This is a genomic window from Enterococcus sp. DIV0703 (assembly GCF_051711065.1).
In the GTDB taxonomy this organism is placed as follows: Bacteria; Bacillota; Bacilli; order Lactobacillales; family Enterococcaceae; genus Enterococcus_B; species Enterococcus_B hirae.
In genome coordinates this window covers 1,566,887-1,624,557 of record NZ_JBIOLX010000001.1, presented here as the reverse complement: position 1 = coordinate 1,624,557, position 57,671 = coordinate 1,566,887, and the positions used below count along the sequence as shown (strand labels likewise).

At 37.3% G+C, this 57,671-nt stretch carries 43 protein-coding genes and 2 pseudogenes (2 of these 45 running past the window's edge); 38 read left to right on the top strand and 7 right to left on the bottom strand.

Going from position 1 to position 57,671, the window contains the following annotated elements; genetic code table 11:
* The 4 genes from gatB to IGK81_RS07350 form a co-directional block, all read left to right on the top strand.
* Positions 1–828, top strand: partial view of an Asp-tRNA(Asn)/Glu-tRNA(Gln) amidotransferase subunit GatB gene (gene gatB, locus IGK81_RS07365; protein WP_034698244.1) — the 3' portion only. It extends 603 nt beyond the left edge of the window; the window shows 828 of its 1,431 coding nt (coding positions 604–1,431); the start codon falls outside the window, past its left edge; its stop codon occupies positions 826–828.
* A gap of 9 nt (positions 829–837) precedes the next feature.
* Entirely contained in the window at positions 838–1,878 is a 1,041-nt protein-coding gene (locus IGK81_RS07360) for a diacylglycerol kinase (protein ID WP_010718986.1), read from the top strand.
* Between the two features lie 332 nt (positions 1,879–2,210).
* Positions 2,211–3,584, top strand: coding sequence for a 23S rRNA (uracil(1939)-C(5))-methyltransferase RlmD (rlmD, locus tag IGK81_RS07355; protein WP_034698242.1), 1,374 nt, complete (start codon positions 2,211–2,213; stop codon positions 3,582–3,584).
* An 83-nt stretch (positions 3,585–3,667) separates the two neighbouring features.
* Positions 3,668–3,796, top strand: a complete 129-nt coding sequence (locus tag IGK81_RS07350; protein WP_010718988.1) for a hypothetical protein — start codon at positions 3,668–3,670, stop codon at positions 3,794–3,796.
* A 65-nt stretch (positions 3,797–3,861) separates the two neighbouring features.
* Here IGK81_RS07350 and IGK81_RS07345 read toward each other — a convergent pair whose 3' ends face one another.
* Positions 3,862–5,331: a helix-turn-helix domain-containing protein gene (locus IGK81_RS07345; RefSeq protein WP_034698240.1), complete on the bottom strand. Its 1,470-nt coding sequence runs from the start codon at positions 5,329–5,331 to the stop codon at positions 3,862–3,864.
* A 204-nt stretch (positions 5,332–5,535) separates the two neighbouring features.
* Here IGK81_RS07345 and IGK81_RS07340 point away from each other — a divergent pair, with 204 nt between their 5' ends.
* On the top strand, positions 5,536–8,172 hold the full coding sequence (locus IGK81_RS07340; RefSeq protein WP_412003858.1) for a BspA family leucine-rich repeat surface protein: 2,637 nt from the start codon (positions 5,536–5,538) through the stop codon (positions 8,170–8,172).
* Between the two features lie 64 nt (positions 8,173–8,236).
* Positions 8,237–9,772: pseudogene (locus IGK81_RS07335) on the top strand (WD40/YVTN/BNR-like repeat-containing protein).
* Between the two features lie 480 nt (positions 9,773–10,252).
* Here the strand turns inward: IGK81_RS07335 and IGK81_RS07330 are convergent.
* The gene (locus IGK81_RS07330) at positions 10,253–12,040 is read right to left on the bottom strand and encodes an ABC transporter ATP-binding protein (protein WP_034698232.1); all 1,788 of its coding nucleotides are present in this window, start codon (positions 12,038–12,040) and stop codon (positions 10,253–10,255) included.
* On the bottom strand, positions 12,037–13,776 hold the full coding sequence (locus IGK81_RS07325; RefSeq protein WP_438757801.1) for an ABC transporter ATP-binding protein: 1,740 nt from the start codon (positions 13,774–13,776) through the stop codon (positions 12,037–12,039). The genes IGK81_RS07330 and IGK81_RS07325 overlap by 4 nt, the downstream gene beginning before the upstream one ends.
* A gap of 99 nt (positions 13,777–13,875) precedes the next feature.
* Between IGK81_RS07325 and IGK81_RS07320 the strand changes: the two genes are divergently transcribed.
* Positions 13,876–14,667 (top strand): MerR family transcriptional regulator, encoded by a 792-nt coding sequence (locus IGK81_RS07320; protein ID WP_010718996.1) that lies wholly within the window; start codon positions 13,876–13,878, stop codon positions 14,665–14,667.
* 52 nt (positions 14,668–14,719) lie between these two features.
* On the opposite strand, the gene IGK81_RS07315 is transcribed toward IGK81_RS07320, so the two are convergent.
* Entirely contained in the window at positions 14,720–15,751 is a 1,032-nt protein-coding gene (locus IGK81_RS07315) for a LacI family DNA-binding transcriptional regulator (RefSeq protein ID WP_010718997.1), read from the bottom strand.
* A gap of 116 nt (positions 15,752–15,867) precedes the next feature.
* Here IGK81_RS07315 and IGK81_RS07310 point away from each other — a divergent pair, with 116 nt between their 5' ends.
* From IGK81_RS07310 to IGK81_RS07300, 3 genes are read left to right on the top strand one after another with little or no spacing between them, the layout of a single operon-like run.
* The gene (locus tag IGK81_RS07310) at positions 15,868–18,105 is read left to right on the top strand and encodes an alpha-galactosidase (RefSeq protein ID WP_034698226.1); all 2,238 of its coding nucleotides are present in this window, start codon (positions 15,868–15,870) and stop codon (positions 18,103–18,105) included.
* A 4-nt stretch (positions 18,106–18,109) separates the two neighbouring features.
* On the top strand, positions 18,110–19,987 hold the full coding sequence (locus IGK81_RS07305) for a glycoside hydrolase family 2 protein (protein WP_034698224.1): 1,878 nt from the start codon (positions 18,110–18,112) through the stop codon (positions 19,985–19,987).
* A complete protein-coding gene (locus IGK81_RS07300; protein ID WP_034698221.1) occupies positions 19,968–20,921 on the top strand; it encodes a beta-galactosidase small subunit in 954 nt (317 codons plus the stop codon). Before IGK81_RS07305 ends, IGK81_RS07300 begins: the two co-directional genes overlap by 20 nt.
* A gap of 299 nt (positions 20,922–21,220) precedes the next feature.
* Here the strand turns inward: IGK81_RS07300 and IGK81_RS07295 are convergent, their stop codons facing one another.
* Both IGK81_RS07295 and IGK81_RS07290 read right to left on the bottom strand, forming a co-directional pair.
* Positions 21,221–22,933, bottom strand: coding sequence for a cache domain-containing sensor histidine kinase (locus tag IGK81_RS07295; RefSeq protein WP_034698218.1), 1,713 nt, complete (start codon positions 22,931–22,933; stop codon positions 21,221–21,223).
* On the bottom strand, positions 22,908–24,401 hold the full coding sequence (locus IGK81_RS07290; protein WP_412003855.1) for a response regulator transcription factor: 1,494 nt from the start codon (positions 24,399–24,401) through the stop codon (positions 22,908–22,910). The genes IGK81_RS07295 and IGK81_RS07290 overlap by 26 nt, the downstream gene beginning before the upstream one ends.
* Positions 24,402–24,619: 218 nt before the next feature.
* Between IGK81_RS07290 and IGK81_RS07285 the strand changes: the two genes are divergently transcribed.
* The 5 genes and pseudogenes from IGK81_RS07285 to IGK81_RS07265 form a co-directional block, all read left to right on the top strand.
* Positions 24,620–25,909 (top strand): ABC transporter substrate-binding protein, encoded by a 1,290-nt coding sequence (locus tag IGK81_RS07285; protein ID WP_034698214.1) that lies wholly within the window; start codon positions 24,620–24,622, stop codon positions 25,907–25,909.
* A 233-nt stretch (positions 25,910–26,142) separates the two neighbouring features.
* Positions 26,143–27,012 carry a carbohydrate ABC transporter permease gene (locus tag IGK81_RS07280; protein WP_010719005.1) on the top strand — a complete coding sequence of 290 codons (870 nt, stop codon included), beginning with the start codon at positions 26,143–26,145 and terminating at the stop codon, positions 27,010–27,012.
* Positions 27,009–27,890, top strand: a complete 882-nt coding sequence (locus IGK81_RS07275; RefSeq protein WP_010719006.1) for a carbohydrate ABC transporter permease — start codon at positions 27,009–27,011, stop codon at positions 27,888–27,890. Before IGK81_RS07280 ends, IGK81_RS07275 begins: the two co-directional genes overlap by 4 nt.
* A 295-nt stretch (positions 27,891–28,185) precedes the next feature.
* Positions 28,186–30,402, top strand: a complete 2,217-nt coding sequence (locus IGK81_RS07270; protein ID WP_412003854.1) for a putative mucin/carbohydrate-binding domain-containing protein — start codon at positions 28,186–28,188, stop codon at positions 30,400–30,402.
* A gap of 635 nt (positions 30,403–31,037) precedes the next feature.
* A pseudogene (locus tag IGK81_RS07265) lies at positions 31,038–32,267 on the top strand (alpha/beta hydrolase); the annotation flags it as partial.
* 258 nt (positions 32,268–32,525) lie between these two features.
* Here IGK81_RS07265 and IGK81_RS07260 read toward each other — a convergent pair.
* Positions 32,526–33,701 carry a helix-turn-helix transcriptional regulator gene (locus IGK81_RS07260; RefSeq protein WP_010737701.1) on the bottom strand — a complete coding sequence of 392 codons (1,176 nt, stop codon included), beginning with the start codon at positions 33,699–33,701 and terminating at the stop codon, positions 32,526–32,528.
* A 158-nt stretch (positions 33,702–33,859) separates the two neighbouring features.
* Between IGK81_RS07260 and IGK81_RS07255 the strand changes: the two genes are divergently transcribed.
* The 23 genes from IGK81_RS07255 to IGK81_RS07145 form a co-directional block, all read left to right on the top strand.
* Entirely contained in the window at positions 33,860–36,067 is a 2,208-nt protein-coding gene (locus tag IGK81_RS07255) for a glycoside hydrolase family 3 N-terminal domain-containing protein (RefSeq protein WP_438757793.1), read from the top strand.
* A 10-nt stretch (positions 36,068–36,077) separates the two neighbouring features.
* A complete protein-coding gene (locus tag IGK81_RS07250; RefSeq protein WP_412003853.1) occupies positions 36,078–37,430 on the top strand; it encodes a PTS sugar transporter subunit IIC in 1,353 nt (450 codons plus the stop codon).
* A gap of 13 nt (positions 37,431–37,443) precedes the next feature.
* Positions 37,444–38,331, top strand: a complete 888-nt coding sequence (locus IGK81_RS07245; protein WP_034698202.1) for an ROK family protein — start codon at positions 37,444–37,446, stop codon at positions 38,329–38,331.
* Complete coding sequence (locus IGK81_RS07240; protein WP_412003852.1) at positions 38,321–39,685, top strand: glycoside hydrolase family 1 protein; 1,365 nt, start codon at positions 38,321–38,323, stop codon at positions 39,683–39,685. The genes IGK81_RS07245 and IGK81_RS07240 overlap by 11 nt, the downstream gene beginning before the upstream one ends.
* A 4-nt stretch (positions 39,686–39,689) precedes the next feature.
* Positions 39,690–40,664: an alpha/beta hydrolase gene (locus IGK81_RS07235; protein ID WP_034698197.1), complete on the top strand. Its 975-nt coding sequence runs from the start codon at positions 39,690–39,692 to the stop codon at positions 40,662–40,664.
* Positions 40,665–42,365, top strand: coding sequence for a DUF4091 domain-containing protein (locus IGK81_RS07230; protein ID WP_438757790.1), 1,701 nt, complete (start codon positions 40,665–40,667; stop codon positions 42,363–42,365).
* A gap of 352 nt (positions 42,366–42,717) precedes the next feature.
* Positions 42,718–43,401, top strand: coding sequence for a DUF1538 domain-containing protein (locus IGK81_RS07225; protein ID WP_034698192.1), 684 nt, complete (start codon positions 42,718–42,720; stop codon positions 43,399–43,401).
* Positions 43,398–44,171 (top strand): DUF1538 domain-containing protein, encoded by a 774-nt coding sequence (locus tag IGK81_RS07220; protein WP_010719018.1) that lies wholly within the window; start codon positions 43,398–43,400, stop codon positions 44,169–44,171. Before IGK81_RS07225 ends, IGK81_RS07220 begins: the two co-directional genes overlap by 4 nt.
* On the top strand, positions 44,168–44,545 hold the full coding sequence (locus IGK81_RS07215) for a P-II family nitrogen regulator (RefSeq protein ID WP_010719019.1): 378 nt from the start codon (positions 44,168–44,170) through the stop codon (positions 44,543–44,545). The genes IGK81_RS07220 and IGK81_RS07215 overlap by 4 nt, the downstream gene beginning before the upstream one ends.
* A 134-nt stretch (positions 44,546–44,679) precedes the next feature.
* Complete coding sequence (locus tag IGK81_RS07210) at positions 44,680–45,351, top strand: hypothetical protein (RefSeq protein WP_010737691.1); 672 nt, start codon at positions 44,680–44,682, stop codon at positions 45,349–45,351.
* Positions 45,352–45,405: 54 nt separating this feature from the next.
* On the top strand, positions 45,406–45,843 hold the full coding sequence (locus IGK81_RS07205) for a hypothetical protein (RefSeq protein WP_034698189.1): 438 nt from the start codon (positions 45,406–45,408) through the stop codon (positions 45,841–45,843).
* Between the two features lie 9 nt (positions 45,844–45,852).
* Positions 45,853–46,521 (top strand): 2,3-bisphosphoglycerate-dependent phosphoglycerate mutase, encoded by a 669-nt coding sequence (locus tag IGK81_RS07200; protein ID WP_010719022.1) that lies wholly within the window; start codon positions 45,853–45,855, stop codon positions 46,519–46,521.
* Between the two features lie 54 nt (positions 46,522–46,575).
* Positions 46,576–47,199 carry an HAD-IA family hydrolase gene (locus IGK81_RS07195; RefSeq protein ID WP_181878302.1) on the top strand — a complete coding sequence of 208 codons (624 nt, stop codon included), beginning with the start codon at positions 46,576–46,578 and terminating at the stop codon, positions 47,197–47,199.
* A gap of 50 nt (positions 47,200–47,249) precedes the next feature.
* Positions 47,250–47,645, top strand: a complete 396-nt coding sequence (locus IGK81_RS07190) for a DUF1149 family protein (RefSeq protein ID WP_010719024.1) — start codon at positions 47,250–47,252, stop codon at positions 47,643–47,645.
* A gap of 215 nt (positions 47,646–47,860) precedes the next feature.
* Entirely contained in the window at positions 47,861–49,252 is a 1,392-nt protein-coding gene (locus tag IGK81_RS07185; RefSeq protein ID WP_010719025.1) for an L-cystine transporter, read from the top strand.
* A gap of 239 nt (positions 49,253–49,491) precedes the next feature.
* Positions 49,492–49,863 (top strand): VOC family protein, encoded by a 372-nt coding sequence (locus IGK81_RS07180; protein WP_010719026.1) that lies wholly within the window; start codon positions 49,492–49,494, stop codon positions 49,861–49,863.
* Positions 49,864–50,164: 301 nt separating this feature from the next.
* Positions 50,165–51,106 carry an oxygen-dependent tRNA uridine(34) hydroxylase TrhO gene (gene trhO / locus IGK81_RS07175; RefSeq protein ID WP_010719027.1) on the top strand — a complete coding sequence of 314 codons (942 nt, stop codon included), beginning with the start codon at positions 50,165–50,167 and terminating at the stop codon, positions 51,104–51,106.
* A gap of 230 nt (positions 51,107–51,336) precedes the next feature.
* Positions 51,337–52,068, top strand: a complete 732-nt coding sequence (locus IGK81_RS07170; protein WP_010719028.1) for a metallophosphoesterase family protein — start codon at positions 51,337–51,339, stop codon at positions 52,066–52,068.
* 225 nt (positions 52,069–52,293) lie between these two features.
* Positions 52,294–54,477: a Tex family protein gene (locus IGK81_RS07165; RefSeq protein WP_034698183.1), complete on the top strand. Its 2,184-nt coding sequence runs from the start codon at positions 52,294–52,296 to the stop codon at positions 54,475–54,477.
* A 1-nt stretch (position 54,478) separates the two neighbouring features.
* On the top strand, positions 54,479–54,964 hold the full coding sequence (locus IGK81_RS07160) for a SprT family protein (RefSeq protein ID WP_034698181.1): 486 nt from the start codon (positions 54,479–54,481) through the stop codon (positions 54,962–54,964).
* Between the two features lie 27 nt (positions 54,965–54,991).
* Positions 54,992–55,747 carry a YdcF family protein gene (locus tag IGK81_RS07155; protein ID WP_010737683.1) on the top strand — a complete coding sequence of 252 codons (756 nt, stop codon included), beginning with the start codon at positions 54,992–54,994 and terminating at the stop codon, positions 55,745–55,747.
* Between the two features lie 181 nt (positions 55,748–55,928).
* Positions 55,929–57,263 carry a UDP-N-acetylmuramate--L-alanine ligase gene (gene murC / locus IGK81_RS07150; RefSeq protein ID WP_010737682.1) on the top strand — a complete coding sequence of 445 codons (1,335 nt, stop codon included), beginning with the start codon at positions 55,929–55,931 and terminating at the stop codon, positions 57,261–57,263.
* 224 nt (positions 57,264–57,487) lie between these two features.
* Positions 57,488–57,671, top strand: partial view of a MaoC/PaaZ C-terminal domain-containing protein gene (locus tag IGK81_RS07145; protein ID WP_010737681.1) — the start only. Its footprint extends 302 nt past the window's final position; the window shows 184 of its 486 coding nt (coding positions 1–184); it begins with the start codon at positions 57,488–57,490; its stop codon lies off the right edge, out of view.

Sequence of the window (57,671 nt, the reverse complement as noted above, 5' to 3'; positions counted from 1 at the left end):
GGACAAGAAGAATTTGGAACAAAAGCAGAGTTGAAAAACTTAAACTCCCTTTCATTTGTTAAAAAAGGTCTAGCCTTCGAAGAAAAACGTCAAGCAAAAGTCTTACTTTCTGGTGGAGAAATCCAACAAGAGACACGACGTTTTGACGAAACAACTAATAAAACGATTTTGATGCGTGTCAAAGAAGGTTCTAGCGATTATCGTTATTTCCCTGAACCTGATATTCCTAAATTTATGATTGACGATGAATGGATCCAAAAAGTGAAAGCAAGCTTGCCGGAAATGCCTGCTTCTCGTCGTCAACGTTATATCCAAGAATTAGGGTTACCTGAGTATGATGCAATGGTTCTAACTCTATCAAAAGAAATGTCTGACTTCTTTGAAGCGACTTTAGAGAATGGTGCGGATGCAAAACAGGCATCTAACTGGTTAATGGGTGAAGTATCTGCTTACTTGAACAGTGAGAAACTAGAATTAGCTCAAACGAACTTGACTCCTGAAAATCTAGCAGGCATGATTCGTCTGATTGCAGATGGTACGATTAGTTCTAAGATTGCGAAAAAAGTATTCCGAGAATTGATCACAAATGGTGGCGACGCACAAGATGTTGTTGAAAAAAATGGTTGGGTTCAGTTGTCTGATCCAAGCAAACTATTACCAGTTATCAACGAAATCTTAGATAATAACCAACAATCAGTAGATGACTTCAAAAACGGAAAAGATCGTGCGGTTGGTTTCTTAGTAGGACAAATCATGAAAGCAACTAAAGGTCAAGCCAATCCAGGTGTCGTTAATAAACTGTTGCAAGAAGAATTAGCAAAACGCTAGGAGTAGATCATGAAAAAAGCTCGTGTTATTTATAATCCAACTTCTGGCAAAGAATTGTTGAAAAAAAATCTAGCGGATATCCTCCAAGCTTTGGAGGATTCTGGCTATGAAGCAAGTGCGTATGCGACAACACCAGAAAAAAATTCTGCCAAAAATGAAGCAAGAAGAGCAGCAGAAAATGGATTTGATCTGGTGGTAGCTGCGGGAGGCGATGGGACAATCAATGAGGTTGTTAACGGTATTGCACCGCTTGAGCATCGTCCTAAAATGGCGATTATCCCAGCAGGTACTACTAACGATTACGCACGTGCGTTAAAGATTCCACGGGATGATATCAAAGCCGCAGCTGAAGTTATCAAGAAGAATCAGACGGTTAAGATGGATATCGGTCAAACGGAAGATAGCTACTTTATCAACATCGCTGCGGGTGGTTATTTAACGGAGTTAACTTATGAAGTTCCTTCAGAACTAAAGAGTATTTTCGGCTATTTGGCATATTTAGCTAAAGGTGCAGAGATGCTGCCTCGAGTGAAACCAATCAAAATGCGCTTGAAATATGATGAAGGAGAATACATCGGGAATGCCTCTATGTTCTTTTTAGGACTCACTAATTCAGTCGGCGGGTTCGAAAAGATTGCTCCTGATGCCAAGCTAGACGATGGTAAATTTTCATTAATTATTGTCAAAACAGCGAATATTTTTGAAATTTTGCATATCGCAGCCTTGATGTTGAATGGTGGGCGCCATGTAGATGATTCTCGAGTGATTTATACGAAAACCAGCAGTTTGTATGTCGAAACAGAAGACGATATCAACCGACCGGTCATGATCAACTTAGACGGCGAATATGGTGGAAATGCACCTATGCACTTCCAAAACCTTCATCAACATATTGAATTTTATGCAAACATCGACCAAATTCCAGATGAAGCAATTACTGGTTCCGAAGAGGAGTTAGAAGAGGTCAGCAAAGAATTTGTCAAAGAAGTTGAGCGTTTGACTGATGAAGACATAGACGGTGACGGCAAGATTGCAGATAAAGAAAAATGACGTAAAGGGTGGGACAAATGATCGTTCCACCCTTTCGTATGATAAAAATTAATTCTTATTTATTGAAGATCATTATGTAACAGTATGTTATTTTTCTTTGTTGAGTCTAAAGCAGGCGAACGAAAGATTGACAATTGGATCGTAAATGAAGTGAAGGCTTCAAGTGAATAAATGGACTTGCCAAAAAAAGGCTCTATGTGCCTAAAAAAAATGTCCTGAAGCAACCCGGTACCAAGTCCCTATCCAATAAAACACAAATGATCGTTTTTTGGATATGACCGTAGTACTAAAAGCAAAACTGCTTCAGTTACAAACCTAAATGAGGAGTTATTATGAAAGAGAAACTATCAGTTAAAAAAAATGAACGTTACACATTAGATATTATCGATTTAAGTTATGAAGGTATGGGCGTAGCTAAAATCGATGGCTATCCTTTGTTTATTGAAAATGCATTACCAGGTGAACGAGTGGAAGTGCTAGTAGTAAAAGCTGGGAATAAATTTGGTTATGGAAAAGTAGAAAAATGGCTAACCGAATCACCAGACCGTCAACCATTAAAGGATAATCGCCTTCTACGGACAGGAATTGCTCCTTTAGCACATTTGAACTATGAGCAGCAATTACTTTTTAAACAAAAGCAAGTGGAAAATGTCATGAGCAAGATCGCAAAGATGCCAGAGGTTAACATTTTACCTACCATCCCAATGGAGAATCCTATTGGCTATCGTAACAAAGCACAGATTCCAGTGAGAAGAATAGATGGTCGTCTAGCAACTGGTTTTTATAAAAAGAATAGCCATGAACTAGTTGAAATCGAGGATTATTATATTCAAGATACAGCAATCGATGAAGCCATCAAACGTGTGAGAGATATTTTGCAACGTTTCCAAGTACGTGGTTATAACGAGGCGAAAAATGAAGGACAAATCCGTCATATTATCATCAGAAGAGGTCATTACTCACATGAAATGATGGTCGTTTTAGTTACACGAAAAGAAAAATTCTTTAAAGGCAAGGAAATTGCTTCTATTATTCATGAAGAATTGCCAGAAGTCGTTTCAGTCGTTCAAAATATCAACGAAGAGAAAACAAACGTGATATTAGGCGATAAAGAGAAGGTTCTTTATGGTAGAAGTTATATTGAGGATCAACTATTGGGCAAAACTTACCGTATTTCCTCAAAATCATTCTATCAAGTGAATACTGAACAAACGGAAAAATTGTATCAAACAGCCATTGAATTTGCAGCGTTACAAAAAGAAGATACCGTCATTGATGCTTACTCTGGTATTGGAACGATCGGTTTATCTCTAGCTGATAAAGTTAAAGAGGTCTATGGCATGGAACTTGTTCCGGAAGCGATTGAAGATGCACAATTCAATGCATTAACAAACAAAATTGAAAATGCTCATTACGAAGTGGGTAAGGCAGAAACAGTCATGAAGAAATGGCAAGACAAAGGGATCAAACCATCTGTGATCGTTGTCGACCCGCCAAGAAAAGGATTAGATGCACGTTTTATTGCGTCAGCCATTGACATGGAACCTGCGAAATTAGTGTATATCTCTTGCAATCCAGCAACTTTTGCCAGAGATGCAAAGTTATTTGCTGAGTCAGGCTACGAAGTGAAAAAAGTACAACCAGTCGATTTATTCCCACAAACACATCATGTGGAATTAGTGGCGCTATTAGCACCTAAGGGATAATTCAAACTTAGTGAATCATGTAAAAGAATCAGAAAACTAGAAAATGATAACGTAGCTGACAATCATGAAGAAAGGGGTATAAGATGGATACAAAGGAAAAAATGCTTGAATTGATCAAAAAGAAACAAGGCGGCGGACGTTCAAAAAAAATGGCTGAGCCTAAAAATGATCGACGGAATATGCGAAAAGGACCAAAAATCTATAATAAATAATTAAAAAGAATCAACACGAAACTAATAATCGTGTTGATTCTTTTTTTCACTTGTTCGGCTAATGATCAATCATTGATTGGATAAGCTAATTTAAAAATGTAGTGTTGTAGATCGAGCCATTCCTTTTTTGTAGGAAAATAAGAAAGTAAGAGTACTGGACAAGGGCAGGTTGTATCTAGAAAATCATAATTGCAAACAACCAATGCAACCTCAGTTTCTAAAACCATCTTATGTGAAATAAATTTATTAGAGACAAAAAGAGGAACCACATTTTGTGGAAGCAATTGGCATACGAATCGAGTCAAATAGTCTTCTAATCCGGGTTCTCCTTGGAATGAAAATAAAATCGTCTGTTTTTTTTGGGTAGAGGAAGAGGTTAAATTGGCATAATGAATAATACTTAACGTTAAGGCGATATCTTGATAGTGGGTAACAGAAAAAGGTAATACATGTGTATACTTTTTTAAATAGTTCTGCCATTCTTTAAAAAGTTTTTTGACTTTCATAGGTACGCTGGTATGAAGTTCTAAAGTGATTCGCTCAAAATGAGAAGAGATTTTTGTCAGCAGACGCAGGTTGCTGAGATATCCTTTTAACTTTAGCAGGTCGACATTTGTGATAGTTGTAGAATTCTGTAATGGTCGTAAAAATGGTTCATACTGTTCTAAGGTTGGAATATCTTCTGGATAGCACAGATTCAAAGTTTTGTTAGCTGGGTAGTAAGAAACACAATGTAAGCGTATGAGGTAAGACCAAACAATTTCCTCCTCGGCTACTTGGGTAATACCAAATCTACTTTTAAAATACTTTTTAAAAACCGATTTAAACTGAATGAAACTTGTTCTTGCCTTAATTTCTTTACATAAGGACGGTTCGAGATGAATCATTTGTTTATTTAATAAGCGCTGTTTTAAAATATTCATCCATAAGTTGATGCGAAAATAATTTGTTGCGATTTGCGTTGTCGCTTCTTGGAGTTCTTCGTATGTATTGTTGATTGTTTGATAAGAATGATTGGTCGTAAATGTTTGTCTAAAACCATGGTAAAACTCAAATAAAAAGTAACGGATATCTGCTTCATTTCCTAATAAATCTAATTGTTTAGTCGATAAAGTAAGGCGATAAAATTTTAATTCTTTGTTAATATGGCGAATGGTCTTTCTCAAAACTGAATGCGAGAGATGAAACTGTTCGGTGGCAGTTTGGAATGAATGAATACGACCTCGGTAGATTTCGTCAATCAATTTATAAACAATTGTATCTTTAGCGATCTCCATGACAATGGAATCAATCGTTTTGAATGTAGACACCATCAATCGGTAACCGATCTTTTTATAATATTTGATGGTCATTCCCTTGGGAAGTAATTGTTGTAAAGAATCAATATCCGCGCGAAGTGTCGGTGCTGTTGTTTCAAGTTCTTTCACTAGTTTTTCAGTTGAAGAAATCGAATCACATTTATGTAAATAGTAAAGAATTCTTATCTGCCGCTGTAATTGCTTGTTATTTAATAATCTGAAAAATAGGTTATTCATTCTTATTCCTTCCCGACTTTAATTAAAAGCCGCGTAATTTATTTAGTGAAATCTTTTTTATTTTAACTTGAATAAACGATGAGCTCAATTTTTTTACTAATATTTTTTTTGAAAGAAAAAAATAGAAAACTTTTCCTTCAAGTAATCGTTGATTATATAAATAGCTTTTATTTTAAAAACATGGTGAATTTAGGGGGAAAATCAATGAACAAGAAAAAGTTAGTCAAATGTTCGTTAGCGATTTGGTTGGCGACACAATCTCTGCTTCATCCGTTTTCTTATTCTTATGCCGAAGAATGGAGTAAACCAGACGAAGAGCAAGTACAAACAGCAACTAGTTTAAACGAACCAGGAGGTAAAAACGATCTGGTCGAAAATCCATTAGAAACAATGATCCAGGAACCTGATGAAAATCAGCCAGAGTTAGAAGAGTCAATGACAGAAGTTCCGCAAGAAGAACTGGTAGAGGAATCAGAGAGCCTTGATCAACCAACTGAAAGTCAATCAGCTGTTGACTTAGATCAGGATCAATTGACGGAAAACACAGAACAAGAGGAGACGCTTCTCAACACTGCCACACCTACAGAAGAATCCACCGATATTGCCAGTGGTGTTTTCGGAACTTGTTCTTGGCGAATCGATGCAGAAGGTACATTATATATTGGAGGAGGCACATTGGGAGAAACACCGGTTACGTTTTTTCCTCCTTGGTTCAACAGCTATCGATTTAAAATAAAAAAAATGGTATTCACTGGACCAACGATTGCTCCTAAAGAAACTCATCGCTTATTTTATGGATATACTAATCTTTTGTCCATTGAGAATTTAGCTTATTTAGACGTAAGTCAAGTAACGGATATGACTTCCTTTTTTTCTGACTGTCGTGTACTAAATGGCGTTGATTTGTCAGGATGGGATACGTCAAATGTCACGAATATGTCTAATATGTTTTTTGAAGCATTTGACCAAACAGAGAATCTCATTCATCTTGATCTTTCAAGTTTCGATACAAGTAATGTAGTTGATATGAGTGGCATGTTCAGTCGATGTACCAAAGTACAATCAATCGATCTTTCTAGTTTTGATACGAGTAATGTTGTCAACATGAACAGAATGTTTTTTGCTTGTAATGAATTAATTACCTTAGATATCGCTCACTTTGATACATCAAATGTGGTTTATATGTCACGTTTATTCGCTGAATGTAAGAAGTTGCGCTATGTGGATGTCTCAAATTTCGATACATCAAGTGCGATTGATCTTTCAGTGATGTTTCGTTTGAATTATGAATTAGAGAGTGTGGACGTTTCTAATTTTGATACATCAAAGGTTGTTCATTTGCATTACATGTTTGATCAATGTCGCAAATTGAAAACGATCGCAGTGGAAGGTTTTGATACAAGTCAAGTAACATCCATGAATTATATGTTCAATGGCTGTAATAGTTTAACCTCTTTGGACGTTTCTAATTTTGACACCAGTCTAGTCCAAGCAATGAGATACATGTTTGCTAATTGTGAGTTACTAGAGACGATCGATGTGTCTAATTTCAATACAGAGTCTGTGAATTATCTGACATATATGTTCTTAAATTGTTCGAAAGTAAAAAAATTAGATCTTTCTTATTTTCAGTTTGAGGATCCCGTAGAAATGGCAGAAATGCTGGCTGGAACAACGAGCCTCAATGAATTGACTCTTGGTAAAGGCTATCGTTTTGTAGATTCAGCCAATCTTCCTGCTATTCCAGTAGAAGATGGAAACACTGGTTATTGGCAAAACGTTGGTTCTGGAACGGTTACGAACCCTGCAGGGGAATACGTGCTAACTTCAGAAGAATTGATGACGAACTATACAGGAGCGATGGCAGATACGTATGTTTGGCAGAAAGAGCCAAACTATGAATCAATTTTAGCCAAAGATTCGACGCTTTACCTTGGTGAAACCTGGGATCCACAGGATAATTTTATTTCAGCAACAGATAAGGAAGGAAATCCCCTTCCATTTGATATGAGTATGGTCAGTGGAACAGTGGATACCTCAGTAGTAGGAGTGACACCGATTACTTATACTAATGGTAGCGCTGCTCAAGTCATTCATGTAACAGTAAAAGAAAACCAGGAGAGCATTCAGGCCAAAGACTCAGTTATTTATGTGGGTGATCAATGGGATCCACAAGCTAATTTTGTTTCAGCTACTGATGAAGATGGGATGCCTCTACCGTTCACTCCAAAAATGGTAGAAGGTTCGGTGGATAGCCAAAAAACGGGCGATTATTTTGTGACGTATACCAACGGAATAGCAAGTAAGACGATCAAAGTAACGGTCAAAGAGAACAAAGAAACACTCGTAGTTAAAGGTTCCACACTCTATGTAGGAGACAATTGGAATCCACAAGACAATTTTATTTCAGCCAATGATAAAGAAGGAAATCCCCTAACATTTGACCAGAAAATGGTTTCTGGTAAGGTGGATACGACAAAAGTTGGCGTTTATCCAGTGACCTATCAAAACGGTCATCAAAAGAAAACTGTTGAAATCCATGTGCTAGCTGAACCAACTAAAGAAAAACCAGATGCGGATACGAACCAATCGGGGGATAAAAAGCCAGTACCAGCAACGCCAAATGAGACAACGAATAACAACGATCAGAGAGATAAAAAAGACGAAAAAAATGAAAAAAATGAAAAAAATAAAAAAGATGAAAAAGACGAACAAGAAGAACAAGAAGACAAAAAACTACCTACTACAGGTTATCAAAAATCAAGTCTTTCTATGATTGGCATGGCTTGCTTCTTACTTGGATTATACTTTGTTTACAAAAAAAAGATAAACGTTAAATAAAGCGTAAATCAACTAGTCAATCTCCTCGTTTTACGTCATAATGTAAAAAAAGGAGATTGGCAAGATGGATAAAGAATTATTGATTATTGAATTGATGTCAGCAAAAGCAAAGATGTTGTCTATCATCAATCAACGAACGAAAAAAATGACATGGAAAATTGGGATGTATTTTATCGCTAACTTGTTGTTCTTGGTCGGATGGGGAAACATCTACCATCATTTAAAGCAGAATCATCCACATTCATTTAAAATGGAGCGAATCACTAGTTTGTACCATTTTTCAAGTTATGTTGACTTTGCGATAGGACTATTCTTGTTTTTACTCGTTGCTGTGCTATGGTTCAAAAAGAGGAACATCTCTCGGCATTATGATCAATGGCTGGAAAAACAAGTGGCGAATATGTTACATATTTCAGTTGGCTCTCAGGACGAAAATTATCTCTACTTGAGTGATCATAACAAAAAGGAGTTTACACTTGCGAAAAAGAGGCGTTATTTTCTGCAGCAAACGATGGAGGGTGTCTCACTTTTTCTAGGAGAACAACTTACTTGGTATGGTAGTAATCGATACTATGTTTTTATGCAAGTAAATGAACCGATAGACCGAAAAAACAAAAAAAGAATTGAGCCTTTTTACTCTCATTTAGCAATTGGAGTTGGAACACTCTTGTTGATTGGCGGGGGTGTTTATCAATTCATTAATGCAGGACCAGTAGCAACGAATGTACACTCTATGATGCAAAGCGAAGAAAAAGTAAGAAAAATTCCAACTTCGACTAATCAGGACGGATTATTGAAACCTGTTCAAACATCCGTCAATTTGACCACTGAGCAAACGAATGACGTAAAAATAGACCCAGAAACACAAGCCTTGTATTTGACGACGAATCAAGGAAAAGACTGGCATTTCGTTCCAATTGCTGTGGACTGGTTGCGTTTTGGTGACTATACTTTGACTTCGGGTACTGTTGCAAAAGGGGAATGGATGGACAAAACATTTGATGTTTCTCCTACTTTTTCTTGGTTTATCTATTCACCTGATCAAAAAAACGTTTACCTATTATCATCAGCTGATAATGGGAAGACGTGGCAAAAAAGTCAGATTACAGATCAAGGCGGACAGGTTCGTTACCGTAAAGCAAACTTTTTCACAAACGATCAAGGCGTCATGGTATTTTCATCCTCTACAGGAATGTCTGCGGAAAGTCTAAAAATTTATACGACCAACGATAAAGGGCAAAGCTGGCAAAAAAGCGGCAGTACCATCGTAAATCAACCGATTCAAAATGTTAGTTTTGTGACGAAGACATTGGGTTTCCTTTCTACAAGAGAAAACATCTATTATACGAATGATGGGGGACTAACATTCAAAGAATCCTTGGTAGCTATCCCGGGTGAGTATCAATTGGGAGGGATCGATTTGTTCTAGTCACCAAATGAAGTGGTACAAGTAAGTGCCAATAAATTGGAAACCAAGTTTTACATCCTAAAAAATGGATCGATCGATACAGGGAAAATGTTTGCTTGTCTTTTTTATTCGACTGATGGTGGAGAAACATGGCAATTCGAACAACAATTATCGCAAGTAGAGAATCGCTAAAAAAGTTTAGATGAATTTCAACACCAAAAAGGAAACGGCGTAAGGAGAGACAATGACAATTTATGTAAGTGAAAGTTCTCTATGTAACGATTGAATTTGTGAATAAGAGAGATTGAAAGAATAGACCCTTAAAAAAGAGCCTGGACTTTTTTCCAAGGCTCTTTTTTATGGGGTTTAAAATAGGTAAAAAGTGTTCAAAATTACTTAGGTCAAGGCGCACTTTTCACAACTTCTTGATATAAACGGCGTTCAAGAAGCAACTCCTCAACAATAAGCGATGATTTTCTAAAATATGAGGAGCTATTTTAAAAAATCCTCTCTTATTCGCTCGGAGCTAAACGCTTCTTTCACAGCCTCTTGCTAAACGGTGTTCAAAGTGCTGACCCTCGGTAATAAGTCTAAAAATCTCAAAACATGAGGAGCTGTTTCGAGATTTTCTTCCTTATTACTCGGGTCAAGACGCACTTTTCACAACCTCTTTTATGTGATTTGAAATTGGCTATTATATAAACTAGCATAAAGTGTTGGTTTGCTTAATAGTGACTGATGAGTTCCTTGTTCAATAATATTTCCATTTTCCATCACTAAAATCAAGTCGGCATTTTCAATCGTAGATAACCGATGGGCGATAATAAAGCTGGTTCGGTTTTCTGTGACAGCATTCATTGCTTTTTGGATCATTGCTTCGGTGCGGGTATCCACGCTGGAGGTTGCTTCATCTAAAATAACTACGGAAGGATTCGCCAGCAATACCCGAGCAATGGTCAATAGCTGTTGTTGTCCTTGTGACAACGAACCATTTTCACTTGAAATAATCGTATCATATCCTTCAGGTAACGTACGGATGAAATGATCACATTGGGCAATTTTGGCAGCCGCAATGATTTCGTCTCTGGAAGCTTGCTGTTTCCCATAAGCAATATTATCTGCCACTGTGCCTTCAAAGAGCCACGTATTTTGCAAAACCATCCCAAAGTGTTTACGTAACTCACTACGAGAGAATTTCGTGATATCGATTCCGTCGAATTCGATTCTTCCATGGTTTAGCTCGTAAAATCGCATGAGTAAATTGACTAATGTCGTTTTTCCTGCCCCAGTTGGTCCCACGATTGCAATTGTTTGTTTTGGTTTAGCCGAAAAGTTGACATTTTCCATCAAGATCTTATCTGGACTATAACCAAATCGAACATCTTTGAACCTGATTGAACCAGCAGGCTGGTCAAGTGATGCTGTATTTTCGTGATCAGAACGCTCATTTGGTTCATCCATAATCTCAAAGATACGATCAATCGCCGCCATAGCAGATTGTAACGAATTGATGACATAAGAAGCGGTCGAGATCGGTTCAGAGATTTGATTGATGTACTGCAGATAAGCTTGTAACAATCCTAGTGTGAGTCCGCCAGATATTACTAAGATCCCACCTAAGACAGCACTTAAAATGAACGCTGATTGATTGATCAAGCGAATCGCTGGATAGATGGCAAAGTTCATGAATTGCGCTTTTTTAAATGCTTGGTACTGTGAATGATTTACTTGACGGATCGACTCGATCGCTTGATCTTGTTGATTGAATGTTTTGATGACCAAGTTACCTGCAAGATATTCTTCCACTTTATTATTTAATGAACCTAGTTCTGTTTGATTGTCATCAGAAATCTTTTTGTTTTTATTCGCAAAGAGTTGAGTGACCCATGAACTACCAACGATCAATAAAAGAATCAGTAACGTCAATTTGCTGTCAATATAAAACAGCATCAAAATGGAAAATAAAATCGTTACAATGGAAGTGAAAAATTGATTGATCCCTGTTAGCAAGACTTGTGCTAGTTGATTCAAACCAGTCGTTGTTCGGCTGATGATATCTCCTACCTGATGCTGATCAAAGAAGGCCATTGGTAATGTTTTGAATTTCTTGGTCATTTCTTTTCTAACATTAAGTGTGATTTTTTCACTCAATGAAGCCATTGCGTATTCTTGAATGAAAGAAGTAATACTACTTAAAAAAGAAAAAACGAGTAATAAAACAACAGGGAACAAAAGGGCATCCTTGACATCATGAAATGTCATTTCAGCAATCCCGATCGTGCGGATTCGACTTAAAAGCTGATCGATACCAACGCCCATGATCATCGGCATTGCAACGACCATCAGGTTACCGATTAAACTACATAATAGTAAGCCATAAAATGTTTTGTGATCAGATTGGATCATTTTCCAAAAGCGGATCAAACTATGTTTATTCATTTTTACATCAGTTGTTTTCATATATTCCCTTCTTTCAAAATCCCTTGTGATTTAGCAAATTCCTGATAAGAAAGACAAGTAGCAAGGAGTGTTTCGTGAGTTCCTTGTCCCACGACTCGGCCATTGTCTAAAACGATGATGTGATCAGCGTTCATGATTGTACTCAATCTTTGAGCCACAATGATCAATGTCTTATCAGCCATTTCTTCATGGAGGGCTGTTCTTAGTTTTGCATCCGTCTTGTAGTCCAAAGCAGAAAAGCTATCGTCGAAAACATAGATATCTGCTGGTTTGATGAGCGCTCGTGCAATACACATCCGTTGTTTTTGTCCGCCAGAATAATTATCTCCGCCTTGTGCAACAAAACTAGCTAATTTTTTGGGCAATTTATCCAAAACTTCCTCTAATTGTGAAATACGTATAGCTGAGGTCAATTCTTCTTCTGTTGCATGCTCATTGCCCATTTGCAGGTTTGATAAAATTGTTCCACTAAACAGAAACGCTTTTTGCGGAACATAGCTGATTTTTGAGCGAATCATTTCTTGTGTTAATTGTTGAAGTGGTTGCCCCCCTAATGTAATCTGTCCACTGGTCACATCATTCAAACGAAGGAGCAATTTGGCTATTGTACTTTTACCAGAACCAGTTCCGCCAACGATGGCAGTTGTTTTGCCTTTAGGTACCTTAAAATGGATATCTTCCAATACAGGTTCTGAATCTTTGGTATAACTGAAAGAAACGTGTTCAAAAGATAACACATGCTCATCATCCATATTCAGCGAAGCTGTTGATGGATTTTCCGGATCAATGATCTCAATAGGTTGATTCAACACTTCTTCGATCAGCCGAAGAGAGGACATCGATTTTGGAACGACGACTAACACCATAGCTGCAGTCATTAGATAAGCCAACGTGAGCATCGAATATTCGACGATGGCAGTAACAGTCCCGATCTGTAGTGTACCTTCACTGACCAACGAACCACCAAACCAAAGAATGGCGCTGTATACGATCCCCATTAATAAAAAAGCAATCGGAGTGACCCAAGCAAATACGCGATTGACTCGGATCATCTGTGTGGCATACTTCTCAAATGTTTGATTGGTGCGCTTCTCCTCATAGTCTTGATTGTTAAAGGCTCGAATCATATTCACACCTGTAAAAAATTCCCTTAAAGTCACTGTGATACGATCCATTTTTGGTTGGATACTGAGAGATAGAGGGGTTCCTTTTTTCATTAAGATGTAAATAACGACAGCATAAATAAACACAGAAATCAATGTAATCAATGTCAATGTCATGGAATATTGAAGCATCATGACAATTGTAAACACCGCAATGATTGGTGCAGGTAAGATCATTTGACAAAAGAGTACAATCATTTGTTGGATATTATCTACATCATTAGTCATTCGAGTCAGGAGTGAGGCACTTCCAAATTCATCTGCATCTTTCATCGATAATTGTTGGAACTTATCAAAATAGGTTTCCCTTGTTTGGTAGCCAAATTTTGCAGACACTAGTGCAGAAAAATAGCTAGAAGCAATCGCTGAAAAAGTACCTAGTAAGGCTACGAATACCATTTGTAGACCAATGGTATAAATTTTACTGTTTTGACCAGTAACTATCCCTTCATCAATTAATGTTGCCACTAATTTAGGCACACCAAGTGTACCAATGATTTGTAAACAGACGAATAAAAAAGTCATGCCTACGATTTTTTTATTCTTCCATAGGAATTGTTTAAGTAATGTCATTTTGTTTCCTCCTTTTACTAGACAATAATGAATTTTACACCTTAAAGTTACTTGAAGGTCAATAGAAGAAGCGGTAAAATTAACAAGAGGTGAGCGGAAATGCCAAAACTTTACACGATCGGAGAAGTCTCGGAACTACTAAATGTACCAAAGTCAACGATTCGTTTTTGGGATGAGCAAGGGTTAATCCATTCTCTACGCCATGAAGAAAACGGGTATCGGATGTTTAATATTGATGATATTTTTCAGATCTATGACATCAATTTCTATCGAAAATTAGATGTTCCAATCAAACAGATGAAAAATTTATATGGAAAAACGATCGAAGAACATTATGCAACGATTGCAGAAACAGAGCAGCGGATTAAGCAAGAAAAAATAAGTCTGCAAAAAAAACATGAAGAAATCTTGGCTCGAAAAGAACAATTAAAACTTATGATTGACAATCGAGGCATTACCAAAGAAACAATTCCTTTTGCGGCAATCGTCATAGTGGATTCCGACGACATTTTAGATTCGAAAGCCTATCTTGAAAACTATGCCAGCTTCGGTGGGTATTTTGATTTTTCGCTGAGCGATGAAATGATTTATGGCTTCTGTACAGACCAAACATCAGCCACAATTCCACTGTCTAAAATTGTTTGGTACAATCAGCCTGGTAAAACTTATCATCGATTTTTATTACAAGTGGAAGTCAATCATACCGAAAAGAACAATATCGAAGAAGTAAGATTAACATTAGCTCAACGAGGGTATCAAACAGGAAATGTGATTGGACAGTATCTGCTAACGAAGCAAACGGAAGAAGGAGTCTATCATGAATATTATTTAGGATGGATCGAAAGCCAAAAAGTAGAAGCTGATTTAACAAATGAGGATAAGCAAAAGTAGACGAAGAAGGAGCGGGAAAGGATAGTTATCTCGCTCTTCTTCGTCTATTTGGTTAGGATTTATCAGGGTTAAAACTTTCTCTAATGATTAGTCGTGTAGGATAAGTGACAATGATCGGTTCCTCTCTCAAACCATCGATTCGCTCCACCGCTAATCGAACAGCAGACTGACCAATGGCTTTTGCATTGATCGCTACACTTGTTAAACTAGGAGATAAATCAGCAATCGCCTCGATGTTATCGAAGCTAACTAGAACGATCTCTTCTCCAATTTTTCGATTGTCTTTTTGTAATGCTCGATAAACACCTAATGCTAAAGGATCGCTGCCGATCAAAATGGCCGTCGGTAAATCATGTTTTTGTTTTTCGAGAAGTTTGGTCGCTAACTGCTCTCCGGATTCCTCTGTCCATTCTCCTAAATAATAATTGATCTGTTTGGTCAAATGATGGTCTTGCATGAAATGGCGGTAGGCTCTGAGCCTTTTTTCATTCTCAGTTGTTGATTTCCGACCAGCTTCGTTAATATCGATTTGATAACCACCAATATAAGCGATGTTGGTGTGCCCATTGTCTAAAAAAAGTTCTAAAACAGATTTAGTCATTCGTTCGAGATCCCCATAGACCATATCCACTTCTTGTTGGATATCTGGATTATCTACTACAACTAATTGTCGGTTCTGTTTCAATAAATCGGCGATTGCACCTTTATCGATCGTACCGACTACGATTATAGCACCTAATTGATCCAAATCTTTCCACTCGGTCGGGTTATCCGACATATTATAAATTCGATTCATGCCGATATGGAGTCGGCTGGCTTCTTCTTCTAGACCTGCTCGTAATTCTCGATAATAAATATCTTTTTCTTCGCTGGCTTTACTGATTGCTGAAATGACACCGATGGAAGGACGGCGTTTTTTAATATATTTTCGCTTGTTGATATCATAATTTAATGTGGCAGCTGCAGTAAAAATCCGTTGACGAGTAGCAGCAGAGACACTGATCGTTTTGTCTTCATTCAAAACTCTTGAGACCGTAGCAGGTGAAACATTGGCTTTTCTTGCGACATCTCTAATTCCAACCATAAAATGGCACCCCTTACAAAAAAAATAAAAATTTTTATTGACATATTTGTTTAGTAAACAGTATACAGGAAATGTAACAAAAGTAAACGGTTACTATTTATTTGAGAGGTGAAACAATGGAACAAGTGATGAAGAATCAAAGAGCAGCTTTAATCACATTTGACGAACAGGAAAAAGTATTTCATCTATCCAATTCAGAAATTTCCTATATTCTTCAAATTGAAGAAAGTGAAGTTCTGGCTCATGTTTATTTTGGTAAAAGAACGACCCATTATCATAATCATAAAAAATATCCTCGCAGAGATCGCGGCTTTTCTGGGAACGTCCCCTTAAATGAAGATCGAACGTATTCAAAAGATACATTACCACAAGAGTATTCAGGGCACGGAGGGATGGATTATCGATTACCTGCCTTGATGATTCGTCGAGAAAATGGATCAAATCTGCTTGATCTACGTTATGAAAGTTTTCAGATCCAAGAAGGAAAGCCAAATTTATCTGGATTACCGCAAGCGTATATCAAGAATGATACAGAGGCAGAAACGTTGATCGTGACGTTGAAAGATCGTGAAGAAAAGATTTACGTGGATCTTTCCTATACGATTTATCGAGAAAGAGCAGTGATTACACGTTCGCTGAAGGTAAGAAATGAAACCAATGATCCAGTGATGATTGAAAAAGCAGCCTCTTTTCAACTTGATTTTACGAATTCAGGCCGGTTTGATGAAGTGATTGCCTTACCAGGAGCGCATGTCAAAGAACGGCAGATGTCTAGACAAAGCATAACAGATGGCATCAAATCATTTGAAAGCCGTCGTGGTTCAAGCAGTCATCAGATGAATTCATTCATTGCCTTGACAAATCATGCAACAACTGAATTTACAGGGGAAGCAGTTGGGATCCATCTTGTTTATTCGGGAAATCATTCCTTTGAGATTGAAAAAGATGCCATTCAACAATTTAGAGTGATCGGTGGGATCAATCCCTATAATTTTTCTTGGGAGTTACAACCATATGAAAGCTTCCAAACACCGGAAATACTTTTAACTTATTCTGATCAAGGGTTGAATGGGATGAGTCAAGTGACCCATCATTTATTACGGGAACGAGTAGCAAGAGGGCGATTCCAATACCAAGAACGTCCGATCCTAGTCAACAATTGGGAAGCGACTTATTTTGACTTTACGAGCAAAAAGATCGAAGCGATCGTTGATGAAGCAAACGAATTAGCGATAGAGATGTTTGTTTTAGATGACGGCTGGTTTGGGAAAAGAGATTCGGACCAATCTTCTCTAGGAGACTGGTTTGAATATCAAGGGAAATTGAAAAATGGCTTAAAAGGGATTGCTGACTATGTTCACCAAAAAGGACTAAAGTTTGGCTTGTGGGTTGAGCCTGAAATGGTTTCCAGCGACTCTCAATTAAATCGGGATCATCCCGAATTTATGATGAAAGAACCAGGTCGTCAACCATCAGCTTCTAGATCTCAACACGTCCTTGATTTTACCCGAAAAGAAGTCCGGCAGACGATTGAAACACAGTTACGGCATTTGTTAGACAGTGTGGAGATCGACTATATCAAATGGGATATGAATCGATCGCTATCTGATGTCTATTCGGTGTCATTGGGCAAACAAAACCAAGGGGAAGTTTTGCATCGTTATCTATTAGGATTATATGAGATGATGGAAAACTTAACAAACGACTATCCTCATATCCTTTGGGAAGGATGTTCTGGTGGTGGTGGACGGTTCGATGCAGGGCTGCTTTATTATATGCCACAGTCTTGGACTAGTGACAATACAGATGCGGTTGAACGCATCAATATCCAATATGGGACGAGCTTAGCTTATCCTATTTCAGCTATGACTGCCCATGTATCAGCTGTTCCTAATCATCAAACGGGACGAGTCACCAGTTTAAAAACACGTGGAGATGTGGCCATGGGCGGGGTGTTTGGATATGAACTCGATCTAACAAAATTATCTAGTGAGGAAAAGCAGGAAGTAGCCGCACAGGTAGAATTTTATAAAAAAATCAGACAGACAGTCCAATATGGTGATTTCTATCGTTTACAAAATCCCTTTGAGCAAAATATTGCTTCCTGGGAATTTGTTTCAAAAAACCAACAGGAAGTCCTCTTGTTTATAAATCGTCGGTTAGCAAATGCACAGCCCGAATTTCATGAGGTACGCCTTGTTGGACTAAGCGAAGAAAAACTATACCAGAACCAGATAGATGGCAAAGTATATTCAGGATCGGAATTAATGACAATAGGTCTTTATTTCCCGGATTTTTATGGCGATTTTCAAACAGAATTGATTCATTTTATGAGCATAGACGAAGGAGAATAGAAAAATGAACGCATTGATTGAATGGTTAGATGATCCGCAAGTGTATCGAGTAAATCAAAGGAAAGCCCATAGTGATCATGTTATTTATGGTGCTAAAGAAGAAGTGGAAACAGGAAACACCAGAATCCAATCGCTGAATGGGAAGTGGCAATTTTGCTATTCCCGTAATGCTTTAGAACGTCCAGTGAATTTTTTTGAAAAGGAATTTGATAACAGTGGCTTCGATCAGATTGATGTTCCTAGGCATATCGAACTAGCAGGATACGACAAGATCCACTACATCAATACGATGTATCCATGGGAAGGGCATGAGTTTAGACGTCCGGCTTATACAACCGCTGGTAAGGAAGAAGCCGAGGGGATGTTTTCTCAAGCCGAGTATAACCCAGTTGGCTCATATGTGACGAACTTTACTTTAAATGAAGAAATGAAAGAAAAGGCGATCACCATTCGATTTGAAGGTGTCGAACAGGCAATGTATGTCTGGTTAAATGGGCACTTTGTCGGCTATGCAGAAGATTCTTTCACGCCTTCTGAATTTGATTTAACTCCTTATCTGGAAGAAGAGAATCGTTTAGCGGTAGAAGTCCATAAAAGAAGTAGTGCCGCTTTTCTCGAAGACCAAGATTTTTTCCGTTTCTTTGGGATTTTTAGAGATGTTTCATTGATCGCCAGAGGGAAAAATCATATAGAGGATATGTGGATCAAACCTCAAGTTGATCCCTCTTTTCAAAGCGGTTGGGTAGATATCGACTTGACTATTGAAAATCTTACTTCAAACGGAAAGCTACGTGTCCGACTCCTCGATTGCAAAGGAGAAGAGATCCATCAAGAAGAAGTGGGAATCGAAGAACAAATCTCGTTGCATATTCCAGTAGATAAAATTACTTTATGGGATCATTTTCAACCCAATTTATACACCGCCGAATTTGAAACGTTTGATGATACTGGGGTGACGGAGTATAGTTACTATCCATTTGGTTTTAGAAAGATCGAGATCAAAGAGCGGATCATTTATTTGAATGACCGACGTTTGATCATCAACGGTGTCAATCGACATGAATGGCATCCTGAAAAAGGAAGAGCTATCGATTTGATGGATATGAAGAAAGATCTAGAAATCATTAAACATGCGAATATCAATGGGGTTAGAACCTCACATTATCCAAATCAAATCCCTTGGTATTATCTTTGTGATCAGGCGGGGATTAACTTGATGGCAGAGACCAATCTGGAATCTCATGGTTCTTGGCAAAAGATGGGCGCGTTTGAGCCGTCTTACAATGTACCGGGGAACGTTCCTCAATGGCGGGAGATCGTTCTTGACAGAGCACAGACAAATTTTGAGACATTCAAGAACCATACGAGTATTTTATTCTGGTCTTTAGGAAATGAATCTTACGCAGAAGAGAATATTCGTTTGATGAATGATTACTTTAAAGAAAAAGATCCCGATCGCCTTGTTCACTATGAAGGAAATTTCCCTAATCCTGCATTCGAAGATTCGATTTCTGATGTCAAGAGTTGCATGTATGCTACGCCAACAGATATCTGTGATTACCTTGAAAATGATGGGAAAAAGCCTTTCATTTTATGTGAATACATGCATGACATGGGGAATTCGTTGGGAGGATTGAATTCTTACATGGAATTATTAGATCGATACCCAATGTATCAAGGTGGCTATATTTGGGACTTTAAAGATCAAGCGATTCAAGTGATCGATCCATTGACGAAACAAAAAGTAATGAGATACGGTGGGGACTTTGATGATCGTCCAAGTGATTATGAATTTTCAGGTAACGGGATCGTCTTTTCTGATGGTCAAGAAAAACCGGCATTACAGGAGGTAAGGTATTATTATGGAAAATACAGCGATTAAAATGAAGATTATTTATGGAGATTGTACATTTGCTTTAAAAGGTGAAGGATTTCATTATATCTTTTCCTATACAAGAGGTGGGTTGGAATCCTTAAATAAAAATGGGAAAGAATGGTTGTATCGAGAAACGCTGCCGACGTTTTGGCGGGCTTTGACGGATAATGATCGAGGGAATGGGTTTGGCTATCGTTCGTCCATGTGGCTAGGGGCTGGGATGTACCCGAAAGTAAAAAATGTTCAAGTTTCCATTGATCAAAAACCAATCGAACAGCCAATTGCTCCGATCAATAATCGCTATTCCAATCATGAATATGCGCAATCAGCAGCGATCAAATTCACGTTAGAAATCAATACGGTGCCCAAAACAGAAGTCGTAGTCAACTATGAAGTACAATCTGATGGCGAAATGAAAATTTCTGTCTTTTATCATGGACAGCAAGGCCTGCCTGAATTACCTTTATTAGGTTTTCGCTTTATTATGCCAACCAAAGCGAAATATTTTGAATATGAAGGACTATCAGGAGAAACGTATCCAGATCGAATGGCAGGAGGAATCGAGGGTACTTATAAAGTAACTGGTTTACCAGTGACTCCCTATCTCGTGCCACAAGATTGTGGTGTCCATATGAAGACGAAATGGCTAGAAATCACTAGAGATTCTACGATGAATAATGCGGATCAAGGAAAGGAGGAATTTTCATTACGCTTTGAACAAGTGAACGGCGATTTTGCATTTTCAGCTCTCCCCTATAAAGCCGAAGAATTAGAAAATGCCACACATCTTGAAGAGTTACCACCAGCTAGAAGAACCGTCTTAGTGATTCAAGGGAAGGTACGTGGTGTAGGAGGAATCAACAGCTGGGGAGCAGATGTTGAAGAAGCGTATCATATTTCAGCGGAAGAAGACCATGAATTTAGTTTTATCGTGAAGTAAAGTTCGTGAAAGAAGCGGTCAGCTCCCAAGCAAATAAGAGGCAATTTTTTAAAACACCTTTTCATGTTAAAAAAATTTAGGCTTATTTCAAGGAGCTGATGCTTGAATGCTGTCTATCTAGAGAAAGGAAGGATTGATAGCTAAGCATCGGTAAAGAACAATAGCTTTTCATATTATTAGCAGACACAAAAAATATAAAACCATAGACAAATAGACGTTGCATTTCTAGGATCATCTATCTTAGAAGGGCAGCGTCTATTGCTAATAAGTATCAACTAACTGAATTGTTTATTTTTGAATTAATTGATTAATGGCAATGTGATTTTTACCGTTGTACCAACACCCATAATCGATTGGATCTGCAATCCATACTCTTTGCCGTAAAGCAATTTGATTCGTTCGTTCACATTCTTGACTCCGATTCCAGAAAAATAGTCCTTGTTTTTTTTCTTTTGATTTGTATCAAATCCATCACCATTATCTACGATTTCAAAGATCAATTGTGTTTCATGAATTTTTCCGAATAAAGTAATAAACCCACTTTTTTTTGTTTGAAAAGCATGTAAAAAAGCATTTTCAATAATTGGCTGGATCATCATATTGGGCACTTTAAAAGGATATAGTTCATCGGGGACCATGATCCGAGTGGCGATATCATCACCATATCTCAATGAAAGAATATGGATATAGCTTTGCACACTTTTTAATTCTTCTTCGACAGTGATTGTTTCTGCTTTTTTCCCAATGGTACTTCTCAACAAATCAATAAAATGATCGATTCCATGAATTGCTTTTTGATTTTCTTTTTGCCAGATCAAAAATTTTAGACTAGTTAACGTATTGTAGATAAAGTGAGGCTGGATTTGGGCTTGCATCGTTTGAATCTCTAATTGGCGTTTTTTCTTTTCGTTTTCAATTGAAGTAAAATAGTTCTCATCGATCGTTGTTAATAGTTGATTGATTGTAGTGCCTAAAGTCTTTGTTTCGTAGGTCCCTTGAACGTCTACTTGGGTATTATTAGGAATTTTTTTGATATGTTTTAAGGACTGAATCAAGGCATAAATCGACTTTGTCTGACGGTTCATATAGCGAAAGACAATAGCACCAACTACCATTAAAGTCATCAAATTAAAAAGGACGATCGGAACAATCAGTCCCATTTGATTGACTAGTGAACGAATATTTACTTTACTAATCAAAGCTAAGTTTTGTCGATATAATGGAACACGTGTTAAACGATTATAATCAACTGTTTTTGTTTCATTGGTATTTAAATCATTTAACAAGTTGGTTTTGGCACCAATCATGCCAGTTTCATTGGAGGTAATGATTTGATTTGCTTCATTGATGAGATAGATTTTGGAGACCTCCGAATGGATCGTTTCATTGAATAAATTCGCTAGCTCATCTGCAGTTATCGCAATGACAGCATACCCATAAATATGATTCAACGAGGAAGTCAATTTCTTAATGAATAGGATGCTGCTTTTTGTTTGGTCACGAGTAGTCAAACCAAAGTCGACAAAGAACATTTGAGTCGATGCTTTATGTGCCTTTGCTTTTTGTACGACAGCAGATCTCATGAATGCCGCAGCATCCATACTGGCAAGCATCTCGTTTCCAACGAAGGTATGTCCACTTTCACCATAGATCATCAGATCGTAATTGATGGAAGGAGAGATCGAAGTAAAGCTTCGGTTCATTTGTTGGATCGTTTTTACATTTGCGTAGTTATCTAACGAAGAGTGCTGATTGTTAGAGAAATAATTTTCGACTGCAGGGTTGTTAGCGACCATCGTTAAGATATTTTCGATATTATCATTCAATCGTTCAAAATCACGTTGTATTTTGCCAAGCGTTAGTTCATTCGATTTATCAAATAGATGGATATAAGCGTTTTTGGATCGATCATAGATGAAGAAGGACAGAATAATCGCTTGAGTAAGAAGCGCAATGACTAGGACAACCAGTAGTTTTGTAACTAGTTCATACTCTTTGAATTTTTTCTTCATGTTTCAAACTTCCTTTTCGATATTGAGAAGGATTTAGCCCAGTTTCTTCCTTGAATACTCTTGAGAAGTAACCAAGTTCAGCAAATCCTACTTGGTAAGAGATTTGTGAAAGTGGCTCGGTTGTCTCAAGCAAAAGCCGTTTCGCATGTTGTATCCGGACTTTTTTTAGATATTTAGTGAAGCTAATCCCATATTTCTCGGTAAACATGGTAGATAAATAACTATAGGAAAAATGAAATTTTTCGGAGATGATTTGCAAGGAAATATCTTGATGATAATTTTCTTGAACATAATCATAGATCGCTGTCAGAATTTCTGAGTTTTCATTCTTTTCCGGCGTGCTCCAACGCATCAATTGAGTGATGATTTTAGTAAACGTAATGGAAAAATCTTCGATGGTGGCGACGTTCGTTATAAGTGTTGGTAACGTAATTTTTAATGTCGTCAATTCTTTCGTCCCTTGACCATCTTCTAAAGCATTGATGAGTGCGTAGAGACGATTGATTGTTTCGTGTTTTAAAAATAAAGGGTCAATTTTTAAAGCGATCAGAGTCTCAATCGCTGATTTCATTTCTCTGATAGCGGATACATAATCTTTGTTGACAATCTTTGTTAAGTAGCTTTTCGTGCTCTGATCAAAGTGTGGAATCAAAGGGACTAATTGTTCTTCCGATACAACACCAGCACTTTTCTGATAAAAACGTTGTCCTTTGCCTAATTTTTTTAATCTTTGAAAACAATCGAACAGTTCACTTAGCTCTAAACAAGGGGAAATAATCAATAATGCATCAGATTTTTGCGCATATTCACGCAAAGAAGTCTGAATTTGTTCGAAACAATCCATGGACGAAACATTTAGTAAGCAACCATATTCATAGTCGAGAGTGGTAAAAGGCTGACAATCAATCCAGAGTTCAGCTCGTTCTTCGTTACTTTTTAGAGAAGCTAGTGGAGCTAAATCATCCATTTCGCTATAGACGATGTAAAATAACGGGAAACGAAAAGGATCGTTAGATATCGTTGTTTTTTGTCCAGAGAAATATTGTGTTAAAGCACTATCTAGAGAGAATTTAGAGTCTAGATTTTTTTGGCCTTTTTTAACCAAATGGTTCAAAGCAGAAAGCAGGTTTTCTGGATTCAATTTTGGTTTAAGTAAATAATCGGATACGCCTTCTTTAAAAGAGTCTTTCACTAGTTGAAACTCATCATGGCTTGATAACACTAATATTTGAATATCAGGCTTGCTTTTTTTTAAGAGGCGAGCAAGTTCAATCCCATCCAGTTCAGGCATGATAAGATCAGTAATGACAATATCAATATCATTAGAATGAATAGAGAAAAAATCAAGCGCTTCCAATGAGCTTGAAAAAGCGCCTTTAATTTGGAATCCGTGGTTTGACCAATCAACCAAATTGGCTATGCCATGTAAGATTGTTTTTTCATCGTCGATCAATAATAAATTAATCAAGCTTGTTCCCCCTTTTAAACAGTTTCTCTTTTTAAAATACGGTTTAATTGGCAGAAAAGCAAGATGAATTACTCAAAATAAAAAAATTTGAAATCTAAATTTGTGATTTTTTCTTATTTTGGGATATTTTTTGGAACTCTTTTAGAAATTAAGAAAACGATTACATTTTTTGGTATGATTCACATGTAAAGAATAAAAATGAAAAAGGCGGGTTGGATATGAAATTCAAAAAATTAGTAGCAAGTGCGACGCTTTTAGCTTCAGCAGCAGTTTTGTTTGCGGGATGTGGGAGTTCCTCAAATTCAGCAACGAAAGATGAAAATAAAATCAGTGTTTGGGCATGGGATGAAACGTTTAATATCAAAGCAGTCAATGAAGCAAAAAAAGTCTATGACAATAAAGATGTCGAAGTGGATGTCGTTACGATGTCACAAGATGATATCGTACAAAAGTTAAACACAGCATTAGCCAGTGGAAATACGGATGGATTACCGAATATCGTGTTGATTGAGGATTATCGTATTCAAGGTTATTTGAATTCTTATCCGGACGCATTTTCTGAGTTAACCGATATCGTAGATGAATCCGATTTTGCTTCGTATAAATTTGCGGTTAATAAGATAGATGATCAAATTTATGGCGTTCCATTTGATTCAGGTGTTACGGCTAATTTTTATCGAACAGATTTGTTAGAAGAAGCCGGTTACAGTCAAGCAGATATGCAGAATTTAAGTTGGGATGACTATTTACAAGTTGCTCGAGATGTTAAAGCAAAAACGGGTAAAAAAATTACTGAAGTGAATCCATCAGATCTTGGACGTGTCCGTATGATCATGCAAGAAGCTGGTGAATGGTACACTTCGGAAGATGGAAAGACGGTTACGATCAAAGATAACCAATCATTGAAATATGGATTAAATCTATTTGCTACACTACTTAAAGAAGATCTAGTGGAACAAACTTCAGATTGGAATGCAGGTGTCACGGCCATTCAATCAGGGGCTGTTGCATCCAGTCCAATTGGTGCTTGGTATTCCTCAACGATCCAAGGTGCTGAAGATCAATCAGGGAAATGGGCAATTGCACCGACACCTTCATTACCTGCCAATATGCAAAAAGCACAAGCTTCTAATTTAGGCGGAGCTGGGTGGTATGTGATCAAAGGTGTTTCAGGCGAAGAAAATGCGAAAGACTTCTTGAAGAAGACCTTTGCGACTAACGAAGACTTGATGGGAACCTTAGCGAAAGAAATCGGGTTAGTTTCTACCATGTTAAGTGCAAAAGATCAACCAGCTTATCAAGAGTCTTCTGAATTCTATAGTGGTCAAAAGGTGTTTGAAGACTTTTCTAAATGGACAGCGGAAATTCCACAAGTTAATTATGGACAAGAAACCTATGCAATCGAAGCAGTTGTAGCAGAGTCATTACACCGAATCATCAATGGAGAAGATACTGATAAAGTCTTGGCAGATACGCAAAAACAAGTAGAAGCACAGTTAGCCAATTAAGCAGAGTGAAATGAATTGATTTAGAGGATCAAATTTGTGTTGGCTGGTGATTTTTGAACGGTCATCAGTCACACAAATTTGCTATCTATTAAAAATAGTTTCAATCAATACCGTAGAATTTTCGTGAGGACGCTGTCATTTACTCAGACAATTAGTTAAGAGGGAGGATTTGTGAGACGTTCCTTAAATGACAGATAAAACGAAGATGAACGTAACGAAAGTGAGCAAAGCAGATGAAACAAAAAGATTTTTTCAAGAACGGAAATGCGTTTCTTGTTTTACCAGTTCTGATGATCTCGATCATGGTATTTATCCCAATGATTTTAGCGCTGATCACTTCATTTCAAAGTGGTCCCCCAGTTAATATGAGTTTTAATGGTTTGGGGAATTATCAACGCATGTTGAATGATGCGACCTTCAAAAAGGCTTTTTTTAACACCTTTTTATATTTATTAGTACAAGTACCGATTATGTTGTTTTTAGCTTTATTTGTCTCTAATTTATTAAATGATAAAAAGCTTAAAATGAAAGGATTCTTCCGGACAGCGATTTTTTTACCTTGTATCACATCCATGGTTAGCTATTCGCTTATTATGAAAAGCTTGTTTTCTCAATCGGGATTAGTGAATAATTTTTTGATGACGATCGGCTTGATCGATATGCCAATTGGCTGGCTGACCCATCCAGTTTGGGCGAAAGTATTAATCATCATTTCGATTACATGGCGTTGGACAGGTTATAACATGATTTTCTTTTTATCAGGAATGCAAAATATTGATCCGGCAATTTATGAAGCAGCAGAAATCGATGGCGCATCTAAGTGGCAACAATTGATCAAAGTCACGATTCCTAACTTAAAACCAATTATTTTGTTTACGTCAATCACATCAACGATCGGTACGTTGCAACTCTTTGATGAAGTACAAAATATTACGGGTGGTGGACCAGCAAATGCAACAACTACGCTATCTCAGTATATTTACAATTTAAGTTATAAATTTACACCGAATTTTGGTTATGCTGCGGCGGTTTCATTTGTGATCGTAGTCTTTATTGTACTGTTATCAATCATTCAAACGAAAGTCGGAGGTGAAAAAGCGTGATAGATCAAGCAGAAAACAAAGTACTTCTTAAAGAGAATGAAAAAAAAGCGACTAAAACATTCGATTGGTTAGCTGTTTTTAAATATGCCTCTTTGAGCGTGATTTCATTTATTTCGATTTTTCCTTTTGTTTGGATGATCTTAGGAATGACAAATACACCTATCGATATTACTGCCGGAAAATTAAAGATCGGTAGCCATTTAGTTGTCAACTTCCAGAATCTTTTTTCAAATGACTTAAACTTTGCACGCTCATTGTGGAATTCAGCTTTGATCGCTATTGTAACAACGGTCTTAGCTTTGTTGATTTCATCTATGGCTGGTTATGGGTTTGAGATCTATAAAAGTCGAAAAAAAGAACGATTATTTACGATTTTGCTTTTATCGATGATGGTTCCTTTTGCTGCGTTGATGATTCCTTTGTACCGCATGTTTTCTAACTTAAACGGAACGATCTTAGGGATTAATAGCTTCTTAGTCGTCATTTTGCCTTCAGTAAGTACAGCTTTTTTGATCTTCTTCTTTCGACAAAACGTTAAAGCGTTTCCTAAAGATTTAGTAGAAGCTGCACGTTTAGATGGATTAAAAGAATTAAGTATATTTTTCCGTGTCTACCTACCCACTGCTAAAAATACGTATGCAGCTGCTGCAATCATAACTTTTATGAGTAGCTGGAATAACTATCTTTGGCCTTTAGTTGCATTACAATCACCAGATAAGCGTACGGTCCCATTAGTTTTATCTGCCATGGGAGCCTCTTATACACCAGATTACGGAATGATTATGGCCGGGCTTGTGATTGCAACATTGCCAACAGCTATCGTGTTCTTTGTTTTACAAAAACAATTTGTTCAAGGAATGATCGGTTCTGTCAAGTAAACGCGACTCGATGATAAAATTAGTTTGGTATAAACTTTAAATGTATAGGAAAAGCTGTCCCACTAAGGGAGAGCTTTTTTTCTTTTTAAATAACATTTTATATTAAAAATATATTTATGTTTAATTATTTAAATAACTTTAATTATTATAGGTTGTAAGGATAAAAATTTATAAATATTATATTGTTGCTATTTATTTAGTTGTTATTTATAATTAAATTGTACAAAAGATAACGTTTTCGTAATGAATGAATAATTATTTTTTGTTCATAAAATAATTTTAAGGAGTGAGGCAAATGAAAAAATATGCGGTTAGTCTGTTGTTGTTTGTGTTTGGTATCTTTGTACTTTCAGCCAATGTTGGGGCGCAAGAAGTCACGTCAAAAGAGATTTTTAGTATTCCGGAGCCGACGTGGATCTTCAACTCAGGGATGAGTAAAGGGAAAAACCATGATCGTCAGGATCTAGGTTTTATCTTAAGCGAAAATACCGAATTGAGAATGAGACAGACAAATGCTCATTTCAAGAATAAGTTAAAATTGCGACTACTAGGAAACGATAAAAAGAATGAAAAAAGTATCGAAGTTGGATCAAATTGGGTAAGTATACGTGCAGATGAGCCCTTGGTTCCATTTATTGATACACCGTACGGAGAAGGATCAGCACAGATCGAATACGAAGTGGTGACTTCCAAAGAAATGAAAGCGTTACCTGTTTATGGATATCATGGGAATGAGACCATGTTTTTTTCAATGTGGGATACGGAGGATGCAGGGTATGCGCTAATTCAAGGAGTAGATTTCCAATTACTCGTACCCAAATTGGACAAAGAACTAGTGAGAAACTTAAAAGATTTTCCATCAATTGATGCGTTGATTGAGTATCATCACGGTATTTTTGCTTTATTTAACGGTATCGCTGGTTTTGATGGTTCCGCACCAGAAAATCAGAACGGCGCGAATCGTTACTTTTTAAAGGCAGATGATTCTGGTGCAGGTGCTGCTTATTATGGGGGTGATTGGACAGCTAATAGTGAACCTACGACAGATATGTGGTTGAAAGAACTAAGTTGGGCAACATTACATGAAATTGCTCACGGTTATCAAGCTGGTTTTGATGGGCAAGATATGTATACTGGCGAAGTGTCAAATAATTTATTTGGGGTCCAATATCAGTATGAAAAATATGGAAAAAAAGCAGATGACATCGGTTGGTTGTTTAATTTAGGTAAAAAAGAAGAAGTCGAAAACAAGCTATATGATAAGTTGATCCGTGATGGAGACACTTACCATGATGTCGATGTGCGTGAACAACTGATTTTATTAACGATGTTCAAACAAAAAGCTGGAAATGACTCCTTCACTAAGATATATCAGGAATACCGTAAAATGGCTAATCAGAGTGATTTCAAAGATTGGGAATATACATTACCCAATTTAATGAATCGTATCTACAGTGAAAATAGTAAGCAGGATTTTTCTGCTGCCTTAAAAAAACGTGGGTTGTATCTTGATGAATTTCAAGCAGAAAAAAATCGTGTGGCAGGTTATCCAGCTGTGGCTTCATTGGCAGATATTGTCTCTGAAAATGAGTTGGTGCGTGCACGTCAATTGATTGACCCAAACTATTTGATCAATTCTAATTTTGAATTGGTTACTAACGAGGAAATCGCCTCTCTAGGGTTAGTTGGTGATTTGACCATTGAAATTCTTCCTAGCGATTTGAGTAACTTTGAAGGGCTCACAGTTGAATTAAAAGATGGAGCAACTATTATAGCGAGTCAACCAGTACAACAAAAAATGACATTTAAAAATATTCCTAATGGGGTCTATCATTTAGAATTTTCTGGTGAACAAATGAAGTATTATTTACCAAGCGAAAATTATGTTTATGTAAAGGAAACCCAAAACCATGCTTCTCTTTCATTAATCAAAGCTGATATCAGTAAGTTAGCCGATGAAGATCTTATCTTTTATGGCTTTAATGATCAATGGTCAGGTTCATTAAGAACGAATTTGAATTCAAGAGAAGCAACACTTACCTTAAATATGCCAAAACCTCATTATTTATTTAAAGATGAACTTTATGTAAAAGTGACTATCAAATCTCAGGATGGCAAAATTAGGTATGAAAAATCGATTAATGGAGACATACCTGAACGATTCACCGATGACCATTTGTTGCTTGAGATAGGAGATAGCATAGAAATCTACCATGCAGAAGCAAGAAATCGTTTGAAAGGTCCAGAAAATCTTATTGATCGTGGACAAAATACTAACCACTGGCTAGTTACGGAACATGGGTTAAAACACCTTGGATTAAACAATAATCCAGAAAAAGATCTTATGAAAAAAATTGAAAAATTAGGGAATTCATTAGTAAAAGCTGAGGGTATTAAACCGATGGCGTGGGAAAGATCAATGGCTAAAAAACAATTATGGACAGCCATACAATCTCTATCTCCAAAAGATACAGAACATTATATGTCCCAATATTATGTTTTGTTTAAATAGCATATGATGAGAAGTCAAAATTATCGAATTGATCGTCTTTAGCAAAAAAACTTAGCACCTTAGAGATTGAGACGAAAGTGTTAATTATCAAGCACCAAAAAAAATTCCGGAACTTGCCAAGAAACACAAACGCTAGTTTTTTCTGTCGATTGTTATCTACTTGGTGCTTCTCCAATTTTTGATTAATTTCGGCTTATCTTTCGAAAATGCTGCTTTTATCTCGTCGTGAACAAGAGCTCTTTAAACACCGTTTATTCATTTTTAGATATACTAGAAGATACTGGGACAAAAAAGTTGTCTCAGTCTCTTCTTTTGTTTTATCACAAGCGTTTGGTTTTAGTGATGTAATACAAATAAGACCAGTATAAAATATTAGCTAAATGGCTATGCTAGTATAAATGACTTGAATGATCCTAAGATTTACTCAATAATTTTTTAAAATAGCTTCTTTTATATAACAAACACTTCTTTTTTGATATAAAAATGGTTACGCTTTCATTAGAATAGAAATATCAAATAAAGGAGTGAGCAGAATGAAAAATAAATGTTGCATGATTACTTTGGCTTCTATTTTATTGTTAGGATGTGCTACACCAAGTATCGTTTACGGAAAGGAACAAGAGGGACTATTGGCAAGAACAAGCCTTGCATCTGTTTCTCAATCCCTCAACAAAGGAAACGAGGGGCAAGTAAAAACAACAACACTTGGACTATCTGACGATGAGCAAGCGATCATTCAAGCAATCGGTAAAGGCAAGAATTTCAAGGGAAAACTTTATTTAAATTATATCCGAGATAAAATAACTGAAGTTTTCAAAGAGTATAATGGAGATATTTTTAAACTTCTAAGTGAATTCTCTTCGTTGATATCAGACCAAATTTCAGAAGTGAATGTAAAAGAACGCTTTGATGTTAGTCCAGAAGTAATCAAACGTTTGATTACAATCAGTGCGATGTATGACATTGCTTTTGCAAAAGACAGTTGTTTTATGAGCTTGCTTGGTGCAGCGAATGATGGAACGGCACCTGCTGAGCCTACAGGTTTTTATCCTAATACCACTCAATTAGAAGGAACGACCGTAAATAAGCAAGATGGAAAATTAATGACGTTGAAATCTTATTATGTGGATCAAAAATCAGATGTAACGGTGATGATTCATGGTGGTTTTCGAGGAAATTGGAATTTAGGGACAGTAACGGATGAGTATAATATCTTTTACAATGCGGGCTATAATTTATTATTTGTAGACCCTCGTGCCACTGGAAACAGTGGGGGCGATTATGTCACTTATGGACAATATGAGTCAGATGATGTGCTCTATTGGATCAATCGAGAAGTAGGAACTAAGCCGACTCAAAAGATTTTACTTTATGGTGGCTCAATGGGGGCTGCAACTATGATGTCAACATTAGCTAAGGATATCCCAGCAAACGTAAAAGGAATCATCGAGAATTGCGGATTTAAATCAATTGATGAACAACTTAGATACACCTACAAAAATACCGTAGCGCCTTTATTAGGTTCAATATTTGGGGAAGAATTTGACATTGTAGCAGACGAAGAACATGAAGATCTATATATGGGATTGTTGAAAGAGTATTACTTTGACCAAGAATTAAAAATGAATGTGAATGAAAATCTACCTGAAATTGGTATGGCCACAACGATCCCCAAATTGATCATTCACGGAGATGCTGATCAAGTAGTTCCTCATGAAAATGCGGATGAGCTCTATGATCTTTCCGGGGGCTATAAAGTCAAGTTGATTGTAGCAGGAGCTGGACATGGGGAAGCCCAATCAGTTGATCCCGTAGCGTATCAAACATATGTCACTAATTTTCTAAATTATCTTTTTGGAAGTCAAAGACATTAAGAAAAAATGATTGATCTTACTGAGGAATGGGACGAAGTTTGACACGATCGAGAGAGTAGCGCCACGCATAATTAGGTTGATGAAATAAGCCGAAGAATCTAAAATCATTTCCTTGATTTTAGTGTTCTTCGGCTTGTTTTTACTACATTTACTCAAACCACAAGCAGTTAAAAATACATACATGAAAGTATTGAACCTATCTGATCACGATCAAGATAAATGGAGAACGACTTAGTAGTTAAGGCATTTTCAGACTAATGAATGGGCATAGTGGATACTTTTGTATTCTTTTGGGGTACAGCCGGCGACCTTTTTGAACACTTGAATAAAATGACTTTGACTAGAATAAGCAAGCAAGTGACTGATTTCATCGTAAGAATGATCTGTAAACAATAACAAATGTTTTGCTTCGGTTATCTTTTTTTCTTGAATGTATCCGTGAATGGTAATCCCCATTTCTTTTTTGAAGTGGCTGCAAATATGTGCCTTATGTTTTTCAGTGATGGCAGCTAACTCGTCGACGGTGATGCGTTCGTATAAATGATTATCAATGTGGTTGACAATCGTTTTTACTAACATGGATTTTTGAGCTAAAGGAAAATTATGAAGCAGTTCCATAAAACGGAAGGTTGCTTCTTTCATATATTGCAGACATTCTTTAACTGAGTGGATATAAATCAGTCCCTGAATCAAAGAGTCGGACAGACCAAAGGCTTGATTGATCGGCACGCCTTCTTCAATACTCATTCTGGTGACGATGGCTACGAACGAGGCAAATTTAAGTTTCAACCCTTCCAATTCAAAGGGGGATAAAGAGACTTTATAGGTTTCTTTCATTTTATTGAAGACCCAAATGACTTTTTCAGGTTCGTTTCGTTTGATGTAATCTAGATACCGTAATTCAAAATGATACGAATCGAAGGTTTCTTTGTGGATCCGTCGATCATAAAGATTATTTTCCAGGCTGTAATCAGTGGATAGATTTTTTTTATTTTTATCTTGTTGAAAGTACCAAATAAATTCTTCCTTTTTGGTTGGCCGCTGAGTCAGAATCGTGTGTAATAGTTGGATATATTCTTCAAATGAATACTTGTCTTCTTTGGAATAATGAATATTATAATGGTACTCATGTCCCATAAAAAAACAAGAGGTTTCTTTTGAACCGATAATACCGCAAGGGCCAATGATCATCTGATATTCCTTTTGATCAGATTTAAAACAAAAATAGCCGTATAAATAGGATGTTGTATGGTAAAGCTGGATCTGCTCTGTTTTTCTAAATGGAAAATAGGTACTGATCGTGATTGGTAAGTCTTCTAAATTTTTTGGATGGATGAGATATCCGTTTTCATCAAATAATAGCATCGGAATCAGATATTTTCGGTACAATAAATCCATAGTTATTTTAATCGTATCGGTAGTCATAATGTAAATACTCCTTGTGACGAATTCTTTCTTTTTATTTTACACGAATAAATTTTATATAGCGCGAATATTTTGGTATAAATGCTAATTTTTTTATATAAAATTCGTTTTTTATTCTTTATAATCTGTTCTATAAAGCGGTTACAAAGGAGGCGCCGATGGAAGCAGATCAGTTACAAGCTTTGTTTGATCGATTATCTGTTCAGGAAAAAATCGCACAAACGATCCAACTGAATGGAAGTATTCTATCAGAAAATGATGTGATGAATACTGGGCCAATGGAAGAATTAGGATTACCTCAAGAGTTAGACGTATTTGAGATTGGCTCTATTTATAATATCAACGATCATCAAAAATTAAAAGAACTACAAACAAAAGTTTTAGCAAAAAGTAAACACAAGATACCCATGTTGTTTATGTCAGATGTCATCTATGGGTTTCGGACAATTTTCCCCATACCTCTAGCTCAAGTTGGTTCTTACGATTTTGAGTTAATTCAACAAGCAGCTAAGTTAACAGCAGAAGAAAGTTATTTAAATGGCTTACATGTCTTGTTTTCACCAATGTTAGATTTAGCGCGTGATCCACGTTGGGGAAGGGTAATGGAATCTCCAGGCGAAGATGTTTATACGGCGAAAGAGTTTGCAAAAAGTATCGTCAATGGTTATCAGGGAGATAGTGAGACAAAAATTCCAGAAAAACATGTAGCCGCATGTCTGAAGCACTTTGCAGCTTATGGAGCACCGGAAGCAGGACGGGAATATCAAGCGGTAGATATGTCCCATCAACGGCTTTTCAATGAATATCTACAGCCTTATCAAGCAGCAATTGAAGCAAAATGTGAATTAGTAATGACTGCTTTTAATTTGTTGAATGGAGTTCCTGCAACTGGAAATGAATGGTTGAATCGAGAGATTTTACGTTCTCGCTTTGGTTTTGATGGCGTATTAGTTTCAGACTATGCAGCAATCAAAGAACTGATTCCTCACGGGTATGCCAAAGACGAAATAGATGCAGCCAAAAAGGCACTCATTGCAGGTGTTGATTTAGACATGATGACTTCGATTTATGCCAATCACCTGTCTGAATTAGTACAAGAGCCACGATTTATGCAACTTCTCGATGAAGCGGTGTGGCGTATTTTAATGCTCAAAAATAAATTGGGCTTATTTGAAAATCCTTATCGTGGCTTGGAAGAAGTGAATACTGGAGAAATCTTAACCGAAAAAGCTAAAGAAGCAGCAGTCGAGTTGGTTGAAAAAAGTTGTGTTCTTTTAAAAAATAATGACACACTGCCATTAGTACCAAAGCAAAAAATTGCTGTGATCGGTCCATACGGCGAAAGTCCTCTCACTTTAGGTTTTTGGGCTTCAGTCAGCGGAAAGCCACAAGATACGGTTACTTTGAAGGAAGGATTGAGTCGCCATTTTGCGACAGATCACTTAATGTTTGCTAAAGGATACAATTTATTCGATTCTTATGATGGGTTTGGACCTCTGAAAAAAGGAATGGAATTATTGAATGGGCCAATTGCAGAAGAGGAATCATTAATGGAAGAAGCTTACCAGATTTCTCAAAAGGCTGATGTGATTGTATTAACATTTGGCGAACAATTTCTGGAAAGTGGTGAAGGAGCTTCTAAAGCTCACTTACAGATTTCACAAAAACAACAACGTCTGATCAAAAAATTACATGAATTAAATAAACCAATTATAGGCGTACTATATACCGGCCGACCGCTAGTCTTAACGGATATAGAAAAATATTTCGATAGTTTATTACTTGTCTGGTTTCCTGGAACGATGGGTGGGATCGGAATCGCTAATTTACTTGCTGGTAAAGTCAGTCCTTCTGCTCGTCTATCGATGAGGTTTCCTAGAAGTGAAGGACAACTACCGATTTATTATGCTCAGACCTCCACAGGCAGACCAATCTCAACAAGCATCCATTCTGAGCGTTTTGTCTCAAAATATATCGATGAATCCAATGATCCGCTATTCAAATTTGGAACGGGAATGAGTTACGCCTCATTCGAAAGTCAATTACTGAGAAGTGAGCAAAAAGACCAATTTATTGAGATCAATTATTTAGTGAAAAATCGATCGGATGTTTCAGCAGAAACTGTGACACATGTTTATCTTCATCAAGAATATGCTTCGATTGTCCAACCGGAAAAACGATTGGTCAGCAGTCAGCGAATCTATTTAGAAGCAAATCAAGAAAAGCAAGCAAGAATCAATATTCCAATTTCTGACTTAGCTATCTTTGATAATAATGGAAATAGTTGGATAGAAGAAGGTGTCTACCATTTTTATTTAAATGTCGACGGGTTAGAAAGTGTTACCACATGGGAATATAAACAATAGGGGGATTACGATGGAAAAATTAGAAGCGTTTTTAGGAAGTAAGTTATTACCATTATCGCAAAAATTACAACAAAATAAAGTGTTAGCTGCTTTGATGGAAGGGTTTATTCGTACGAGTCCAATCACTTTGGGGATTGCGCTGATTACGATCGTAGGGAACTTCCCAATTCCTGGTTGGATCGATTATTTGACTTCATTAGGTATTTACCCACATGTAGAAGCTATTACAAATGGTGCAACTGGGGTATTTTCATTGTACGTCGTTTATAGTCTGGCTTTTTCTTATGCAAAACAACTGGGGACGAATGAGCGAAACGCAGCAATTATTTCTTTAGCTAGTTTTGTGATGTTGATGCCTCAAACTGTCGCAACAATGGCTATGCAAAATGGAGAGGCTGTAGACTCTACGATTGCAGCATTACGCTTAGATTTCTTAGGCGGACAAGGCTTGTTTATTGGAATGATCGTTGCGTTAGTGGTTACTCAACTTTATGCTTATCTATCGAAAAAAAATATTGTGCTTAAATTACCAGATAGCGTACCTCCGATGGTTACGCAATCATTGGCACCGGTCTTTGTTGTAACAATCATCTTTGTCTTTGTATTTATTCTGCGTATCTTATTTGGTTTGACAAAATCTGGCTCGATTTTCCAATTCTTTATCGATGTGATCAATGCACCGCTTAACGCGTTGGTTGCTAGTCCATTATCAATTATTATTATCATGGAAGTATTAGCTGTCCTTTGGTTCTTTGGGATTCACAACGCAGTTTTACAAGGACCATTAGGAGCAATCAGTATGACGATGGTTGTCTCAAATATCGCAGCTTTCCAAAAAAATGAAGCTTTGCCTTACTTGATTCCTTCTGTGATCTACATGGGAATGTACGCTGCAGGCTTCATGGGATTTGTGACGTTCTTTATGATTCGTAGTAAATCTGCCAAAATGAAACAACTTGGGAAATTATCCGTGATTCCTGCCATTTTCAACATTACGGAACCCTTGATGTTTGGTATGCCCATTATTTTAAACCCATTGTTTTTCATTCCACAAGTCTTTACACAGTTGATCGCAGGCTTTGTGACGTGGGGGTTAACCACAACCATTTTACCGATTTCATTGAACCCAATGATAAGTTTATTGCCTTGGACGACACCGACTTTTGTTAAGATGCCACTTTCTGGTGGAATAAATTATACAATTTTGATGGTTATTTGTATGGGTATCGGGATCTTGATGTGGTATCCATTTATCAAGATTGCTGACAAAAAAGAGTATGAATTAGAATTAAAAGCAGAAGCCGAAGCTAAGGAAGCAAAAGAAAAGATGGCTGGTGCGATTGCAGAAGAAGTTCAAGCATAATGGAGGAGAGCAAATGGTCGTTTTAGGGATTGATATTGGAGGGACGATGATCAAGACCGCTCTGATTTCTCAGAATGAAGTTTCTTTTAAAAAGCGTTTTCCAACACCTTCAGACAAAGAGCAATTTCAACGATTATTATCACAAATGATTCGTGACTATCAAGAAATCCAATCATTCCATAAAATTGCTTTTTCAGTACCTGGATCGGTTGATCAGTCTGGGACAGTTCGCTTCGGCGGTGCTGTTCCTTATCTGGATCAACTCCAATTGCAATCGTTTTTAGAGTTGGAGAATTTCGAAGTGTTCGTTGAAAATGATGCCAAAGCTGCTACTTCCTGTGAAATGAAATATGGCAATTTAAAAGGGATCCAACAAGCCGCAGCAATTATTTTGGGAACTGGAGTTGGCATGGGCATTTGTATCAATGGACAGCTTTATAAAGGAACGCACATGCAAGCCGGTGAAATTAGCTTTATGATCCGTGATCGTCAGATTACTGGTCAAGACTCGTTTGTAGGTATGGGACTGTCGGCTGTTTGGTTGATCAAACAATTAGCTGAATTATTAAAAGTAGACAACGAGGGCGAACAGGTCTTTGCTGCCTTAAAAGACAGTGAGAATGAGTCAGCCAAAGCTTTATTTCATGATTATTGTAAACAGGTTGCTTTTCTTTGTTTCAATGTTCAAACGCTGCTAGATGTTGAAAAGATCGTCATTGGTGGAGGAATCAGTCAACAAGAATATTTGGTCCAGACGATTCAACAAGCTTATCGAGAGCTGTTTACAGTAGCACCAATCATCAAAAAAACATTACAACCACTGACGATTGAAGCAGCAAAATTTCAAGCAGATGCCAATTTAATTGGTGCGGCCATAAAGGAGAATGAAGATGAAAAATAAATTTCCAACAGATTTTTTATGGGGAGCTTCTACCAGTGCTTATCAAGTAGAAGGCGCTTGGAATGAAGAGGGGAAAGAACCATCTGTTCAGGATATCAAGTCTATCCCAGAAGGAACGACTGATTTTAAAGTTGCCTCTGACCACTACCATCGATTGGAAGAAGATGTCCGTTTATTTAAAGAGTTAGGACTAAAAGCTTATCGTTTTTCGATTTCATGGAGTCGTGTAATGCCTAATGGAGAAGTGAATCCAGCTGGTATTGCTTTTTACAAACGTTTGATTGAGTTATTGAAAGAAAAGGATATCCAACCAATCGTAACTGTTTTTCATTTTGATTTGCCTGCGTCCATTGCCGAAAAAGGTGGTTGGGAAAATAGAGAAACGATTCAAGCTTTTGCGGATTATTGTCAGGTATTATTTGACCATTTTGGGCAAGATGTTCCACTTTGGCAAACAATCAATGAACAAAATGTCATGGCATTGGCTGGTTCTGTAATTGGGACAAGTAATAAAAGTATGAAAGAAAAATTCCAAGAAAACCATCATATGTTAGTCGCACAAGCCCTCGTGACCAGTAATTACCACAAAGGGAATTATAACGGCAAAATTGGACCAGCACCTAACATCGCCAGTGTGTATCCTGCTTCAGATAAACCAGAGGATCAGATGGCCGCTTTATATATGAGTGCGCTTAGAAATTGGCTCTTTTTAGATGTTGCTGTTTTTGGGAAGTACAATCATAATGCTTGGCATTTATTAGAGAAGATTGGTGCGGCACCAGTGATTACTGCAGAAGATCAAACGATTTTAGCAGAAGGAACAGGAGACTACATTGCTTTTAACTACTATAATACAATGACCGTCTCCAGTTATTTTGCTAAAGAACAAAAAATAGATCAGCAATCCGGTTTTGGGATTCCAGGATTCTTTCAAACAGTCGAAAATCCACATTTACCAATGACGGAATTTGGCTGGCCTATTGATCCAGAAGGGTTTCGTTTTACTTTAAATGAAATTTATTCTCGCTATCGCTTACCACTCTTGGTGACAGAAAATGGGATCGGTGCATCAGAACAACTCATTGACGGGAAAATCCATGATGATTATCGGATTGATTATTTACATCAACACATCCAGCAAATGGCTTTAGCGATTGAAGATGGCGTTGAGGTGATCGGTTATTGCCCATGGAGTGCGATTGATTTGATCAGTACCCATGAAGGAATCAATAAAAGGTACGGATTTATCTATGTCAATCGGACCGATGAAGAGTTACTCGATTTAGCACGGTATAAAAAGGATAGCTTTTATTGGTATCAACAAGTGATTGAGGAAAATGGCTTAGGAGAATGAAGCAATGAGAACAAAAGAAATTATTTTTGATCGCAAGGCAAATACCAGTCTCAAGCTTTACTTACAAGAAGAATTGTTTGAATCGCAGCCAATCGAAAAACGTCCGTTTATTTTAGTGATTCCTGGGGGTGGGTATTCTTTTTGTAGTGAAAGAGAAGGGGAACCGATCGCATTAAGCTTTCTGTCAAAGGGCTATCATGCAGGTGTTTTACATTATCATGTAGGAGAACATCGTCATTTTCAAAAAGCATTGTCTGATGGACAAAAAGCAATGGAATTACTTCAAGAATGTGCGGAAGAATGGCAGATTGATCGTCATAAGATTGCGGTCATTGGCTTTTCAGCAGGTGGGCATTTAGCAGCAGCCATGTCGACAATGTTAGCGACTAAACCCGCTCTATGTTTATTAGGTTATCCAGCTATCCTCTCTTCTTTTTCAGAGGTCATGGGTATTTCTGCTCCTTCTTTGGAAGAATGCGTGACGAGTGATACGCCGCCGACGTTTTTATTCTCCACATTTGAAGATTCGATCGTTCCTATCGAAAATTCCTTACTATATTTACGTGCGTTAGAAGAAAATGATGTTCCTTTTGAATCACATATTTTTCAAAAAGGACCTCATGGACTTTCTTTGGCAACTAAGTGGTACCGCACATCTGATGAAGTGACAGACGAACGTTTTGCTCGCTGGTTTCCATTTGCGATGGAATGGATGGAATCACAGTGGGAAGAACAAGAAAAAGGCAACGAATTCTCGACCAGAGAGATCATCGACATACCGATTTTTCAACTCGTAAAAGAGGCAGAAAATCAGCAAGTTCTCCAACGATTTTTCCCTAGCTGGCAAGATCCTAGTCGTTTCAAATTAGTAAAAAGACTTAATTTAAAGCAATTGCGGCGAATGATTCCAGATCAAATGACGAATGAACGATTTGAACAATTGATCGATGGATTGAATCGACCAAAGGAGGAGCATTGAATGCAAGCTTACCTTGTCCATGAAAGTTATAAAGCGACCAATCGTCTGACGGCTGAACAGCCTCAGGAACTTACGGAGTTAACTTTTTATAAGAACAGTAAAAATGCTTGTCAGTTACTACTTCATGACGGGCGAAAAAACCATTTCGTACTATCGGATGAATTTTCGATACCAGATGCTATTGAGATACCGATTTATCGTATCGCTATCGAATCCTCGTTACCAGTAAAAGCTCAATTTATTGACTATTATTTAGGCAACGAAGATATATTGTATGCTGATAAGTTGTTAGAACAAACAGTGAAAACTTATTCAGGCGATCGTTATGCGCCAATTTATCTGGAATTTCCTCTGGATACTGAAATCAAGTCTGGCAGCTATTCACTAGAAATAACAGTTTACCGTTCATATTTGACAGCCGGTGACGAAGAAGTAGTGACGAAAAAATTAATGATTGACGTTTCAGATTATTGTTTTCCAGATAACGTGACTCAGAAATTTAATTTGGACATCTGGCAACAACCGTCTAATTTAGCGAGAAGTTTTCAAGTCCCGTTGTGGAGTGAGACTCATTTCCGATTGATTCACGAAATGGCTACCAGTTTAGCAGCTATTGGGCAAAAAGCGGTAACGGTGATCGCAGGCGAGATCCCTTGGAAAGGTTGGTTCAATTATATCGTCAAAGACTATCCAGCGAATCTCTATGAGTATTCAATGATCAAAGTCAAGAAGGATCTCAAAGGAGAATTGACGTGTGATTTCACCATTTTAGATCGCTATCTTCAAACGATGGCAGAAGCAGGTATCGATCAAGAAATCAACGTTTTTGGTTTGTTAGGTGTGTGGCAAGTACCATTCTTCCCATTGATCCAACAGTTAGATTACCCTGAAAAAATTGTGGTTCGCTATTTTGATGAAGCCTTGCAAAAGATCGGATTCATCGAAAACAAAAATGAATTGAAGTCCTATTTCAACCAATTATTTGAGCATTTCAAAGAGATTGGGGTATGGGATAAAGTCAGGATTATCTCTGATGAGCCGAAGATTCACGAAATAGACACCTTTAAAGCTTCATTAGCAGAATTAAAGTCAGTGGATACTAGTGTTCAGATAAAAGTCGCTTTTGATAAAGAAAACGTCTTGGAACAATTGTTGCCAGATGTCGATTTTCCGGTCACTTCTTTTTATTGTACGTGCAACCATTATCAGCGGTTAACACAAAGCCATCCAGGAAAGACACAATATTATATTTGTAATTATCCTGATCGTCCGAATATCTTTTTACACAGCTCATTACTAGAGACTCGTATACAAGGAATTTTAGCGCATTGCTTCAAAACAGATGGTATGCTGCGTTGGGCATATAATTGCTGGCCAGAAAATGTGCGAGAAGATATCCGCTATAATACTAGTTCGTTACCGATCGGTGATACTTGTCTCATTTATCCTAGCTATTCTGGACAGCTATTGTTGTCTTTACGTTACAAACAATTGCAAAGAGGAATTGAAGATTTTTACCTGGTCAAAGAAGCAGTGAAAAAGAATCCGATTGTCACACAACAATTGTTAGATGCGTTTCTAGGCAGCAGCGAACCAAAAGAATGGATGCAAGATAGCCACACAAGCAACCAAAGTTTGTTTAATCAACAGGCAGACGAATACGAAGCATTTCGAAAACACTTGATTGCTTCCTTGTCTTAGAGTTGAGTACTTATTTTGTGATTGCTTTTTCAGGGTGAAACAAAAAGGGCGCAAAGCTCCAGATGTTTTTTGAGTACCTTGCTAAACAGTAGACCTTCCTTTTCAGAATCAAACCCCAAAAATTGAAAGGCTCGTATGGTTTTTCATTCTTGATTTTGAAGTAGCAGGGTTGCTTATAACATAAAGAGAAGCCAAAGGAGCCGAAACCAAGTTTGATTTTCGCTCAATTTGGCTTCTTTTTACGGTAATGTCATATTTGAGTATTTTTTTATTGAAAAAAATAACAGCGTTTACCTGTTCTGCTCGTAACTTGTGAAGGAATCAGGTAAAATAGAGTAAAGGAGGAGGATATATGCTAAAAAATTTAAAAGAAGTTGTTATCGCCATTTTTCCAATGACACTTTTAATTGTTATTTTAACTTTTATTTTCGCACCGCTTGACTCAGATGAAATGATTTCTTTTTTGTTTGGGGCAGGGATTATGATGATTGGCATGACACTATTTTTATTTGGCGCCGATTATTCGATGATGGAAGTCGGGCGATTAGTGGGAAAATATATGATCAAAAAGAAAAGTCTCACAATCCTCATTGCTTTAGGATTTATGATTGGAATTGTAATCACGATCGCAGAACCTTCCGTTCAAGTGTTGGGACAACAAGTCAATCAGATTTCTGAAGGAAAGATTGGCCGAGTGTTGTTAATTGGAATTGTAAGCGTTGGCACAGGTGTCTTTTTAGCGTTTGCTCTTTTACGGGTTGTCTTCAAATTATCTTATTATCAATTGATGGCGATTGGTTATGTTGGTGTATTAGTCGCTTCATTTTTTACAAGTAATGAATTTATGCCGATTGCTTTTGATTCTGGAGGCGTTACGACTGGACCGATTACCGTTCCTTTTATTCTAGCATTAGCTGGCGGACTGACTAGTATGATTCGTCAAGAAACGAGTGCCAATGATAGCTTTGGGATGGTTGGGATTGCATCTTTAGGTCCAATTCTGGCAGTAATGATTTTAGGGGTGATTTTTCAATGAAGATAGTCCAAGAATTATTCTCGGGGATAGAAATCATTTCCTATGAGGTGTTAATCGCCATATCGCCGATCATACTATTATTCTTAGTCATGAACTTCCTGAGCTTTCAGATGAGTAAAGAACGCTTCTGGGCTATTATCAAGGGCTTTTTGATCACTACTGTCGGATTGATCTTATTCCTGCATGGTGTCGATCTGGCTTACGTTCCTGTTGGACAACATCTAGGTAGTGTACTTGCTAGTTTAGAACATAATCAGCTTTTGATACCTTTAGGGTTCTTGATGGGGTTTTTAGTTGGTTTCGCAGAACCAGCGATCCACGTCATGGTTAAACAAGTGGAAGAATTGAGTGAGGGAAGAATCAAAGCAAAAATCATGTTAGCAGTCATCTCTATTGGGATTGGCTTAGCAGTTGGGTTATCTATGTGGCGTTTATTAGTTGGGTTTTCTCTCTACTATTTTTTGATTCCAGGATATGGCTTAGCTTTCATTTTAGGACGCAAGGTTGATAAAATTTTTCTTGCTATGGCATTTGATAACGGAGGGGTAGCGACTGGCCCCATGTGTTCCACGTTCATTTTATCGATGTGTGTGGCAATCGCCACGCAAATTGAAGGAAGAGATCCGATTATTGATGGATTTGGAGTAGTGGCTATGATTGCATTGACGCCCATATTATCGACATTGGTTCTAGGCTATATCTACAAAAGGAAAGATGAAAAAGATAAACAAGCCAAACACAAATTACAACAGTTGGAGGGAAAAAAATGAAAGATCCTGTAGCGTTGAATCTGAATATGATCGTCACGATTGTTGATGGGGGAATGGGGTACGAAGTGATTAAGTTTTCAAAAACCGCCGGAGCAGCTGGAGGTACGATACTCCATGGGCGTGGATCAGGGATTCATGATTCTAGTAATTTTTTAGGTCTGGAAATCTCACCTGAAAAAGATATTGTGTTAACCCTCGTACCTGATAGTTTAACCAATCAAGTCATGGAGACGATTGGTCAGGGAATCAACATCGATGTTCCAGGCAATGGTATCTGTTTTAGTATTGATGTCGATAAAGTCATTGGGATCACTAAAATCCACCAATATCGGGAAGTGATCGAGATGAAAGAATTGATGGAAAAAGAGGAGTGAACCTACAATCGCTCAGGTGGTTTCATTGTTTTAAGGAGAATTTGATGAATTACTAAATTTTTATGAAACCCTCCTCTTTTACCAGACAACTTTTTAAAAATATGCTATGTTAAAAATGATAAAGGGGGAGAAAAATGAATTTTTTAGTGGTGCTAAAGGATCAAGTCATCAACCGTTCGACCTTTCTTTATGTTCAGTTAAACAAGGGGAAAACTTTGTTGCATTTTTCGCCAGAGTTTCATTTAGAAGGTCAAACACTAGGAGAAATCTATCAATCAGAAGGGTTAACTGCACTTTTGCTCTTTTTTAATAGAGAACTTGATTTACCTGTGAAAGATTATCTTGAGCTTTCATTGACAAGTTGGGATCAGGCAGTAACAGAGCTATTTCCAAATGGCTTGATAATCAAGGAGAACGGCCAGTTGATACAGTTAACGGTCAGTGAACTTCAAAGACAAATGCGTTATAAAATTGATGAGAAAGATTCGTTTTCAATTTTTCAACGGCAACAAAAAATCTTAAAAAGTTTTTTAAGTGAAATTGGTAAAAAACGCCATTTATTAAAGACAACTCAATTATTAAAAAAATATCCTGATTTAGTTCATACATCGATTCAATTAACACAATTCTTAACGCTGATTCGCCGATTTGTTCGCTTGAAGGAAGTGCCTTCTAGAAAACTCACGTTACCGTTAGCGGATACATTTCGTGTCGTCCAAAGAGCGCAGGAAAAGAAAGTCATCGTGATTGACTTTATGAAGAATCGGAATGCACTTCATCAATTAACAATGGAAAAAGCGAATTAAAGCTTTTTCTTTTTGCTTTTTTTTGCCATAATAAGAGCAGCAGGAGGAGTTACGATGGCACAAATTTGGTTAAGACGCTTGATTGAATACAAAAGAAAATACAACCAAGTGATGCAAGGACGTTATGCAACATTTGATTCGTTGAACCGAGTATTGTTGATTCTGGCACTATTCTTTCGTCTGTTTCAATTTTTACTTCCTTTTTCAATCGGTTATTTCTTATTTTGGGGATTACTCGGTCTGATCGTATTTCGATTGTTATCGAAGAAAATCTATGTAAGAATAAATGAAAATCGGAAATTCATCGAAAAATCGAATCAAATAAAATTATGGTTTTCTCAGTTGAGAAAGCCAAAAAATTCAAAGAAAGTGATGGAGTACACGTTTTTTTCTTGTCCTACTTGTCACCAAAAGCAAAGAGCGCCACGAGGTAAAGGACGAATTCGAGTGACTTGTCAAAAATGCGGTACCCAATTTGAAACGAAAGTCTAGGTGAAGAGGATGAAGTTAGTCTTATTACGACATGGTGAAAGTGAAGCCAATTTTCAAAATTATTGGACTGGCTGGTTAGATGTTGCGCTAACTGAAAAGGGGATGCAACAAGCAACGGAAGCTGGACGAAAAATGAATGAGCAAGGATTGGTTTTTGATATCGTTTATACATCTGTACTAAAAAGAGCAATCAAAACGTCACAGTTAGCTTTAGAAGAAATGAATCAATTGTATCTTCCCGTCCAAAAAACTTGGCGGTTAAATGAACGACATTATGGGGCATTAGTTGGTAAAAATAAAACGGAGATGAAAAAAGAATATGGCGAAGAACAAGTCAAAAAATGGCGTCGTGGCTATCGAGAAGTTCCGCCACTCGTATCAGAAAACCATTTTGATCGACGCTATGATTCTTTAGATCCACGTTTGCTCTCCCATGGTGAAAGCTTAGAGATGACAGTTGAGCGCGTGGTTCCTTTATGGCAAGATGAACTTGCACCACACTTATTAGCTGGTAAAAATGTCTTAGTGGTTGGACATGGGAATAGCTTACGTGCGTTAACGAAATACTTAGAAGATGTACCAGAAAATCAGTTGGATACGATTGATATCCCGAATGCGCAACCGATCCAATACACTTTAAATAAAGAGTTAGAAATCCTCGGAAAAGAATTGTTATAAGAGGGACATGTTTTGTGGGAATATGAATAGATCTAAAGGAAAGAAGTTACGATGATAAAAAATTATGTTTGGGATTTTGATGGAACATTATTTGATACTTATCCAGCCATGGTCGATGGAGCGCTTCAAGCAATGGCTGCGTTAGGTATCTTAGCGGATCAAGAAACGATTTATCCGATCATGAAGAAATTTTCCACCCGTCAACTAATCAAAGAATACCAATTACCAGAAGAACAATTTACACCCTTGTTTCATCGTTATGAAGCAGCGAGTCAGAAAATTCCCAAGCCTTTTGCAGGCACCCAAGAAGTGTTACGATTATTGAAAAGCCAAGGGGCAGAGCATTTTATTTTGACCCACCGACTCTCAAACTCGACTTGGGAATTGCTTGAGCAGTTTGATCTAGCTGATTTAATTGAAGAAGTCATTGGGATTGATCGGAATTTTCCTCGTAAGCCAGCGCCCGACTCACTAAATGATTTGATCCAAAGACATCAATTGAAAAAGTCGGAAACGATCATGATTGGTGATCGTCGTTTAGATATAGAAGCTGGTAAGAACGCAGGAGTCTTGACTTGTTTGTATGATATTGATCATTTTTTACAAGATATTCCTGCCGATTATGTTGTAGATGAACTCTTAAAAATCCTTGATATCAAGGAGAAAGCAATAAAATAGTATCCTCTTTCAAAGTGAGGTATGTTATAATTTGAATAAGGAGTGATCAAATGGAAATCAAAAGACAAAAAGAAGTAGTAGAGGCATTTCACTATGATTTTAAAAGGCCTGATCAAGAAGTTGAAACAGATTTAAAAGTAGGATTTTCTCCTCTGAAAGAGACGATTGAGAACTATCCGAAAGAACACAGTATCGTAGGGGCACGTTTAGAATTTCGCTTAGTCTTTGATACATATGTTTTATCAGGAAGCGTGAGTCAAATTAACCATATCCTTAATCGAAAGATTGAAGGACAAAATGATGTCACACAAGAAGAAGTGGATGAGCTAGTTGCGCCATTATTTGACATCGTCAAACGAATGGCCTATGAAATAACTGAGATTGCATTGGATCAACCAGGCGTGAAACTAAATTTTCAATCTGAAAAAGAAGAAAACGAAGCATAAAACGTGCTTAAAACCAGTAGTGATAGCCAAAGGCTATCACTACTGGTTTTTTTCTATTACTAATTGTAAGCAAAACGAATGTATTTTTTACATAAATAGTCTAGAATGAACGAGTCGCTGAAAAAAATATTTTCAGGAAAATGATTGAAGAATCATTTTCGGGAACCTTTACTTCCTTAGATGGACTTGTCATTAAAAATTAGAGGAGGAGTAAAATGACAACACTCATCACAGTTTTAGTGGTTCTAGTTTTTGCGGTATTATTATATGTTTTCTATCGCATGCAAAAGCGCCATGCAAAATTTTCAACAAGGGTTTATACAGCTCTAGCTATCGGAATCGTATTTGGTGGCTTATTACAATTGATTTTTGGAGTAGATAACCAAGTCATCAGTCAATCAATGGAATGGATCAATATCGTAGGTGAAGGCTATGTCGGCTTCTTACAAATGCTGATTATGCCATTAGTATTCGTCTCGATCGTTGGCGCATTTACAAAAATGAAAGTTTCTGAAAAATTAGGTAAAATCAGTGCAACAGTATTAACCTCACTGCTTGCAACAACAGCAATTGCTGCATTGATTGGAATCGGTACAACCATATTATTTGGTCTTCAAGGAGCAAAGTTTACCGAGGGCGCAGCAGAAACAGCTCGAATCTCGGAATTAGCCACTCGCCAAGAGAGTATCCAAGGATTAACGATTCCGCAACAAATATTATCATTCATCCCTAAAAATGTTTTTGCTGATCTAGCTGGTACACGTGCAACAAGTACGATCGGTGTTGTGATTTTTGCTGCATTTGTCGGGATTGCTTATCTAGGAGTCAAAAGAAAAGCACCGAAAGAAGCAGAATTTTTTGCCAATTTGATTGATAGTTTATATAAAATCGTTATGCGTATCGTTACCTTAGTTTTACGTTTGACTCCATATGGCGTCTTTGCGTTGATGACGAATGTGATGGCTACTAGTGATTTTGTTGCCATTATCAATTTAGGAAAATTCGTACTTGCTTCGTATGTTGCTTTACTAGCAGTCTTGATTGTTCATTCATTGATCTTGCTTTCAGTGAAAGTCAATCCGTTTGACTACTTTAAAAAAGCTTTTCCAGTATTGAGCTTTGCTTTTACTTCACGTTCAAGTGCAGGGGCATTGCCATTGAATATCGAAACACAGACCAAAGCGTTAGGTGTGGATGAAGCAACAGCGAATTTTTCAGCCAGCTTTGGTTTATCAATTGGGCAAAACGGCTGTGCAGGTGTGTATCCAGCGATGCTAGCCACGATCGTTGCTCCAGCTGCTGGAATTGATGTTTTTAGTATTGGCTTTATCTTGATGTTAGTTGCAATCGTCACGATCAGCTCATTTGGTGTAGCCGGTGTTGGTGGTGGCGCAACGTTTGCTTCATTGATCGTCTTAGGGGCGATGAATTTGCCAGTTGCCATCGTTGGCTTAGTTATCTCAGTAGAACCATTGATTGATATGGCTCGAACAGCAACGAACGTCAGTGGCAGTATGGTTGCCGGGATTGTCACAAGTGCTAGAATTAAGGACTTGGATCGTGAAGCAATCAAAGATGATTCAAAAGTCATTGATGTCAATGCTTAGTTATAAGCCAAAAACAGATTTCGTCTTTGAGACGGGATCTGTTTTTTTTATAGGCGATTGATACAGGGAATCTATTTTATTCCGAAAAGTGAAAACGAGATTCCATCCACTCCAAAAACTATGACAATAAGGGCAAGTATAAGAGTATAAAGATGGAGTGAAGATAGCTTTTCCGATCTCCGTATGCTAAAATAGTTAAGCTTATGACTTCTAAAACGAAGAAATGTAGGAGGATTTACATGTTTACCAATGAAATGAAAATCATGTTATATGTTGATGATGTGAAAAAAAACGTTGATTTTTGGACTGCGGTTGGATTCAAAGAATTAGATCGTCAAGAAATGGATGGCACACTGGTTGTAGAAATCGCCCAATCAGAGAAAGCGACTACTTCACTTGTCTTATACGATCGGGAATTCATTGAACAACATTCCCCAGAAGTTGCTGGAAGTTCCCCATCCTTGATGTTTTATAGCGATGATATTTTTGATTTATATAAGAAAATGCAAGCACAAGGTACGGTATTAGGCGAATTAGTCCAGTTAGGTGAAGAATACGTATTTAATTTTGCCGATCCTGATGGTAATTATTTTGCAGTAACAGGGAAATAAAGAAATGATTTGAAGGTAGTCTTCAGACACTCATTCTACTAGTAGTTAAACAGGTCATGTTTAGCGACTAGTAGAGTGGGTGTTTTTCACTTGGTAGAACCTAGTTTATGTAAATGGTCATTCCATCGTTGAGGTCATCTTATTCCATCTTTTACGTAGTAAAGTTTGCCTAAATTAAAAAACGATAATTATATTATGTTAACTGAAAAGTTTGAACATAAATACACAAGCATAAATATCGTCAAACGAACCTTACTTTTTTTATACTATTCTGGAGAGAAGAGAAGGAAGGAAAGAAAACATGGATTACCAAGTATTACTTTATTACAACTACACAACCATTGAAGACCCAGAGCAATTTGCGAAGGAACATTTAGCCTTTTGTAAATCGTTGAATTTAAAAGGAAGAATCTTAGTTGCCAAAGAGGGAATCAACGGCACATTGTCTGGAACGATCGAGGAAACTGAAAAATATATGGCGATGATGCATCAAGACGAGCGTTTTGCTGATACATTTTTTAAAATTGATCCAAGTGAAGGCCACGCATTTAAGAAAATGTTTGTTCGTGCACGACCAGAACTTGTTTCTTTGAAATTAGAAGACGATATCGATCCTCACGAATTGACAGGAGATTATCTCTCACCAAAAGAATTCAAAGAGGCAATTTTAGATGAAGATACTGTTGTCATTGATGCCAGAAATGATTACGAGTATGATCTAGGACATTTTCGTGGGGCTGTTCGTCCTGATATTAGAAGCTTTAGGGAACTCCCTAAATGGATCCGTGATCATAAAGAAGAATTTATGGAAAAACGAGTGGTTACTTATTGTACTGGTGGGATTCGTTGCGAAAAATTTTCTGGTTGGTTAGTCCGTGAAGGCTTCAAAGATGTTGGTCAACTACACGGCGGGATCGCAACTTATGGAAAAGACCCTGAAGTTCAAGGAGAATTGTGGGACGGTAAGATGTATGTGTTTGATGAACGTATTGCAGTTGATATCAATCAAGTGGATAAACGAATCGTAGGTAAAGATTGGTTCGACGGTACGCCTTGCGAACGCTACATCAATTGTGGCAATCCTGAATGCAATCGTCAGATGTTGACTTCTGTTGAAAATGAAGAAAAACATTTAGGTTCTTGTTCGATCGAATGCGCAAAACATCCACAAAACCGCTACATCAAAGAGCATCAACTGTCTGAAAAAGAAGTAGAAGAAAAATTAGCTGCTTTTTTTAACTAGCATTTAGTGACAAGCTGAAAAATAAACATAGCAGGAGAAGCTGTTCTCCAATCACCTAGCTCTAGCTGAGCGCTGAGTGAATAAGGGAATTCCTTTGCTATCTTTATTTTTGGCTTGTCTTTTTTTCTTTTTATTGAGAAAATCAGTATAGGAAAGGGAAAAACCTTTTCGATAAGTGTAAATCTATGCGAAAGATACGTTATACTACAATGGAAAGGGAGAGTTTCATCATGAAAAAGTGGGTGTATGCGATTGGCGATGTTCATGGAAAATACGATCTCTTTAAAAAATTGGTCAACGAATTTGATCCATTAAATCATCAATTAGTATTGATGGGGGATTTGAATGATAGAGGCCCTAACACGAAAGAATGTTTTTTACTAGGTATGCAACTAGTCAAAGAAAATAACGCGATTTATCTTCGAGGAAACCACGAAGAGTACTTTTTGCAGTTCCTCCAAAGTCCTGAAGACTGGTATGAGCCCTATTTACGAAATGGTGGCAAAGAAACATTTGACAGTCTTTTACACCCTGGGTCAACTGAAGAGTATTCGCCCACAGAGATTGCGTTGATGATTCGCTCACGATATGGCGAACTGATTGATTTTTTATGTGAGCGGCCGCTTTATTATGAATGGCATAATTATCTCTTTGTCCATGCAGGGGTTGACTTAACTAAAAAAGATTGGCATGATACAAACCCTCATGATTTCATCTGGATCCGCGAACCTTTCCATGAAGGTAAAAATAATACAGGAAAAACAATCGTTTTTGGTCATACCATTACCCCTATGCTACACGGAGATATGGAAACGACAGATTTATGGATTCACGATAAGAAAATCGGAATTGACGGTGGAGCAGTCTTTGGTGGATCGATGCATGGTGTGGTTTTTGATGAAACTGGTATCGTTCAAGACATTGAGTATCAAAACACTGAAGGACCGTGGCAAGGAAATTAATGGATCAGGATAACAGTACATGATTCCTTATAAAAGTATTGAGGAAACTCAAATTCCTCAACTATTATAGGGGATTTTTAGTGTGATTGATTTGTTTTGCTAAGAGCTGCTATAAGTACTGTTATCAAATATGATAAAATAAATAAGTATGTGAGAAAATCCACCATTTTTATTTAGAAACAGGGAATAATGAAAATGGCTTTAACTTAAAAAGGGAGTATATTAATGGCAGAGAATTTAAATCAAACAATTGTCCAGTTAGTTCAAAAAGAACTAACGATGTATCATTCAAAACAACTTACCACCGTATTGAATTTATTGAACGAAGGAAATACTGTCCCATTTATTGCACGTTACCGAAAAGAAATGACCGGTAGCTTAGATGAGGTACAAATTCGAGAAATTGAAGAGCGCTATGCTTATTTAGAGAACTTAGAGAAACGAAAAAAAGAAGTGATTCGTTTAATCGATGAACAAGGTAAGCTAACGCCAGAATTGAAAAAAGACATTACTTTAGCAGTTAAAATGCAACAAGTAGAAGACTTGTATCGTCCTTATAAACAAAAACGCAGAACGAAAGCGACGATCGCAAAAGAAAAAGGATTAGAGCCTTTTGCCCAGTGGCTTCGCCAATTGCCCAATGAAGATGTCTATGCAGAAGCAAAAAAATACCTCAATGATGAAAAAGAAGTTCATACGGTCGAGGAAGTATTGCAAGGCGCTCACGAAATCATTGCTGAAGAAGTCAGTGATAATGCAACTTACAGAACGTGGGTACGCTCCTATACCTACAATAAAGGTTCTTATGTCAGTGTCGTTAAAAAGAAGGAGCTAGATGAAAAAGCGGTATATGAAATGTATTATGATTATGCCGAACCCATTCATAAAATCGTCTCTCATCGCATTTTAGCGACGAATCGTGGTGAAAAAGAAGGCATTTTGAAAGTCGGACTCCAAGTGGAAGAGGAACCTATTTTGTCTTATCTGGAGCGGCAATTGATCAATAACCCAGCTTCTCCCGCAACTATGTTTGTTAGGAATGCTTATCAAGATAGTTACAAACGATTTATTCAACCTGCGATTGAGCGGGAAGTGCGCAATGAATTAACTGAAAAAGCTGATGAGCAAGCAATTGCGATCTTTGGAGAAAACCTCCGTAATCTCTTGTTACAACCTCCTTTAAAAGGAAAAGTCGTTTTAGGATTCGATCCAGCCTATCGTACAGGATGTAAGTTAGCTGTAGTAGATGCGACAGGTAAAGTTTTGGCAATTGAAGTCATCTATCCGCATAAACCTGCTTCTCAAGCGAAACGTGAAGCTGCAGGACCTGCTTTTGTTCAATTGATCAACCAATACCAAGTAGATATGGTCGCAATAGGGAATGGTACTGCTAGCCGTGAATCAGAACAATTTGTTGCTGAACAATTAAAATCAGCTGATCATAAAGCGTACTATGCGATCGTGAATGAGGCGGGAGCTTCTGTTTATTCTGCAAGTGATATTGCCCGCAAAGAATTTCCTGACCTCCAAGTGGAAGAGCGAAGTGCAGTGTCGATCGCTCGACGTTTGCAAGATCCATTAGCTGAATTAGTGAAGATTGATCCTAAAGCTGTAGGAGTTGGACAATACCAACATGATGTTTCTCAAAAACGTTTAGCGGAACAATTAGATTTTGTAGTAGAAACTGTGGTCAATCAAGTGGGTGTGGATGTTAATACTGCAAGCCCTCAATTATTGCAACACATCTCTGGTTTGAATAAAACAACTGCTCAAAATATTGTGACTTATCGAGAAGAAAATGGTGCGTTTGAGACGCGAGCGCAATTGAAAAAAGTTCCTCGCTTAGGACCAAAGGCTTATGAGCAAGCGATCGGGTTTATCCGTGTACCAGGTGGGAAAAACATTCTTGATAATACAGGCATTCACCCGGAAAGCTATCCAATTGCAAAAGAAATTCTAAAAAGCAACGGGTTATCAGAGAAAGCATTAGGTAAAAAAGAAGCAATCGAAACCCTATCTCAACTTTCTTCCACTCATTTATCCAAAACATTATCTGTAGGAGAAGAAACGTTAACTGATATTCTTGAAGGGTTAACCCGACCTGGTAGAGATATGCGGGATGAAATGCCAGCCCCACTCTTGCGTTCAGATGTTTTAAGTATGGAAGATTTGAAACCAGGGATGGAGTTGAAAGGGACTGTACGGAATGTAATCGACTTTGGTGCGTTTGTTGATATCGGTGTAAAGCAAGACGGATTAGTTCATCTTTCTAAATTAAGTAAAAAATTTGTTAAACATCCTACTGATGTTGTTTCTGTAGGCGATGTTGTAACAGTTTGGATTGAAGCTGTTGATGTCAATAAAGGAAGAATCAGTTTAACGATGCTTTCCCCTTATGAGGCGAAATAAAGTGACAGAAATCGAATTGCAGCAACTCGTTGAAAAAATCTCGCTAGATAGTTTTTCATTGCCCTTTAAGCATCAAGCAAAATTCAATTCTCGTTTGCGATCTACAGGGGGACGTTATCACTTAAACGACCATCATTTAGATTTTAATTGGAAGATGTTTCAAGAAGTGGATGAAGCGACAAAAGTTGCAATCATTAAACATGAATTATGTCATTATCATTTGCATTTAGCTAATAAAGGTTATCGTCATCGAGATGCTGATTTTAAGGCCTTACTAAAAAAAACGGGTGGTTTAAGATACGCTCCTGCTCTTTCTGCTAAGAAAACGACTAAAATTGAATGGTATCAGTGTGCTAGTTGTACAACCGATATTTACCGCAAACGAAAAATCGATACCAAACGCTATGTTTGCGGGAAATGTCGAGGGCATTTGATTTGGAAGGAAACACTGGATAAAATGCCAAATGAACAGCTTTCCAGTAAGTAAAATGTCTTAAAAAGGAGAAAGAAGCTCATGACGAATCAAGGGGAACAATTGAAAGATTGGAATTGTTTGCTATCCTTTTTGGCTGATGCAAGTGATCAAAGAACAAATGATTCGGCACCAATAGTGATTCTAGCAGGCAATGGCTTACCGATTCTTGCTGATAAGGCAGCTGAACTGTATTTGCAAGGACAAGTGCAGCAAATCTTTCTAGTCGGAGGAATCGGACATGCTACTAAGGTGCTTCGCCAAAATTTTGCAAAGCAAGGGGTTTTATTTGAGGATGGACTCAGTGAAAGTGAGATGTGTTTTCGTTACTTAACAGAAAAATACCACATTCCAACTGAAAGATTCATTTTAGAAACAACCTCGACGAACTCTGGGGAAAATGCACAACATGCCTTGACGATCCTTCAAAAAAAGGGCGCTCTACCTGAACGGATTTTTCTTATGAATGATCCAACATTACAGCGACGTACCAGAGCAACTTTTGAGAAGGTCTGGAAAGGCACAGGAGTAGAATGGTGTAACTATGTCCCATTTGTTCCCCAATTAATTGAACTAGCGGAAGAGTTACATTTTTCTCAGCCAGAGTTGAACGATCAATGGTCGAAAGATTATTTTTATGCGTTAGTTTTAGGAGAAATGGTTCGTTTGAAGGATGATGAGCAGGGCTATGGACCCAATGGGAAAAATTATATGAATCATGTGGACATCCCACAAAAAGTTTGGTCAGCCTATCAACGGATCCGTTCTTCTGTTTCAGGAACTTTCTTGCGTTCATGAGAAAATCATCCCTAGTAGACCAAACGAGAGCGTTAGCCAGTTTTTAAATTTGAACGATTTTTCAAGTAAGTAACCTCTTCAAATATATTTGGTTGAAATTTTTTTAGGTTTATATGATAATGAGGAACGTGTTGTAATAGAAAACAAAATAATGGATGATATTTAAGAGAAGAGGATTCAAATGGAAAATCAAAATAAATTATACCATTTTGTTGGTATTAAAGGATCAGGAATGAGCTCATTGGCACTTGTCCTACACGAGCAAGGGTTACCAGTACAAGGATCAGATATCGAAAAATATTTCTTTACACAAAGGGATTTAGAAAAAGCAAATATCAAAATTTTGCCTTTTGATGCAGAGAATGTTCAACCTGGAATGACGATCATTGCTGGTAATGCTTTCCCAGATACGCATGAGGAGATTCAAAGAGCGAAAGAGTTGGGATTAGAAGTTGTTCGTTATCATGACTTTATTGGCGACTTTATCCAAAACTACACGAGTATTGCAGTGACTGGTTCACATGGTAAAACGAGTACGACAGGATTACTTTCACATATGTTGACTGGCATTCGTCCAACAAGTTATTTAATTGGTGATGGCACAGGACATGGCGATCCTCAAGCAGAATTTTTTGCATTTGAAGCTTGTGAATATCGTCGCCATTTCTTAGCATATTCGCCTGATTATGTTATCATGACAAATATTGATTTTGATCATCCAGATTATTATACAAGTATTGATGATGTGTTTACCGCATTTCAATCAATGGCAAATCAAGTGAAAAAAGCGATCTTTGCCTATGGAGATGATGCTTACTTAAGAAAATTAGAAGCAGATGTTCCGATCTATTATTATGGTGTTTCTGAAGATGATGATATCCAAGCTCGGAATATCGAACGCACAACGACGGGGTCAGCTTTCGATGTTTACCACAAAGATGAATTTGTGGGACATTTCACTGTTCCTGCTTTTGGCAAACATAATATATTAAACGCATTAGGCGTGATCGCAGTTGCTTATTTTGAAAAACTAGACCAAGAAGAAGTAGCGAAAGAATTGTTAACATTCCCAGGTGTAAAACGTCGCTTCAGCGAAAAAATCGTAGCTGATATGACAGTTGTAGATGATTATGCTCATCATCCAGCTGAAATCAAAGCAACAATCGATGGGGCTCGACAAAAGTACCCTGATAAAGAAATCATTGCAGTTTTCCAACCTCATACATTTACCCGCACAATTGCTTTGATGGATGAGTTTGCAGAAGCACTAGATCTTGCAGATAAAGTTTACCTATGTGATATATTTGGCTCTGCTCGAGAAGAACAGGGCGATGTCAAAATTGAAGATCTTGGCAATAAAATCAAAAAAGGTGGTCAAGTGATCAAAGAAGACAATGTTTCTCCTTTACTTGATTTCCACGATGCTGTCATTATCTTTATGGGTGCAGGGGACGTTCAAAAATTTGAACAAGCGTATGAAAAATTATTAAGTAGCACGACAAAGAATGTATTGTAATCTATTTTTTAAGTAGTCGATTGTAAAGCAGTCTCTATCTGTTAAAGAATGAAACTTAACAGGTAGAGATTTTTTGATCTTTCTGGGTTTCAAAAGAGGAATCAACGTCGCTGTCTTCTTTCAGTTTCGTTAATAATTTCTTGTTTTAATCAGTGTAACTTGCCTTTTTGGACTGTTTTGATACAATAAGAAGTGATCAATATATAAACTGGAGGGTTACTAACTTGAACATAAGTAAACCACGTAAATTAGGAAAAACCATCAATGAACTGGAGGAAGGGGACTCGTTGTCTTTAACTGAATCGATTGAAGACAATCAGCTGTTATTGTATTTAGGACTAACAAATGATGCGAATCCACTCTACATCCAACATGATTTTGCGAAACAAACGGAATACCAACAACCGA

Bases quoted from the DNA above. Each gene is read 5' to 3' on its own strand.
- IGK81_RS07360 (WP_010718986.1), top strand. From the start codon at position 838: ATGAAAAAAGCTCGTGTTATTTATAATCCAACTTCTGGCAAAGAATTG.
- rlmD (WP_034698242.1), top strand. From the start codon at position 2,211: ATGAAAGAGAAACTATCAGTTAAAAAAAATGAACGTTACACATTAGAT.
- IGK81_RS07350 (WP_010718988.1), top strand. From the start codon at position 3,668: ATGGATACAAAGGAAAAAATGCTTGAATTGATCAAAAAGAAACAAGGC.
- IGK81_RS07345 (WP_034698240.1), bottom strand. From the start codon at position 5,331: ATGAATAACCTATTTTTCAGATTATTAAATAACAAGCAATTACAGCGG.
- IGK81_RS07340 (WP_412003858.1), top strand. From the start codon at position 5,536: ATGAACAAGAAAAAGTTAGTCAAATGTTCGTTAGCGATTTGGTTGGCG.
- IGK81_RS07330 (WP_034698232.1), bottom strand. From the start codon at position 12,040: ATGAAAACAACTGATGTAAAAATGAATAAACATAGTTTGATCCGCTTT.
- IGK81_RS07325 (WP_438757801.1), bottom strand. From the start codon at position 13,776: ATGACATTACTTAAACAATTCCTATGGAAGAATAAAAAAATCGTAGGC.
- IGK81_RS07320 (WP_010718996.1), top strand. From the start codon at position 13,876: ATGCCAAAACTTTACACGATCGGAGAAGTCTCGGAACTACTAAATGTA.
- IGK81_RS07315 (WP_010718997.1), bottom strand. From the start codon at position 15,751: ATGGTTGGAATTAGAGATGTCGCAAGAAAAGCCAATGTTTCACCTGCT.
- IGK81_RS07310 (WP_034698226.1), top strand. From the start codon at position 15,868: ATGGAACAAGTGATGAAGAATCAAAGAGCAGCTTTAATCACATTTGAC.
- IGK81_RS07305 (WP_034698224.1), top strand. From the start codon at position 18,110: ATGAACGCATTGATTGAATGGTTAGATGATCCGCAAGTGTATCGAGTA.
- IGK81_RS07300 (WP_034698221.1), top strand. From the start codon at position 19,968: ATGGAAAATACAGCGATTAAAATGAAGATTATTTATGGAGATTGTACA.
- IGK81_RS07295 (WP_034698218.1), bottom strand. From the start codon at position 22,933: ATGAAGAAAAAATTCAAAGAGTATGAACTAGTTACAAAACTACTGGTT.
- IGK81_RS07285 (WP_034698214.1), top strand. From the start codon at position 24,620: ATGAAATTCAAAAAATTAGTAGCAAGTGCGACGCTTTTAGCTTCAGCA.
- IGK81_RS07280 (WP_010719005.1), top strand. From the start codon at position 26,143: ATGAAACAAAAAGATTTTTTCAAGAACGGAAATGCGTTTCTTGTTTTA.
- IGK81_RS07270 (WP_412003854.1), top strand. From the start codon at position 28,186: ATGAAAAAATATGCGGTTAGTCTGTTGTTGTTTGTGTTTGGTATCTTT.
- IGK81_RS07260 (WP_010737701.1), bottom strand. From the start codon at position 33,701: ATGACTACCGATACGATTAAAATAACTATGGATTTATTGTACCGAAAA.
- IGK81_RS07255 (WP_438757793.1), top strand. From the start codon at position 33,860: ATGGAAGCAGATCAGTTACAAGCTTTGTTTGATCGATTATCTGTTCAG.
- IGK81_RS07250 (WP_412003853.1), top strand. From the start codon at position 36,078: ATGGAAAAATTAGAAGCGTTTTTAGGAAGTAAGTTATTACCATTATCG.
- IGK81_RS07245 (WP_034698202.1), top strand. From the start codon at position 37,444: ATGGTCGTTTTAGGGATTGATATTGGAGGGACGATGATCAAGACCGCT.
- IGK81_RS07240 (WP_412003852.1), top strand. From the start codon at position 38,321: ATGAAAAATAAATTTCCAACAGATTTTTTATGGGGAGCTTCTACCAGT.
- IGK81_RS07235 (WP_034698197.1), top strand. From the start codon at position 39,690: ATGAGAACAAAAGAAATTATTTTTGATCGCAAGGCAAATACCAGTCTC.
- IGK81_RS07230 (WP_438757790.1), top strand. From the start codon at position 40,665: ATGCAAGCTTACCTTGTCCATGAAAGTTATAAAGCGACCAATCGTCTG.
- IGK81_RS07225 (WP_034698192.1), top strand. From the start codon at position 42,718: ATGCTAAAAAATTTAAAAGAAGTTGTTATCGCCATTTTTCCAATGACA.
- IGK81_RS07220 (WP_010719018.1), top strand. From the start codon at position 43,398: ATGAAGATAGTCCAAGAATTATTCTCGGGGATAGAAATCATTTCCTAT.
- IGK81_RS07215 (WP_010719019.1), top strand. From the start codon at position 44,168: ATGAAAGATCCTGTAGCGTTGAATCTGAATATGATCGTCACGATTGTT.
- IGK81_RS07210 (WP_010737691.1), top strand. From the start codon at position 44,680: ATGAATTTTTTAGTGGTGCTAAAGGATCAAGTCATCAACCGTTCGACC.
- IGK81_RS07205 (WP_034698189.1), top strand. From the start codon at position 45,406: ATGGCACAAATTTGGTTAAGACGCTTGATTGAATACAAAAGAAAATAC.
- IGK81_RS07200 (WP_010719022.1), top strand. From the start codon at position 45,853: ATGAAGTTAGTCTTATTACGACATGGTGAAAGTGAAGCCAATTTTCAA.
- IGK81_RS07190 (WP_010719024.1), top strand. From the start codon at position 47,250: ATGGAAATCAAAAGACAAAAAGAAGTAGTAGAGGCATTTCACTATGAT.
- IGK81_RS07185 (WP_010719025.1), top strand. From the start codon at position 47,861: ATGACAACACTCATCACAGTTTTAGTGGTTCTAGTTTTTGCGGTATTA.
- IGK81_RS07180 (WP_010719026.1), top strand. From the start codon at position 49,492: ATGTTTACCAATGAAATGAAAATCATGTTATATGTTGATGATGTGAAA.
- trhO (WP_010719027.1), top strand. From the start codon at position 50,165: ATGGATTACCAAGTATTACTTTATTACAACTACACAACCATTGAAGAC.
- IGK81_RS07170 (WP_010719028.1), top strand. From the start codon at position 51,337: ATGAAAAAGTGGGTGTATGCGATTGGCGATGTTCATGGAAAATACGAT.
- IGK81_RS07165 (WP_034698183.1), top strand. From the start codon at position 52,294: ATGGCAGAGAATTTAAATCAAACAATTGTCCAGTTAGTTCAAAAAGAA.
- IGK81_RS07155 (WP_010737683.1), top strand. From the start codon at position 54,992: ATGACGAATCAAGGGGAACAATTGAAAGATTGGAATTGTTTGCTATCC.
- murC (WP_010737682.1), top strand. From the start codon at position 55,929: ATGGAAAATCAAAATAAATTATACCATTTTGTTGGTATTAAAGGATCA.